This is a genomic window from Pedobacter sp. Bi27 (assembly GCF_918698255.1).
Taxonomy (GTDB): Bacteria; Bacteroidota; Bacteroidia; order Sphingobacteriales; family Sphingobacteriaceae; genus Pedobacter.
This window is the reverse complement of record NZ_CAKKMW010000005.1, coordinates 1-57,671: the sequence shown is the minus strand read 5'-3', so window position 1 is coordinate 57,671 and position 57,671 is coordinate 1. Positions and strand designations below refer to the sequence as shown.

The 57,671-nt window shown below is 38.7% G+C and carries 45 protein-coding genes and 1 tRNA gene (1 of these 46 running past the window's edge); 19 read left to right on the top strand and 27 right to left on the bottom strand.

Annotated elements, in window-relative coordinates; translation table 11 throughout:
• Positions 1-101: the beginning of a hypothetical protein gene (locus LQ227_RS17420; protein WP_230150147.1), read on the bottom strand. It extends 304 nt beyond the left edge of the window; 101 of the gene's 405 nt are visible here — the first part of the coding sequence; the start codon lies at positions 99-101; its stop codon lies beyond the left edge, outside the window.
• Between the two features lie 199 nt (positions 102-300).
• Complete coding sequence (gene topA / locus LQ227_RS17415) at positions 301-2,862, bottom strand: type I DNA topoisomerase (RefSeq protein ID WP_230150146.1); 2,562 nt, start codon at positions 2,860-2,862, stop codon at positions 301-303.
• Positions 2,863-3,440: 578 nt separating this feature from the next.
• Between topA and LQ227_RS17410 the strand changes: the two genes are divergently transcribed.
• On the top strand, positions 3,441-3,953 hold the full coding sequence (locus tag LQ227_RS17410; protein WP_131031023.1) for a glutathione peroxidase: 513 nt from the start codon (positions 3,441-3,443) through the stop codon (positions 3,951-3,953).
• A gap of 71 nt (positions 3,954-4,024) precedes the next feature.
• Here the strand turns inward: LQ227_RS17410 and aqpZ are convergent, their stop codons facing one another.
• The 3 genes from aqpZ to LQ227_RS17395 all read right to left on the bottom strand — a co-directional run bounded on the left by aqpZ (position 4,025) and on the right by LQ227_RS17395 (position 6,413).
• Positions 4,025-4,732 (bottom strand): aquaporin Z, encoded by a 708-nt coding sequence (gene aqpZ / locus LQ227_RS17405; RefSeq protein ID WP_230140352.1) that lies wholly within the window; start codon positions 4,730-4,732, stop codon positions 4,025-4,027.
• Positions 4,733-5,085: 353 nt separating this feature from the next.
• Entirely contained in the window at positions 5,086-5,922 is an 837-nt protein-coding gene (locus LQ227_RS17400; RefSeq protein ID WP_230150145.1) for an MBL fold metallo-hydrolase, read from the bottom strand.
• Between the two features lie 47 nt (positions 5,923-5,969).
• The gene (locus LQ227_RS17395; RefSeq protein WP_131031026.1) at positions 5,970-6,413 is read right to left on the bottom strand and encodes a MarR family winged helix-turn-helix transcriptional regulator; all 444 of its coding nucleotides are present in this window, start codon (positions 6,411-6,413) and stop codon (positions 5,970-5,972) included.
• Positions 6,414-6,583: 170 nt separating this feature from the next.
• Between LQ227_RS17395 and LQ227_RS17390 the strand changes: the two genes are divergently transcribed.
• Positions 6,584-7,813, top strand: a complete 1,230-nt coding sequence (locus LQ227_RS17390) for an MFS transporter (protein ID WP_083505475.1) — start codon at positions 6,584-6,586, stop codon at positions 7,811-7,813.
• Positions 7,814-7,988: 175 nt separating this feature from the next.
• Here LQ227_RS17390 and LQ227_RS17385 read toward each other — a convergent pair whose 3' ends face one another.
• Positions 7,989-9,005, bottom strand: coding sequence for a LacI family DNA-binding transcriptional regulator (locus tag LQ227_RS17385; RefSeq protein ID WP_256449156.1), 1,017 nt, complete (start codon positions 9,003-9,005; stop codon positions 7,989-7,991).
• Positions 9,006-9,354: 349 nt separating this feature from the next.
• On the opposite strand from LQ227_RS17385, the gene LQ227_RS17380 reads away from it, so the two are divergent.
• The 5 genes from LQ227_RS17380 to LQ227_RS17360 all read left to right on the top strand — a co-directional run bounded on the left by LQ227_RS17380 (position 9,355) and on the right by LQ227_RS17360 (position 14,441).
• A complete protein-coding gene (locus LQ227_RS17380; RefSeq protein WP_230150144.1) occupies positions 9,355-11,184 on the top strand; it encodes a glycoside hydrolase family 2 protein in 1,830 nt (609 codons plus the stop codon).
• An 89-nt stretch (positions 11,185-11,273) separates the two neighbouring features.
• The gene (locus LQ227_RS17375) at positions 11,274-12,098 is read left to right on the top strand and encodes an SDR family oxidoreductase (RefSeq protein ID WP_230140359.1); all 825 of its coding nucleotides are present in this window, start codon (positions 11,274-11,276) and stop codon (positions 12,096-12,098) included.
• 56 nt (positions 12,099-12,154) lie between these two features.
• Complete coding sequence (uxuA, locus tag LQ227_RS17370) at positions 12,155-13,318, top strand: mannonate dehydratase (protein WP_230140361.1); 1,164 nt, start codon at positions 12,155-12,157, stop codon at positions 13,316-13,318.
• A 584-nt stretch (positions 13,319-13,902) separates the two neighbouring features.
• Positions 13,903-14,136: a hypothetical protein gene (locus LQ227_RS17365; protein ID WP_230140363.1), complete on the top strand. Its 234-nt coding sequence runs from the start codon at positions 13,903-13,905 to the stop codon at positions 14,134-14,136.
• 231 nt (positions 14,137-14,367) lie between these two features.
• Positions 14,368-14,441: transfer RNA gene (locus LQ227_RS17360), tRNA-Arg, on the top strand.
• A 323-nt stretch (positions 14,442-14,764) separates the two neighbouring features.
• Here LQ227_RS17360 and LQ227_RS17355 read toward each other — a convergent pair.
• From LQ227_RS17355 to LQ227_RS25655, 3 genes are all read right to left on the bottom strand, one after another.
• Positions 14,765-15,406: a hypothetical protein gene (locus LQ227_RS17355; RefSeq protein ID WP_230140365.1), complete on the bottom strand. Its 642-nt coding sequence runs from the start codon at positions 15,404-15,406 to the stop codon at positions 14,765-14,767.
• The gene (locus LQ227_RS17350; RefSeq protein ID WP_230140367.1) at positions 15,399-15,902 is read right to left on the bottom strand and encodes a hypothetical protein; all 504 of its coding nucleotides are present in this window, start codon (positions 15,900-15,902) and stop codon (positions 15,399-15,401) included. Before LQ227_RS17350 ends, LQ227_RS17355 begins: the two co-directional genes overlap by 8 nt.
• Before the next feature lie 116 nt (positions 15,903-16,018).
• On the bottom strand, positions 16,019-16,246 hold the full coding sequence (locus tag LQ227_RS25655) for a RusA family crossover junction endodeoxyribonuclease (RefSeq protein ID WP_371824745.1): 228 nt from the start codon (positions 16,244-16,246) through the stop codon (positions 16,019-16,021).
• A gap of 659 nt (positions 16,247-16,905) precedes the next feature.
• Between LQ227_RS25655 and LQ227_RS17345 the strand changes: the two genes are divergently transcribed.
• From LQ227_RS17345 to LQ227_RS17335, 3 genes are all read left to right on the top strand, one after another.
• Complete coding sequence (locus LQ227_RS17345) at positions 16,906-17,604, top strand: DUF1826 domain-containing protein (protein WP_230140376.1); 699 nt, start codon at positions 16,906-16,908, stop codon at positions 17,602-17,604.
• A 233-nt stretch (positions 17,605-17,837) separates the two neighbouring features.
• Positions 17,838-20,654 (top strand): TIM-barrel domain-containing protein, encoded by a 2,817-nt coding sequence (locus LQ227_RS17340; protein WP_305800045.1) that lies wholly within the window; start codon positions 17,838-17,840, stop codon positions 20,652-20,654.
• A 450-nt stretch (positions 20,655-21,104) separates the two neighbouring features.
• Positions 21,105-23,303 (top strand): beta-glucosidase, encoded by a 2,199-nt coding sequence (locus LQ227_RS17335; RefSeq protein ID WP_230150142.1) that lies wholly within the window; start codon positions 21,105-21,107, stop codon positions 23,301-23,303.
• A 113-nt stretch (positions 23,304-23,416) separates the two neighbouring features.
• On the opposite strand, the gene LQ227_RS17330 is transcribed toward LQ227_RS17335, so the two are convergent.
• The 3 genes from LQ227_RS17330 to LQ227_RS17320 all read right to left on the bottom strand — a co-directional run bounded on the left by LQ227_RS17330 (position 23,417) and on the right by LQ227_RS17320 (position 25,721).
• Entirely contained in the window at positions 23,417-23,995 is a 579-nt protein-coding gene (locus LQ227_RS17330; protein WP_230150140.1) for a hypothetical protein, read from the bottom strand.
• A 169-nt stretch (positions 23,996-24,164) separates the two neighbouring features.
• Positions 24,165-25,070 carry a phytanoyl-CoA dioxygenase family protein gene (locus LQ227_RS17325; RefSeq protein ID WP_230150138.1) on the bottom strand — a complete coding sequence of 302 codons (906 nt, stop codon included), beginning with the start codon at positions 25,068-25,070 and terminating at the stop codon, positions 24,165-24,167.
• A 288-nt stretch (positions 25,071-25,358) separates the two neighbouring features.
• Positions 25,359-25,721 carry a nuclear transport factor 2 family protein gene (locus LQ227_RS17320; protein ID WP_230032655.1) on the bottom strand — a complete coding sequence of 121 codons (363 nt, stop codon included), beginning with the start codon at positions 25,719-25,721 and terminating at the stop codon, positions 25,359-25,361.
• Positions 25,722-25,990: 269 nt separating this feature from the next.
• Here LQ227_RS17320 and LQ227_RS17315 point away from each other — a divergent pair, with 269 nt between their 5' ends.
• The 4 genes from LQ227_RS17315 (at position 25,991) to LQ227_RS17300 (ending at position 32,699) form a co-directional block, all read left to right on the top strand.
• Complete coding sequence (locus LQ227_RS17315; RefSeq protein WP_230150136.1) at positions 25,991-26,557, top strand: RNA polymerase sigma factor; 567 nt, start codon at positions 25,991-25,993, stop codon at positions 26,555-26,557.
• A gap of 90 nt (positions 26,558-26,647) precedes the next feature.
• Entirely contained in the window at positions 26,648-27,730 is a 1,083-nt protein-coding gene (locus LQ227_RS17310) for a FecR family protein (protein ID WP_230150134.1), read from the top strand.
• A 154-nt stretch (positions 27,731-27,884) separates the two neighbouring features.
• Positions 27,885-31,094, top strand: coding sequence for a TonB-dependent receptor (locus tag LQ227_RS17305; protein ID WP_230140387.1), 3,210 nt, complete (start codon positions 27,885-27,887; stop codon positions 31,092-31,094).
• Between the two features lie 12 nt (positions 31,095-31,106).
• Positions 31,107-32,699, top strand: coding sequence for a RagB/SusD family nutrient uptake outer membrane protein (locus tag LQ227_RS17300; RefSeq protein ID WP_230150132.1), 1,593 nt, complete (start codon positions 31,107-31,109; stop codon positions 32,697-32,699).
• 275 nt (positions 32,700-32,974) lie between these two features.
• Here the strand turns inward: LQ227_RS17300 and LQ227_RS17295 are convergent, their stop codons facing one another.
• A complete protein-coding gene (locus LQ227_RS17295) occupies positions 32,975-33,664 on the bottom strand; it encodes a phosphonatase-like hydrolase (RefSeq protein ID WP_230150130.1) in 690 nt (229 codons plus the stop codon).
• Positions 33,665-34,641: 977 nt separating this feature from the next.
• Between LQ227_RS17295 and LQ227_RS17290 the strand changes: the two genes are divergently transcribed.
• Positions 34,642-35,271 carry a hypothetical protein gene (locus LQ227_RS17290; protein ID WP_230150127.1) on the top strand — a complete coding sequence of 210 codons (630 nt, stop codon included), beginning with the start codon at positions 34,642-34,644 and terminating at the stop codon, positions 35,269-35,271.
• Positions 35,272-35,273: 2 nt separating this feature from the next.
• Here LQ227_RS17290 and LQ227_RS17285 read toward each other — a convergent pair whose 3' ends face one another.
• Positions 35,274-35,732 (bottom strand): MaoC family dehydratase, encoded by a 459-nt coding sequence (locus LQ227_RS17285; RefSeq protein ID WP_029274701.1) that lies wholly within the window; start codon positions 35,730-35,732, stop codon positions 35,274-35,276.
• A gap of 544 nt (positions 35,733-36,276) precedes the next feature.
• On the opposite strand from LQ227_RS17285, the gene LQ227_RS17280 reads away from it, so the two are divergent.
• The 3 genes from LQ227_RS17280 (at position 36,277) to LQ227_RS17270 (ending at position 39,819) form a co-directional block, all read left to right on the top strand.
• On the top strand, positions 36,277-38,733 hold the full coding sequence (locus LQ227_RS17280; protein ID WP_230150125.1) for a TonB-dependent receptor: 2,457 nt from the start codon (positions 36,277-36,279) through the stop codon (positions 38,731-38,733).
• Between the two features lie 302 nt (positions 38,734-39,035).
• Positions 39,036-39,476, top strand: a complete 441-nt coding sequence (locus LQ227_RS17275; RefSeq protein WP_230150123.1) for a PaaI family thioesterase — start codon at positions 39,036-39,038, stop codon at positions 39,474-39,476.
• A gap of 100 nt (positions 39,477-39,576) precedes the next feature.
• Positions 39,577-39,819, top strand: coding sequence for a hypothetical protein (locus tag LQ227_RS17270; protein WP_029274704.1), 243 nt, complete (start codon positions 39,577-39,579; stop codon positions 39,817-39,819).
• Between the two features lie 97 nt (positions 39,820-39,916).
• Here LQ227_RS17270 and LQ227_RS17265 read toward each other — a convergent pair whose 3' ends face one another.
• The 9 genes from LQ227_RS17265 to LQ227_RS17225 form a co-directional block, all read right to left on the bottom strand.
• Positions 39,917-41,188: a nucleoside recognition domain-containing protein gene (locus tag LQ227_RS17265; protein WP_230140412.1), complete on the bottom strand. Its 1,272-nt coding sequence runs from the start codon at positions 41,186-41,188 to the stop codon at positions 39,917-39,919.
• A gap of 284 nt (positions 41,189-41,472) precedes the next feature.
• A complete protein-coding gene (locus LQ227_RS17260) occupies positions 41,473-44,331 on the bottom strand; it encodes a prolyl oligopeptidase family serine peptidase (RefSeq protein ID WP_230150120.1) in 2,859 nt (952 codons plus the stop codon).
• Between the two features lie 243 nt (positions 44,332-44,574).
• A complete protein-coding gene (gene yidC, locus LQ227_RS17255) occupies positions 44,575-46,368 on the bottom strand; it encodes a membrane protein insertase YidC (RefSeq protein WP_230140416.1) in 1,794 nt (597 codons plus the stop codon).
• Positions 46,369-46,388: 20 nt separating this feature from the next.
• On the bottom strand, positions 46,389-48,005 hold the full coding sequence (locus LQ227_RS17250; RefSeq protein WP_029274708.1) for a CTP synthase: 1,617 nt from the start codon (positions 48,003-48,005) through the stop codon (positions 46,389-46,391).
• Between the two features lie 161 nt (positions 48,006-48,166).
• Positions 48,167-48,928, bottom strand: coding sequence for a GLPGLI family protein (locus LQ227_RS17245; protein WP_230140417.1), 762 nt, complete (start codon positions 48,926-48,928; stop codon positions 48,167-48,169).
• 6 nt (positions 48,929-48,934) lie between these two features.
• Positions 48,935-51,712, bottom strand: a complete 2,778-nt coding sequence (locus tag LQ227_RS17240; RefSeq protein WP_230140419.1) for an outer membrane beta-barrel protein — start codon at positions 51,710-51,712, stop codon at positions 48,935-48,937.
• A 226-nt stretch (positions 51,713-51,938) separates the two neighbouring features.
• The gene (locus LQ227_RS17235; RefSeq protein WP_230150118.1) at positions 51,939-52,415 is read right to left on the bottom strand and encodes a DinB family protein; all 477 of its coding nucleotides are present in this window, start codon (positions 52,413-52,415) and stop codon (positions 51,939-51,941) included.
• A 30-nt stretch (positions 52,416-52,445) separates the two neighbouring features.
• Positions 52,446-52,988: a hypothetical protein gene (locus tag LQ227_RS17230; protein ID WP_230140423.1), complete on the bottom strand. Its 543-nt coding sequence runs from the start codon at positions 52,986-52,988 to the stop codon at positions 52,446-52,448.
• 59 nt (positions 52,989-53,047) lie between these two features.
• Complete coding sequence (locus tag LQ227_RS17225; RefSeq protein WP_230146614.1) at positions 53,048-53,542, bottom strand: hypothetical protein; 495 nt, start codon at positions 53,540-53,542, stop codon at positions 53,048-53,050.
• 180 nt (positions 53,543-53,722) lie between these two features.
• Here LQ227_RS17225 and LQ227_RS17220 point away from each other — a divergent pair, with 180 nt between their 5' ends.
• The gene (locus LQ227_RS17220; RefSeq protein WP_230140428.1) at positions 53,723-54,676 is read left to right on the top strand and encodes a GNAT family N-acetyltransferase; all 954 of its coding nucleotides are present in this window, start codon (positions 53,723-53,725) and stop codon (positions 54,674-54,676) included.
• Between the two features lie 66 nt (positions 54,677-54,742).
• Here LQ227_RS17220 and kdsB read toward each other — a convergent pair whose 3' ends face one another.
• From kdsB to trpS, 4 genes are all read right to left on the bottom strand, one after another.
• The gene (gene kdsB, locus LQ227_RS17215) at positions 54,743-55,498 is read right to left on the bottom strand and encodes a 3-deoxy-manno-octulosonate cytidylyltransferase (RefSeq protein WP_230140430.1); all 756 of its coding nucleotides are present in this window, start codon (positions 55,496-55,498) and stop codon (positions 54,743-54,745) included.
• 1 nt (position 55,499) lies between these two features.
• Positions 55,500-55,700 carry a DUF5808 domain-containing protein gene (locus tag LQ227_RS17210; RefSeq protein WP_230140431.1) on the bottom strand — a complete coding sequence of 67 codons (201 nt, stop codon included), beginning with the start codon at positions 55,698-55,700 and terminating at the stop codon, positions 55,500-55,502.
• Between the two features lie 14 nt (positions 55,701-55,714).
• On the bottom strand, positions 55,715-56,329 hold the full coding sequence (locus tag LQ227_RS17205) for a deoxynucleoside kinase (protein ID WP_025144984.1): 615 nt from the start codon (positions 56,327-56,329) through the stop codon (positions 55,715-55,717).
• A gap of 78 nt (positions 56,330-56,407) precedes the next feature.
• Positions 56,408-57,406, bottom strand: a complete 999-nt coding sequence (trpS, locus tag LQ227_RS17200) for a tryptophan--tRNA ligase (protein WP_230140433.1) — start codon at positions 57,404-57,406, stop codon at positions 56,408-56,410.
• Positions 57,407-57,671 lie beyond the last annotated feature (265 nt).

Sequence of the window (57,671 nt, the reverse complement as noted above, 5' to 3'; positions counted from 1 at the left end):
ACGAGATAAACCGTCCAGCTTTTTACTTCTGGTGTTTCGCCCATCAATACAACGGCCATTGCAATATCTTCAACTGTATTTTCTGGTAAATCTGCTTTCAATTTTTGAAGTTATTGAATGAGTAAATAAATGAATTATTGAATAAGCGGGCTTCATTTCGGGCCGTTAAATTCTTTAATTAACCTTAACCTTGTGCCTGTTGATACAATATGTATGTCCTTCGACAGGCTCAGGAGGACAATATGGATATTTGGGTTGCCAAATTTTATCCTGGCAATCCAAATATCCTTTAATCCTGGCCTATTTTTTCTTCGCTACAGCCTTTTTAGCTGGGGCTTTTTTCTTTGCCGGTGCTTTTTTCTTCGTTTCGAAAGCATTAGGCACCTGCTCTACAATCATTTTCTTAACCACTTCCAAATCAATATCAACCAATTCTTCCGGTGTATATTTTTGTTTGGTAGCCTCGTTATTCCTCAATTTAAGCATTAACTTGCCAAAACGGATAAATGGTCCCCAACGGCCGTTTTCGATAGAAATTTTTTCAGCATCCCAGGTTTTAATAAATCTGTTAGCCTCTTTTTCTACTTTTTTACCGATTAAGGTATTAATATCCTCTTGTGTTAAATTGTCGAAATCGTATCCTTTTGCAGGAATATTGATGAAGAGATCGTTCCATTTAATAAACGGACCAAAGCGGCCTTTTCCTTTTGTTACGCCTAAACCTTCGTAATAGGCAATAGGTGCATCATCATCCATTTTCTGGCGGATAATTTCAACTGCTCTTTCGTAGGTAACTGATAAAGGCTCCTCGTTTTTAGGAAGGGAAATAAAACTTTCGCCCCATTTTACATAAGGACCAAAACGGCCAACACCAATCATTACTTCTTTTCCTTCAAAATCAGGTAGTTGAAAAGGAAGTTTAAATAGCTCCAGCGCATCATCTAAAGTAATGGTTGCAACAGATTGTGTGCGCATTAAGCTGGCATATCGAGGTTTTTCCTCTTCATCAAGCTCTCCAATTTGAACCAATGGTCCAAATTTGCCGACCTTGGTATATACATTTTTACCCGTGGCAGGATCTAACCCCAATAAGCGCTCACCAGTAGCACGTTCTGCCGTTTCAAGCGTTGTTTCTACTTCGGTATGAAATGGGTTATAGAACGAGTGCAGCATTTTAGTCCACTCTTGTAAACCTTGTGCAATTTCATCAAATTCTTTCTCCACCTTTGCCGTGAAGTTAAAATCGACAATGCCTTTGAAATGTTCTACCAAGAAATCGTTTACTACTTCACCAATATCGGTAGGGAAGAGTTTTGATTTCTCAGCACCGGTGATTTCTGATTTTATTTCTTTTTTTACTTGCCCATCAGCTAAAATGATAGAAGTAAACTTACGTTGTTTACCATCTCTATCTTCTTTAACCACATAACCACGGTTTTGTACCGTAGAAATGGTTGGTGCATAAGTAGACGGGCGGCCAATGCCCAGTTCTTCTAATTTTTTAACTAAACTGGCCTCTGTATATCTTGCCGGCGGACGAGAATAACGCTCGGTTGCCTGCATTTCTTTTAAAAATAGTTCCTGTCCCTTGCTTAAAGGAGGTAAAATTGCACCACCTTCTTTTTCTTCGTTTTCTTCATCATCAGTAGATTCCAGATAAACTTTTAAGAAACCATCAAATTTTAATACCTCACCTTCTGCAACTAAGTGTTCTTTTCTGGTTGAGGCGGTGATCTGAGCGGTTGTTTTTTCGAATAACGCCTCACTCATTTGTGAAGCAATAGCGCGTTTCCAGATTAAATCGTACAAGCGTTTTTCGGAAATATCGCCGTCTACACTGTGTCTGTCGAAATAAGTAGGGCGGATGGCTTCGTGAGCTTCCTGGGCACCAGCAGATTTTGTTTTATAAACGCGGTGTTGGTGGTATTTATCGCCGTAAGCAGATTTAATTTCAGCAGCAGCTGCATTTAAAGCAGTTTCGGATAAGTTTACAGAGTCTGTTCTCATGTAGGTAATCTTACCTGCTTCGTACAGTCTTTGCGCAACCTGCATGGTTCTGGCTACCGAAAATCCTAATTTTCTGGAAGCTTCTTGTTGTAAGGTTGAAGTGGTAAATGGGGCTGCAGGATTACGTTTTGCCGGCCTTGTTTCCAGACTGGTAATATCGAACCTGGCATTTGCACAGTCCTGAAGAAATTTTTCAGCATCAGCCTCATTTTCGAAGCGTTGTGGCAATTCTGCTTTTACAATTTCTTTTCCTTTGCCGGTAGCAAACTGGGCGGTAATTTTATAGGCAGCAGCTGCATTAAAATTTAAAACTTCTCTTTCTCTATCAACTATTAAACGCACGGCAACTGATTGTACACGGCCTGCAGATAATGATGGTTTTACCTTTTTCCATAAAACAGGAGAAAGTTCGAAACCCACCAAACGATCTAATACACGACGTGCCTGTTGCGCATTTACCAGGTTATAATCTATTCCCCGCGGACTGTCGATTGCTTTTAAAATTGCTGGTTTGGTAATTTCATGAAAAACGATGCGTTTTGTTTTCTCCACTTTTAGGCCTAAAGTTTCGAATAAGTGCCACGAAATAGCTTCCCCTTCACGGTCCTCATCGGATGCTAGCCATACCATTTCGGCTTCCTTAGCTAGTTTTTTTAACTCGGCGACAATGTTTTTCTTGTCGGCGGGTACTTCGTATGTCTGCGCAAAATTATTTTTGATATCAATGGCCATATCACCTTTAACTAAATCGCGGATGTGGCCGTAGCTAGATTTTACAAGAAAATCTTTGCCTAGGTAGCCTTCTATAGTTTTAGCTTTTGCGGGTGACTCGACGATTAATAAATTTTTGGCCATGAAATACGTTTTTGTGCAAATAAAGCTATAATTAAAGCATAAATCAAAACATGAATAGAATTAAATACAATTTTTTTATTAAATGCAACGGAAATATGTTGGTTTATAGGTTGATTTTAATGCGGTTTTAATCCTTTTTTTGGAAAGCAATATTAGTAATTTGTAAGTAAGGCTTTGTCCCGCCCTTTGCTACAAATCCTCAACCTCGTTCCTCGGTCTGCGGGTTTTTCGCTCCGGTCGGGTTTAGGTGGCTTGGTTAATGCTACTATTTAGGTTTTAACGGCGTTGTGCCAAGCTGAAGGTACAAAATGGCATCAGGCTTTGTTAATTAAACCAGATAGAGCGGAATAGCCCACAGCGTAGCGAGGACTATAAGCGATAGCGGGGCTGTAAACCGCCAAGAACCACTGCCTTCAATTTCCTAATCAGAAAAGGCGCTTATTTAAAGGACGAAATACATGCTTTCATTTTCAATCAAAACCTTAAGCTCTTTAATTATTCAAATCGCATAATTTACAACAACGTTACGTTGACACAACCTATTTGTGCCTATATTCGTATATAAAAATAAAACAACGATGATCAGCACAATTCTAATCCTATTAAACTTATTGGTATCTCCACCAAAAAATGTTTACGATTTCAGCTTTAAAACCATTGATGGTAAAGAAATTAAACTATCGAAATTTAAAGGCAAAAAAATCTTAATTGTTAACACCGCTTCTAAATGTGGTTTTACCCCACAGTACGAAGATTTAGAAAAACTTCAAAAGCAATATGGTAAAAAGGTAGTATTAATTGGTTTCCCTGCGGGTAACTTCGGCGGACAGGAGTTTTCTACCAATGCAGAGATTAAAGAATTTTGTACCGGAAAATACAATGTATCTTTTATGTTGGCAGAGAAAAGCAGCGTTAAAGGTGATGATATCAGTCCATTGTTCAAGTATTTAACTTCTCAAACGAATACGGAAGAGCAAGGTGATATTAAATGGAACTTTGAGAAATTCTTAATTAATGAAAAAGGAGAATTGGTACACCGTTTCCGTTCTAAAACAAAACCTACTGACGAAGCGATTGTTAAAAACTTATAAAGCTTAGCGTTTAGGGGTTAGTGTTTAGGCGCTAAACCCTAAACGCTAACCCTTTAACAATTCCATTTAAATTAGTTTTTCTCCAAAACTGTTTTCCAAACCAAGGCACTGAGCGCCGCACCAATAATGGGTGCTACAATAAATAGCCAAACCTGGCTTAAAGCTTCTCCACCAACCAAAAGTGCCGGACCAATACTTCTTGCCGGATTTACTGATACCCCCGTTACCGGAATGCCCACAATATGGATCAGCGTTAAACTTAAGCCAATAGCAAGTCCTGCAAAGCCGCCGTTGATATTTTTAGTAGAGGTTGAGCCGAAAATCACCAATAAGAAAATAAAGGTGAGTACAACTTCGGCAATAAAACCAGCTGCTAAACTGTAATGTTGTGGAGAAAGTGCTGCAAAACCGTTTTGCCCTAATCCATTTACTGTTAAAGAATATTCTGCTTTCCCTGATGCAATTTGTAGTAAAATAAATGCGCCTGCAATGCCGCCTAATACCTGAGCCACAATGTAATAAGCAGCTTCAGAAATTTTCATCCGGCCGGCAATTACCATTCCGATTGAAATTGCCGGATTAATGTGACAGCCTGAAATGTGCCCAATAGCATAAGCCATAGCCGTAACTGATAAGCCAAAGGCAAAAGATATGCCTAATAAGCCTACGCCGGTTGTGCCATTTGCGCCAGCTATAACCGCGCTGCCACAACCCATTAAAACCAATACGAGCGTGCCTAGAAATTCGGCACTGAATTTAGAAAGTTTACTTGTCTCCATATAATTTATTATTTAAAGGTTAGATGTTATCCGGATGATTGTCAATCGAATATAACTAAAAATTTAGAATATAAAATGGAATAAAATGCTTGTGATTTAGCCTGATTGAATTACGGAATTTTAGACAAGAGAAAGGGGCTTAAATCCATAAGCCCCATTTAAACCAAACAAACTATTTATGAAGTTTATATAAAACCCATATTAGAATAAAATGTTTTGATGGAAATTAAAATTATTTACAATTTTTGGGGGTAATTATGGTTTTATCAGGTCAATTGCCATTTTTTGCTCAAAATAAGTTCTACTGTAACTAAATTGATAGAAAACGGTAAGCTGTTTTTGACTTTGACGTGTTAAAATAGGTTGAGTTGTTCTGGTTGATATAGGTTAGGGTCGAAATTGTAAGCTTCGGGTGTGTTTTGAGTATTGCTTACATAGTACAGCGCTGTTTCTTCATATCTTGAAGCTACTTTAACAAAAGTATTGCCGGCAACATTTTTAAATAGATTTTCAACCAGCTCTGGGTCGTTATTATCTTTTGATAAGTGGCTCAATAATAAATGGCTCATATATGGGGCTTTATGGTTGATGAAAAGCTCCAATGCCTGTGTATTGCTTAAGTGACCGTGACCACTTGTAATCCTCCGCTTTAAAAAATACGGATATCGGCCATTTTCCAGCATCTCTGTGTCGTAATTGGCTTCTAAGAAAGCGGCATGGCAGTTTTTGAAATGGGTAATTAAATGATCGCACACCGAGCCAATATCTGTAAAAACCCCCACTCTTACCTCATTACATTCAACAGTAAAACTATAAGGATCAGCTGCATCATGAAATTTAGAAAAGGCAGAAATCTTTAAACCACCAATCTGAATGTGCTGTAAATGGCTTAATGAAAAGGTATTGTTTGCATCCAAAACCAAGCGGCTGCTTTTTAGGGTAGCTGTGCTAATGTAAACCGGGAGTTTATGTTTTTTAGCAAACACCGCCAGCCCTTTAATGTGGTCGCTATGTTCGTGTGAGATAAAAATGGCTTTTACTTTACTGATTGATAAACCTAAACGGTTCATCCGTGCTTCAACCTCTTTGCAGGTTAGGCCAACATCAACCAAAATTGCTTCATTATCGTTACCTACATAGTAACAATTGCCATTACTGCCCGAATTGATTGATGTAAAATATAGTGCCATTTTTCAGCCTGCAAGATAAGGCTTATTTGGCGAAGGAAAAAGGAAAACTATACTCTCGCGCCATTGTGTTCTACCAAACGCGAAAGGAGGGGTAGAAAAGCCTGAATCAAGTTGATTTCTTCTGAGGAGAAGATTTTTTCCATGGTTTGTGCCAGCCATTCTTCTTTTATTTTTCTGCTGGCGATAATGTGTTTTTCGCCAAGCTTGGTTAAGCCGATAAAAACCTTTCGTTTATCCTCTTTACTTGGAAAGCGTTCCACACATTTGGCGTCGAACAAGCGGTTGATGATCTGTGAAATAGCTTGTTTTGATACCCTTTCCATGTCTGCCAGCTCTGTAGATAACATTTTGCCATGTTGTTCGAGCAGCGACATCGTTAACAGTTCGGCGTTACTAAAGTCTGAACTTACGTTCTGTTTACGTAGCTGCCTGGTTAAGCGGGTAACGGTGCTTCTTAGTTTTGCGGCTATATCTTGTGTTTGAGTAGGCATCTTAATGGTAAATAAACTTTACAAATATAAGCTTTTAATTTTGTAGGTAAACTAATGTGAGTCTTTGTTTTGTTTGAATTGTGATTCTGGTGTGATAAAACTTTCTGTTTTTGGTTTTTTGATCCGAGTTTAGTTTTGTACTTTTGTAAAGTTACTTTACTATTTTAAACATGAGTATTTTTCGTTCACTAAGGCATTACAATTACAGGTTATTTTTTACAGGTCAGGCTATTTCACTAATCGGCACATGGATGCAGCGTGTAGCCATCAGCTGGTTGGTATATCGCTTAACAGGATCGGCCTTTTTACTGGGATTGATTACTTTTTTGAGTTTAATCCCTTCATTGGTACTCGCACCATATGCTGGGAGCTATGTAGATAGGCATAACAAGTATAAGATATTGGTGATTACCCAGGTGATCCTGATGCTGCAGGCTGGTGCCCTGGCTTTAATGATCTGGTTTAAAGTATACGATATGTTCTGGATTGCAGCACTTTCGCTGGTTCAGGGCCTGGTGAATGCTTTTGATGTTACTGCCCGTCAATCGTTAATGGTAAATTTAATTGATGATAAAGAAGATTTACCAAATGCCATTGCGCTCAATTCTTCCATGTTTAATGCAGCCAGGTTAATCGGCCCAGCACTGGCAGGGGTAATTTTGAGTACTTTAGGCGAAGATATCTGCTTCCTGATCAATTTTGTGAGCTTTATTGCTGTACTGGGCTGTATGGTGATGATGAAGCTTAAACTCACCGCACATCAAAAATCAAAAGAAAATATCTGGATCGACCTGAAAAAAGGTTATGATTATCTTAAATCATCGCCAGATTTGGCATCTATGGTATTGATGATGGCTGCATCGAGTTTATTGGTAATCCCTTTCACTACTTTATTGCCTGTTTTTGCCAAAGATATTTTTAACGGAAATGCCACAACATTTGGCTGGTTTGAAAGTGCAGCAGGATTTGGTGCATTCTTCGGCGCCATTTATATGGCTACATTAAAAGTGAAGCAAAACCTACAGAAAATTGTAATGATGTCGGGTATTTTGCTGGCCATTTCGGTTGTGGCGCTGGCTATATCACCATCGCTTGTTCTGGCTTTAATCTGTACCGGTTTAGCTGCTCTAGGTCTAATGGCTCAAACCTCATCCATCAATACTTATCTGCAGACCCATGCCGATGATGCAATGAGGGGAAGGACTTTAAGTTATTATATCATGGCTTATCAGGGGGTATTGCCAATCGGCAGCTTGCTGATGGGCTATTTGGCGCATCTTTTTGGTACTCAAACTGTAGTTGCTTTTGAAGGTGTTGCGGGCTTGCTGATTGTAGCTGCGTTTGTGTACAATGAAAAGCACAGGAATCAATTGAACAGTAGTGCAATGTCGTTAAATTAATATGTCATCTGGATTTTTTTAATTTGGGTACGAGTGGTCGTCACCCTGTCCCGAAACTTCGGGATCAGGGTCTTAATAGATAGATAAAGATGCTGATCCCGAACATTCGGGACAGCATGACGATCGAGTAGATATAACATTGTGCACAAAACGCTAAACGCCATGCGCCAAACGCTTACCCATGCACGATCAGCTTACAATCCACCATTAATTTTTGGTAATCATGAAGATCAATTTCTTTGTTGATCAATTGTATCAATAGTTTAATTGCATTTTCACCTACTGATTCGGGGTTTTCTTCAATAGAGGCAATAGGTGGTGAATCGAGATAGCTGATGAAAGAAGTGTTCCCGAATCCTACGTATTCAATTTTGTCAAAGTCAGGGTGGTTTATCGATTTCAGGTATTTCATCGCATCGAACATAATAGGTTCTTTAAAAGCCACGAGCGCAGTAGGCATATTTTCTGGGTTGGCAAATAAGTTCTTAATTGCTGAGATCGTATTTTCTTTATCGAAATCGGTATAAGCAACCAATTCTGATGAAAAAGGAACCTGATTATCATTTAAAGCATTGATGTAGCCATTAAAGCGATCGTGCGTAAAATTAATCATTTTTGGACCGCCCAAATAAGCAATCTTTTTATGCCCCCTGTCTATTAAAAACTTTGTAGCCTGATAACAGCCCTGAAAAGTATTGCCCAAAACTTTATGGCAGCTTAGGTTAAAACTCGGGTTTCGGGCATAATACACTACCGGAGTGCCCATGTTTTCGAACTGGTCTAAATGCGAAAAATCCTGTGTGTGTTTTGAAATAGCCACAATTAAACCATCAACCCGGCTTCGCAACAACATATTTGCAGATTGGATTTCTTTTTTCAGGTCATCGTGAGACTGGCTGATGATCACATTATATCCATTTTGCGTGGCAAATTGCTCTACACCATAAATACTTCTGGTAAAATAGTGATCCAAAAGATTGGGTAAGATAATACCAATAATGTGCGATTTCTTTTCCTTTAAATTAATAGCTGATTTATTGGGTGTAAAATGCAAATCGCGGGCCATCTCCTGAACACGTTGTTTCGTGTACTCGTTTATAGTTGGGTAGTTATTAAGGGCTTTTGATACTGTTGATACTGACATTTTTAACTTTTCAGCCAAGAATTTTAGTGTAACAGGGGTATTGTTCATTATCTTTTCCAATCTCAGTGCATAGTTAAGAAAAAAACGCAATTATTTCAAACGTTTGAAATGTTGTTTCAGTGGATTTTACTGCGTTTTGGTCTATTTTAAAACGTTTAATTTTTTAAGCTTTTCTAAATTCGTGATCACTAGCACAAACTATCCAAATAAACATGATGAAATCATTACCTGCTCCCAGCAAATGTTGTCAAAAACCTAACCTAGGCTTTTGGGGCAAATTCTTCGTTATTAATGAAAAACTAAATTTTGCTCAAATTTAGGAGAGTAGTGGAAACACCGTCTGTTAATTAATTGTTAGTTTTGAAACGATCAATTAATTAATATTAAAACTTAAGTTATGCTAAAAACAACCTATAGCGTATTTTTAATCTGCTTTTCGCTCCTTTCATCAATCAGTTACGGTCAGGTTACCGCTATACAAAATATTCAGGGCCGGAAAATCCAGAGCCTTAATGGTAAATGGAACTATATTGTTGATCCTTACGAAAACGGTTATTACGATTATCGTCACGATCCATTCGATCAGTCGAAAACCGGAACCGGAGGTTATTTCGATGATAAAACTCAGAAAGACAAGTCAGAACTGATCGAGTATGATTTCGATCATTCACCACAAATGAATGTTCCTGGCGACTGGAACTCGCAATCGGAAAAATTAGAACTTTACGAAGGCAATGTCTGGCTGCGCAAAAAGTTTGATGCAAAACCAGAAAAAGGGAAAAAATACTTCGTTTATTTCGGTGCAGTAAATTACGAAGCCCATGTTTACCTCAACGGTAAAAAACTGGGGGTACACAAGGGTGGTTTTACACCTTTCCAGTTCGACGTAACCAACAACTTAAAAGTTGGCGAAAATTCAATTGTGCTTAAAGTTGATAATATCCGTAAACAGGATGAAATTCCAACTGTAAATACCGATTGGTGGAATTATGGCGGCATTACACGTGATGTTTTTTTAGCCGAATTTCCTGAACATTTTATCAGTGATTATAAACTTCAGCTCGTTAAAGGAAACAATAACTTATTAAATTTTTCGGTAAAACTTGCTGATGCGACTGCTGGACAGGAAATTACGCTTTCTATTCCAGAGCTGAAGCTGGAAAAGAAATACAAAACAGATGGCGAAGGTAAAATAGCAGATGAATTTACCTGGAATAACTTAAGCCTATGGTCGCCAGAAGCACCAAAACTATATGCGGTAAACATTAAAACCGATAAAGAAAATATCAACGATAAAATTGGTTTCAGAACCATTCAGGTTGATGGCGATAGCATCCTGTTAAATGGTAAATCTGTTTTTTTAAGAGGAATCTCACTACATGACGAAAACCCGCTTATAGCTGGTCGTTTACGCTCAGAAGGCGATATGCGCATGATGTTGCAGTGGGCAAAAGATATGAACTGTAACTACGTTCGCCTGGCGCATTACCCGCATAACGAAGAAATGATTCGCCTTGCCGATGAAATGGGACTATTGGTTTGGGCTGAAGTTCCTGTTTACTGGACCATCAGCTGGACAAATCCGGCAACCTATGCCAATGCAAAAAAGCAATTGACTGATTTAATCGTACGTGATAAAAACAGGGCAAGTGTGATTGTTTGGTCTATTGGTAACGAAACCCCGTTAAGTGATGCCCGTTTGAGTTTTATGAGCAATCTGGCAGAAACTGCCCGCTCGTTAGATGATACCCGTTTAGTGGCTGCTGCTTTAGAAGTACACCGCGAAGGAAACAATATCATTTTAAACGATCCCCTGGGCGAAAAAATCGATCTGGTAAGTTTTAATGAATATGCTGGCTGGTACTGGGGAGGTAATCCATCCGAAATTACCAAATACAATTTTGATATAAAATATAAAAAGCCTGTGGTAATTACTGAATTTGGAGGTGATGCTTTGGGCGGTTTCCACGCTGATGAAAATACACGTTGGAGCGAAGAATACCAAGAGGCGTTGTATAAAAATCAGATCGCTATGTTAAGTAAAATTGGCGCTTTGAGAGGCATGACACCATGGATTTTAACCGATTTCAGATCACCAAGAAGACAGCATCCAATTTATCAGAATTTCTGGAACCGTAAAGGCTTGATCAGCGAAACAGGTAAGAAAAAGAAAGCCTTCTTCGTGCTGAAAGATTTTTACGACCAGATGCAGGTCAAATACAAATAAAATATGAACAGCTTACAGAAAACTAGTTTTGATTTTAAAATTATGCTTTTGATAGCGCTGTTAAATAAACTTAAAAAAGAACTAAACAAATGGTAAAAGAAGTAGAAAGCCTGTTTTCGCTGAAAAACAAGGTTGTAGTAGTTACAGGTGCTACAGGTGTTTTGGGCGAGGCTTTTGTAAATGGATTATGCGCAGCTGGTGCTGTAATCGTTGTTATAGGAAGAAATGAAGCGGCTGCCAAACAAAGGGTTGCTGATGTAACAAACGCAGGAGGAAAAGCTATTTATATTATTGCCGATGTATTGGATGAGCAGAATCTGCTTAATGCGAATGAAATCATTATCAAAGAATTTGGTCGCATAGATGCGCTGATTAATGCAGCAGGTGGAAATGTGGCGGAAGCCGTTATTCAGCCCGGAAGTGACATTTTTGATCTTAATATTCCAGCCTTAAAACAAGCATTTGACCTCAATTTATTTGGAACTATTTTGCCTACACAGATTTTCGGTAAAGAAATTGCGAAAAATGGGGGCAGTATTGTGAATATTTCATCAGTTTCTGCTAGCCAGGCCATTACACGCGTATTGGGTTACTCATTGGCCAAAACATCTATTGATTGTTATACCAAATGGATGGCTGTTGAATTAGCTAATCGTTATCAGGATAAAATCAGGATAAATGCCATTGTACCCGGCTTTTTTATTACTAACCAGAACAGGGCATTATTAACCAACGAAGATGGTTCTTTAACCGCAAGAGGGCAGGCCATCATTGCTAAAACGCCCTTTAAACGGTTTGGAGCGCCAGAAGAATTGATTGGCGCTTTAGTATATTTGCTAAGTGATGCCTCTAAATTTGTAAATGGACAGAATGTTACAGTGGATGGGGGATTTACCGCATTTTCTGGCGTTTAGATATCAGTACAATCACATAATCAGTGTAATCTTAAAATCTGTGTAATCACACATATATGAAAAAATTAGAACAAACCTGGCGTTGGTATGGTCCGAACGATCCAGTTAGCCTACAAGATGTTAAACAAGCAGGCGCTACGGGCGTTGTAACTGCACTGCATCATATTCCACATGGTGAAGTTTGGCCATTACATGATATTCAGGAAAGAAAAGCCATTATCGAGGCAGCAGGTTTAACCTGGTCGGTGGTTGAGAGTGTTCCCGTACACGAAGCGATTAAAACGCGTAGGGCAGATGCCGGGCAGTATATCGAAAACTATAAAACCTCTTTGCGTAACCTATCGGCCTGCGGAATTAAGACTGTGTGCTATAACTTTATGCCAGTTTTAGATTGGACCCGTACACAATTGGATCTGGAAATGACCGATGGATCGAAAGCCCTTTATTTTAACTGGATCGATCTGGCCATTTTTGATCTTTATATTTTGAAAAGAGAAGGTGCAGAAGCAGATTATTCACAATCTATTTTAGATAGGGCTGCAGCTAAAAATGCAACTTTAACGGAGCAGGATTTAGTTGATCTTCGTATTAATGTATTAATGGGCATCCCGACCGAAAAAGAAATCGAGCTGGAAACTTTGCGCAATAGCATCAATGAATATAAAGTCATTGGAAGACAGGGCTTAAAAGAAAATTTGAAATTTTTCCTGTTATCTATTGCTGAGGTTTGTACAGAAGAAGGTATTAAAATGACCATTCATCCTGACGATCCTCCTTATGCTATTTTAGGTTTGCCAAGAATTGCGAGTACGCTCGAAGATTTTAATTATATTATTAAAGAAGTAGATCAGGCTTTTAACGGTGTTTGTTTCTGTACAGGCTCTTTAGGTGCCGGAATGGGGAATAATGCTTTAGAGATCTTCAATGCGGTTAAAGAGCGTGTTTACTTTGCACATTTGCGTAACGTTAAAAAAGATGAGGACGGTAGTTTTTACGAAGCAGATCATTTAGGTGGTGATGTGAACATGTACGAAATCATGAAAGCCTTATCAGAAGAAAATGCACTGCGCGATAAATCAATTCCTTTCCGCCCAGATCATGGCCACCAAATGTTGGATGATTTGGCTAAAGTAACTAATCCGGGTTATTCTGCAATTGGCAGATTAAGAGGGTTGGCCGAATTAAGAGGCTTAGAAATAGGCGTTACAGGGAATTACTAATTTGGATCGTCATTGCGAGAAGGAACGACGAAGCAATCTCATTAATTGTCTTTCTTCGTTTTGTCATCCTGAGTGGTAATTTGTTTTATGAAAATCAATTTGAGTGACGTACAATTGTTTTCTTTTTCCATACACCAGGGGCTTGCCTCGGCTCGCCGCCGCCGAAGGGCTCTTTCTTTTTGGCATCAAAAAGAAACAAAAAATGCCGGCTGAAAATTTTTCTTTTGAAGGCAGTTGTACGGCTAGAACAGTGCAGTCCGAAAAATTTGTTAGGCCGGATTTAAGTGGAACGGGGATATGGTGCTGTGGCCCAGCTGGGTGGAAATGTATAGTGTCGCAAATATCTTATCAGTAGGTAATTGCAAAATAACGTTGATGATAACGTAGTGAAAGGATCTTTTAGCGTTAATTTATCACAAATGCGCACAAATAAACATTGTTTTATTTGTGCGCATTTTTTGTAATAGCCGGGCTTGTATTCGCTTATCGCCTAACGCCAACCCTTATTCTTTACAAATACACACCAATTCCCGAAATTTTAACTCACCTTTGCTTGTGGCTTGAAATTTGAGTCTCTTAAAATTATGGAAAACAGCAATAACCCCAAGAAGAAGATCTTAACGCCTTCTGTTGTACATGATGATTTACCTGAGGTTAAGAAGCCTGAGCATTTACGGAAGGTGCCGCTAAATCACGACAGTGGATTGCCAGAAAATCCTGAAAGAAATTATCACCATGAAGAATTAAAGAGTGTAACCGCGGGTCACGACAAAATTCGGCATGCCGATGATGATATTTGGAACGGAGAAGACGCGTAATTTAGATTTGATCATGTTTTTTTGAGTGCTCGCTCTGTACTTTTGATATAGAATAGGGTGAAAAACAACTTTTTTTATGGGGTACAGTCAAATTTATTCCGTCCAAATTTAATTTTAATTGCTTCGTTCTTAAACACTTATTTGAAATAGAAAAAGCAGCTTCTAAATAGTTTAAAATATATTTTTACATATTAAATAGAACTTCTATATTTGCAGCTCATTAAAAAATGAGCCTCGGTAGCTCAGCTGGATAGAGCGTCGGTTTTCTAAACCGAGGGTCAGGGGTTCGAGTCCCTTCCGGGGTACATTTAAAGGTCTTTAGTTATGCTAAAGGCCTTTTTTTATGTCTATCTGATTTCCCTTTATCAAAAATTAAGTATTTCTAATATGATTTTGGCGCACTTTCTTAGCTTATCTAAACCTCGGCTACTTTGTAAATCTGTGTTTTCCTGTATCATAGTGGTATTTATTTAAATATGGCATAAATAGTCTGTGCGATGGCTATATGAGCGTTTATGCCGGAATTTCTTGAAAATGTGTTGAGGGGAGGAGGTTAATTGGTGCTAAAGTTAGATAGATACTCTCTTCCTTACTTCTTTATATCCAGTTCATAGTCTATTTCTCTCTTTTAAGGGGATGGTTTTAGTTTTGGATATCCGTCTTTGGGTTTTAAAGGTGAGCCGCCAACTCCATGCTTTATAAGCAAACACTTTTTATCAAAAGACGCTAAACTGATATTTGTCATTTCCGAGCTTTGTAACTGTAGATTAGCAAGTTCTACCAAGGCGTTAGCAGAAGGGATGCCTTTGAAACGTTGTTCAAAATATAATGAGTTTGTATGAGCCTGAGCAACTTCGAGTATGAGACTATCAAGATGGTTCTTCATTGATTGTTCAGCTTCAACTTTTGAAACTCTCTCAACAAGAGTGGAAGTAGCAGACATTAAAGCACCTTTAATAAAATCTGGAGTAGCAAGGACTTTATAGGCGATATCTACATCAGATCCAATTAGATCAAGGTTCTCGATTTGCTTTTTGTATTCGTCAATCAAGCCATTGAGATCTTGATTAGCAAACTGTATAGAATCAGCCTCGTTTGAAATTGCGTTAATTTCCTTAGCCTTAATCTCTTTTAATATCTTCCGGTTTGAGACTTGTAAGATAGCATTTGACTTCTCTATCGATGACTGAATCTGTTTATATGAATCTACAAATGGTGACCTGCATCCTACCATTAGAAAGATCAGTACAATTAACTTCTTATTATTCATTTGTATGTGATTTTAGTTTTAACCACTCGTTAAAGTACCTGATTACTGTCTCATCAATATTGATTCTGTCCACTCCATCAATATACCATTGTACTCCGTCACTTATTAAATCACTCTTGGCATAATACAGAAAGTAGAACTCCTGAAGTGATTTCTCATAATCAAGTTCAAGGTAAAGATCTCTAAGCTCAGTAAGAACTGTTACTGATTCTAGCGTACCATCAAGGCACATCTGTATAAGGTAATTGACATAATTCCATACAGTTTGGAGTTTATCAGAGAAGTCCAAGCCCAATTCATTAAGTGCTTTTATAGTCAAGATTTGCATTTCAAAGTAATCGAATGGCTCACCCATACCTGCCAAAATAATAAGGTGTTCAGTATCATAGCCATTCATTAGCATTTCAACTGCCCAATCAGACCAAGTTCTGTTAAAGTCACGATCTAATGCTTTATAAGCTAAAACCCTTATTGTAGAACTTGGTAATGGACGCATTCTAGAGATAGTAGTGTTTTACAATAGTTCCTTTAAACATATTGGGAGGAGAAGCCTAAATTAGTATAATAGTTATATAGATACACAATATAATCTTGCTCTATGATATTAAATTCTTATTCCCATTTGGATGTCCCATAAAGCTTTATATCGCCCAACAGACCCGCTCTCTCATCTGTAATTTTCGTTATAGCAATTAGAATACTATTAAGTTTCATCTCGTGTATAAACTTTTTAGATAGAAGAGTAGATACCTGCGAGTCGTCATCAAATGCTATCCCGTTCAATCCATCTAATACACATTTTGGGGGTTCCGCTAAAAGTGGCCACTGGTTTTCATCCATCGTGGCCATCTTTTTCGGCCTATATTGTTCACTAGATTTCGCTTGAAAGTGGCCACTCGGCTCATTTTAAGCGGTTTTAAGCTTCTGAAAAGCGGGGGTGGATTCAATGATTGTTTCGCCTAGAGAAATCGAAACGGAGATGTTCTAATAGCCTTAAAATCAAAAATTATATTTCTTATTCTAATGTGTTTTTAAAAGCGGGTTGATTTGCTGTAAATCTTGTTCTGGAAGGCCGTTTTTGTTGCAAAACCATCTTCTGTGGAGGATTGGTTGATCAAATGCAGGAAAGATAGATTGGAAAATGAAGGGAAGGAATCTGGGAGGATTTAATATATTTGGCTCAGTCTTTACGATTCCATCAAGACCGGATGGTAAAAAGCGGGGTGTACAGTTTGGAATGAAAACTGGTGCACACTTTTAGCGAAATCCCCAGCACCAACCGCAAACTGAGAAAATGTGTGAGAATCGACAGTTACAGAGCAACGGGTTTCGATCTACGTTTTAACACAAACGACTGGCCAGGTGTTGGGAGTATCCCTAACAAGCAAAAATGATACACTGATCAACCATGATTTTTGAAAATAGATTTCATTTTCAATTATCCACTCAGCTATTCCTTACTTTTGCAGGCAATAACGGCTAAATAGCTTAATTAAGAAATGGATAATAGATTTTCTAACAGCAAGCAGGTTGCGGTGGTTTCCACTTTTTCTCATCTTTTAAATACGAATTTTAAGGGAGATATAAACGCTGTTTGCTGGCAGAGAGACCTGGTTGGCGACTTTAAGGAAATTGTATCCAAACTTGAACTGAAAGCAGATCTCACGGAAGTTTCTATGGAAGAGCTCCATGCGCTTAAGCTATCGGAACAAGGTAGTATGGCAAGGGATATTATCTCAAGTGATTTTCAGTTATTGGCAGATTCCGGAGCATCGCCTTCGCTCAATTTAATCAAAAGTTATGAGCGGGATGAGGAACTCGGTTTCATTTCAACAGATGTATATTCATTCCATGTAGACCGTTCTCCCGTCGGTACAGATACTTTTTTATGTACCTATTATGGTGCGGCCAGTGAAATCTTAGCTAATCATCAGGCAGAACAAAAAATCCTGGTCCCTGAAATCCGACAAAAGCTCAAAGAACTACATAACGGTCCGGAATCGGAATTTGAAAACTTTTTGATGGAGCATTATTTTGACCTGCATTACCAGGCCAAAGCTGATGCAAGGCCCATTAATTTGGGATTGGGTCATTTATGGAGGTTGGCAGTAGATTATCCTGATAAACAGGTTTTACCATGCGTGCACCGGGCACCCAACGAAAAAGACGGTGAGTATAGATTGCTGCTGATCTGCTAATCTTAAATTTTTTAATATAAACCTATTAATCGGCTGTTAATCAGGTAGCTTATATCAATTTAATTATCTGTAGAGCAATCTTTCTGCTTAAAAAATACCCCTCAAAAAGTTTCGTAGTTAACATTTCTGCTTACTAATTTAACATTACTGCTCTGTGGTCATGATATGGCATTGTAGTTTTGCATCATAAAAACATACCACCATATTCTAACCAATTAATTCTTTGTTCCGTTATGAAACGATTCTCTTTCTTTATTATATTGTTATTTGCTGCTGGGAGACTGCTTGCCGCTGAAGCTGTTGAGACGCTGGAGAATGGGATGAAGGTCCACCCCAAGGGGGGAGCTGCCAAAACTATTGAAATAAATGTGATCAACAGCCGGATTGTTAGGGTACAGGCTTCACCCGAAAGCACTATTCCCCAGGTTACAAGCCTTTGTGTAGTAGCCGGATTGACTCCGACAGTACCTTTCAAAGTAACAGAGAATGTGGAATTTGCCCAACTCTCTACCCAGGAGCTTACCGTCAAGGTTTCCCTTGTTACAGGTAAGGTTTCATTTACTGATAAATTTGGGAAAGTAGTGCTGCAGGAGGCAAAAAGAAGTTTTAGCCCTATTAATGTCGAAAACGATAAAGGATATACCATGCAACAGGTCTTCTCGGGTACCCCGGGTGAGGCCATTTATGGGCTCGGGCAGCATCAGTCTGACGATTTTAACTATAAACATAAAAGCGAAGACCTCTTCCAGTACAATACGAAGGTGGCTGTGCCATTCATTATGTCTACAAACAACTATGGTGTATTGTGGGATAATTATTCGCAGAGCAAATACGGCGATCCCCGGGATTATAAAGACCTGAATCAGTTCACCCTCTTTAATAAACAAGGCAAAAAAGGTTTTCTTACCGCTACATATAATCAAAAAAATAACGCGCCTATTATCCGTCAGGAGTCGGCAATCGATTATGAAAACCTCACAACTGTGAAGAAATTTCCTGCAGATTTTGATTTTAACAACGGTTCTGTAGTCTGGGAAGGAGAAATTCTTGCCAACCAAACTGATATTTACAAGTTTAGTCTTTATTATGCAGGTTACACCAAAGTATGGCTTGATGGAAAATTGGTAGTACCGGAGCGTTGGAGAACTTCATGGAACCCGAATACTTATCGGTTTCCTTTCTCCTTAACAAAGGGAAAACGCACCAAAATAAGACTGGAGTGGAAACCTGATGGAGGTGTTTCCTATGTTGGTCTTAAAGCACTTTCATCGTCTCCGATAGAAAAAAATGGCAATATATCCTTTTGGTCAGAAATGGGCGATAAGATGGATTATTATTTCGTGGCCGGTAAAAACATGGACGAAGTAATCAGTGGTTACCGCACGCTGACCGGCAAGGCGAGCATTATGCCCAAATGGGCAATGGGTTTTTGGCAGAGCCGCGAGCGTTACAAAACCCAGGATGAGCTATTAAATGTGGTAAGTGAATACCGGAAACGTCAGATTCCGCTTGATAATATCGTGCTTGATTGGAATTATTGGCCCGAAAATGCCTGGGGAAGCCATCAGTTTGACCTGAAACGGTTTCCTGATGCCAAAGGAATGGTAGACTCGGTGCATAAAGAAAATGCAAATATCATGATATCGGTATGGCCAAAATTCTATGCTACAACAGATCATTTTAAACAATTTAAGCAAAAAGGATGGATGTATATGCAGGCGGTGCAGGATAGTGTACGCGATTGGATAGGCCCGGGTTATGTTGGATCTTTCTACGATGCCTATAGCCCCGATGCGCAAAAACTTTTTTGGAAACAGATGAAAGAAAACCTTTACGTAAAAGGATTCGATGCCTGGTGGATGGACGCTTCCGAGCCCAACATTCGCGATTGTACCGATATGGAGTACCGAAAGAAACTATGTGGGCCTACTGCGCTGGGTTCTTCTACAAAATACTTTAATGCATATGCACTGATGAACGCCAACGCTATTTATAATGGGCAGCGTGAAGCAGATAATAACAAACGGGTATTTTTGTTAACGCGATCTGGTTTTGCGGGTTTACAAAGGTATTCTACCGCTACCTGGAGTGGCGATATCGCATCAAGATGGGAAGACCTAAAAGCGCAGATTCCTGCCGGGCTTAATTTTGCGATGTCGGGTATTCCGTTCTGGACAATGGATATTGGTGGCTTCTGCGTGGAGAAACGTTATGGAGATGGCCAGCTTATTTTTGACGAGACAGGCAATGAGAATGCCGACCTGAAAGAATGGCGTGAATTAAATCTACGTTGGTTCCAGTTTGGGGCATTTTGCCCGCTGTTCCGCAGTCATGGCCAGTTTCCTTACCGCGAAATTTATAACCTTGCTCCAGAAGGCCATCCGGTTTACAAAAGCCTGGTTTATTACGATGAACTCCGCTACCGCTTAATGCCTTACATCTATTCGTTGGCAGGAATGGCGTATCATAAAGATTATACCCTGATGAGATCGCTCGCAATGGATTATACTGCTGATAAACAAACCTACGGTGTAAGTGACCAGTTTCTTTTGGGTTCAGGCTTGATGGTTTGCCCTGTTTATAGTTATAAAGCGCGTAGCCGCGAAGTTTATTTTCCGGCAGGAAACCGCTGGTATGATTTCTATACAGGTAAACAAATTGAAGGCGGCCAAAAGTTGAATATAGAAGCACCGCTTGAGCGTATTCCTCTTTTTGTTCCTGCAGGTACTATTTTGCCTGTTGGTGATGTGATGCAATATACTTCAGAAAAGAAAGCTGATGATATTGAGATCAGGGTTTATAAAGGAAAAGATGGCAAGTTCAGTTTATATGAAGACGAGGGCAATAACTATAATTACGAAAAGGGTGCATTTTCAACGATCAATTTTGAGTACAACCATGCTGCTGGTACGCTAACAATCAGCAATCTCGAGGGGGCTTACGAAGGGATGTTAACCAAAAGGATTTTTAGAGTGGTTGCCATCGGTAATTCAACTGCACCGGCTAAAGTTGTTCAATACAACGGTGCTAAAACGGTAGTGAAACTCTGAAGACTTGATTAATAAGCAAATGCGTTTCCATAATTTTTGTTTAAATCCATGTTCAAACCTAGCAGATTAGCAGCATTGGTACCTCATTTTGAGCTGAATTGAGCTAAATTGAGCTAATTAAGACCGCTATTGAGCTAAAATGAGCCGTTAAAGTCGTGGCAGGTAGTATAAGTGCTGGGCCGCTTGTGGCGCCCTGCTTAAGGGCAGCATAACCGTTGGCGGTGGTGCCATTCTGCGAAAGCAAGCTCTGGCTTTACCTTTTAGGTAAAGAAAAGGTAACGCCGGGGTAACCCTGGGGTAACCTTGGGGTTAGCTTGGTAGCAACAAAGGGTAAAGAACAGGTAATGCAGGGGTAATCAAAAACAGCCCTTTCGCTGGCTTTCCAGGTAGGCAGCCAGTAAATCTTTCAGGCAAAAACGATAAAAACTAAACACAAAAGAATATAATTAAATGAAATCGATATTTTTAACTGTAGTAGCAACAGGAGCCTGGTTAATGGTTAATGCACAACAAAAGCTGCCTGTTTACCTTGATATAAATAAACCCATTGAAGAGCGGGTTGAAAATGCACTTTCAGCAATGACCACCGAAGAAAAAGTGTCGCTTTGTTATGCCCAGTCTAAGTTTAGTTCAAAAGGTGTACCACGCTTAGGAATTCCTGAAGTTTGGACCGATGACGGCCCTCACGGCATCCGTGAGGAAGTTTTATGGGATGAATGGGGCGGTGCCGGCTGGACAAACGATTCTTGTACGGCCTTTCCGGCACTTACCTGTCTGTCAGCTTCTTTTAATCCTAAATTATCGCTGCTTTATGGTAAATCAATTGGAGAAGAAGCACGTTACCGCAATAAAACCGTGTTATTAGGCCCTGGAATAAACATTTACCGTACACCATTGAACGGGCGTAATTTTGAATATTTGGGCGAAGACCCTTATCTAAGTTCACGTATGGTGGTGCCTTACATTCAGGGTGTTCAATCCATCGGCGTAGCGGCATGCGTAAAACATTTTGCACTGAATAACCAGGAAGAATGGCGTGGGCACATCAATGTTGATCTGAGTGACCGTGCTTTGTATGAAATTTATTTACCTGCTTTTAAGGCTGCAGTGCAGGAAGGAAAAGCCTGGTCGATTATGGGTGCTTACAATCAATTTAGAGGCGAACATTGTTGCCACAATGACCTGCTTCTGAACAAAATCCTAAAAAAAGACTGGAAATTCGATGGTGTGGTGATTAGTGATTGGGGAGGTGTACATAGCACCGATCAGGCGGTTAACAACGGGCTCGATCTGGAAATGGGTACCTACACCGATGGTTTAACAACAAAGGGAAAGTTTCCTTACTCAGAATACTATCTGGCCAATCCGTTCCTTAAAGGCATTAAAGAGGGGAAATATGATATTGCTTTACTTAATGATAAAGCCCGCCGGATATTACGTTTGATTTTCCGTACCACCATGAGCGCCAACAGGCCCTTTGGCCGTTTCGTTTCTCCCGAACACAGTGAAGCTGCACGTAAAATTGCTCAGGAAGGCATTGTGCTTTTAAAGAATGATAAACAGTTTTTTCCTGTTACAAACGGTAAATTCAAAAAGATTGCTGTTATCGGTGAAAATGCCGATCGCAGTCTGGTCATCGGCGGGGGATCATCATCACTAAAGGTGGCTTATGAAAAATCGCCTTTGGATGGATTGATTGCTAAATATGGGAAAGACCATGTAGTATACAGTCTTGGATATGCTTCGGGGCCATCAATGTACGGACGTGAAGAACCGTCCAAGCTAAATGCTGATTCTTTGATGAATGCGGCGATCGAAGTTGCTAAAGATGCCGAGGTTGTATTCTTTATCGGAGGACTGAATAAAAACCACTTTCAGGATTGTGAAGGTGGCGACCGCAAATCGTTAAGTCTTCCTTTTGGCCAGGATAAACTGATTGATGCTTTATTGAAAGCAAATAAAAATACAGCTGTAGTACTGCTTAGTGGTAATGCAGTATCGATGCCTTGGGTAGATAAGGTGCCAGCCATTATTCAGGGATGGTATCTTGGTTCAGAGGCTGGATCTGCATTGGCTGATGTTATTTCAGGGGAAGTAAACCCTTCTGGTAAGCTGCCATTCTCTTTTCCAAAAAAGCTGGAAGATAACGGTGCACATTTTTACGGTAAAATTTCCTATCCTGGAGATAGTATTAACCAATATTACAAGGAAGATATTTTGGTCGGCTACCGTTGGTTTGATACAAAAAAAATAGTACCTCAATACGCCTTCGGATACGGCCTTTCTTATACCAGCTTTAATTTAGGCACTCTTTCTGCAGATAAGTCGACTTATAGTAAAGACGAAATCATCAAGGTCAGATTCACTGTTAAGAACACAGGAGCACGCTATGGGGCTGAGGTTGCTCAGTTGTATGTGAACGATCCTGTTTGCAGTGTTCCGCGCCCGGTAAAAGAGCTGAAAGCCTTTGAAAAAGTATTTCTGCAGCCAGGGGAAATGAAAGTTGTTGAAATGGATGTAAAAGTGGCAGATTTCGCCTTCTATGATGAAAGCAAAAAGGATTGGAACGTTGAACCTGGAGACTTTATCCTGCAGCTTGGAAATTCATCAAATAATATTTCCCAGAAACTGAAGATAACTGTTAAATAGCCGGCAGAGAAGAAGAACGTAAAATAAAACAGTATTATTTGGAGAGAAATGCCCTTGGCAACAAGCCAGGGCATTTCCTTTTAGTTTCAATCTTAATATGCTGCTGTTGTTACTTATCTGAATATTTTTTGGACCGCCAGTTGAACCTTAGCTGCGTCATTTTCGATAGTCTTTTTGATAGACTCGTCAAATGAAGAAGGAAAGTCTGCTGTAACAGAGATCAGCTGTGCATGATTGGCCACAGTAAGCTCAAAGGCATGACTCCCGAACTTAAATTTGCTTTTTATTTTGTCTGCCTGTTTTTCAATTGCCTTAGAAAATTCATAGCTGTTGCTAATTTCGTCAAAATGATCCTTTACTGCATGGAAGATCAGGTGTGTTTCTACATCCAATTCGTTGATGATCACCCTGGCATTCAATAGCTCTTGTGCTGTTTTTCCTTCAGCTCCTTCCTGTAGGTTCTTCAAAGCGGGAAGCAGGTCTTCACTGAAGATGATATCCTTTGGGTCTTTGATGAAAATTGTTGAAGGGTTACCATTTTCATCCGATCGCTGTTGAAGGTATATCGTGTCATTGCCGTCCTTAAGTTCTACGCTTGCTGGGGCAATATATTCTGTTTTGATGTCGGTAATGGTGTTTTTGATAAGCTTAACAACATATGCCAACACAGGGTAATCTGTAATATCGTTCATTGTGTCTTTTTTACAAATGTACGGCTTAGTTGAAGTGATCTAAAGCGCCTATGGAAACGAATAGATCGTTTTATTATAAATGGATCATCAAGAGGGAGTTAATTTTTTCTTTACACCGGTTATTTATATTTAAATCACAATAACTTCTGTATTTAAACCATCACTTCGATCAACTTAATGGCATTAGACTATTGGGAGAAAATATCAGCGGAAAAAACTGCCCTTCCATTTTATGTCCTGCACCAATAGGTTCCACTCCCTTAAGTAAGGCTTCGTCGGTATTCGATTCGGTACCGTCAGTAAATACATTTAAAACGAAAGCACTTCTTGAGCGTGGTGATTTATTTTGGAACGAGCCATGAACCATCAAAGGATGGTGAAACGTAGCATATCCCTTTTTAAGTTCGATTGGGATTGGGTTAAATTCTGCTTTCTGCTCTTCGGTTAAATACTGCATTAAGCCTTCCATATCCCCAGCTAAATCTGGTTTATCCAGCAAGCCCCAGTTGTGGCTTTTAGGTACATAATATAAACAACCGTTTTCGGTAGTTGCATCATCCAATCCAACCCAACAGGTTAAATGTTGCATGGGTCCGGTGCGTGTCCAATAAGAATAATCCTGGTGCCAGGCTACAACTCCTCCATGTTTTGCTGGTTTACAGAACAACTGATCGTGCCAGAAACGTACACCTTTATTACCTAAAATCTGACTGGCCGCCATCGCAAAAGCGGGATTCCATATCACATCATGAAAGCCTTCTGTAATTCGCCAGGCGCCTAAAGCATGAAATAAAACTGAATTAGGATCGGCAGATTCATTGCTGTGAAACTCATGAAACAGCCCATTTAACGGGTGTGCAGGATCTATAATTTCTGCTAATTCTTTGTTCAACCGCTCAACTTGCCATTCGTCCAATAACTTTATATCGCTAACGTATCCAAACGTCTTAAAAAAATCAAGTTGCTCGTTGCTGAGTTTGTATTGTTCCCACTCAGAAGCTTTGGTGGGCCATCTAAATAGATCGGAAATGAGTTGATGTTTTTTTGAAAGGTCTTGCTGATTGGGTATGGTCATCAATTTTATACGTTTTATGGTTAGAAATTGCTCCTTTATTTAAAGGTAATAAAACATTTTCCTTCACAGAAAGGCAAGGCTAATTTGATTCTTTTTTTGCCCGATAAGTGGTGTTTTACGATTTAATGAGCTAATGCGGTGTAACCAATTTCAGATAACAAGTGATAAATATTTAACATTGAGTTAATAATCGGTCATTAGTTTTGCGGTATAAATATTTGGTTAGTATTTATAAGTTTAGGTTAGTTGATTATAAAAGCCCAGATGGATATCGGGGCTTTTTATATTTTACCCCATGCGATAGAAAAACTCGTCGGCTACGATTTTTCCGTCTTTAACCTCATAAACACAGATTTCACTCATGGCCATTCTTCCATGGGCTTTATAAGTGGCATCAATGTTCATTACAATAGCAAAATGATTGTCTGCTACAATTGGTTCTGAGCACGAAGAGCTATGTATCTCTTCCACACTTTCTTCCCATTGTATGGTTTTCTTTTTAACAGCATCTTTGCCTTCTGTTAATTCCATTGGCGAGCCTTTTGGCTCTTTGCTTACAACATTGTCACCGTAAAGTTCATCAATGGCTTGTTCGTGTTTGCCTTCACGGCAAAGCTGCACCAGTTTGTCAGCTACTTCCTGTGTATTCATATGCTTATATTTAGTTGTGATCTAAGTTATCTAAAAATAAACGCTTTACCTGTTTAAAAGGTTTTATGTTTAGATTAACTTGAAGTGCGCAGGAGGCTTCATTTCGGAGTTTAACAAATTGTTAATCCTGGCTTGCCCTTAAATTTAAACGGATAATGTAGGTTGCGGCTTAAACATCCCGGGTCTAAATTTTTTTTCTTAATATTGACATAACGTTCAGATCCTTGGTATATCGGCCGGATGTATATACCTGAAAAAAACAGCAAACGATGTCGAAAGAGGCATATAGAGATTTATGGACATCATTTATTAACGGCGACGATGGCGCTATGAAACTGTTGTATACGGAATTTGCTGATATGCTTTATTCTTTCGGGCTCAGGTTTACCACAGATACTGAACTGGTAAAGGATGCAATACAAGACCTCTTTGTAGATCTCTTTAAGTATCACCGCACACTTGCTTTAGAGGTAAATGTAAAATCCTATCTTTTCACCTCGCTTAAACGGAAGATATGCTTAGTGCTGAAAAAGAAAGCAGCCGAAATTAACCAGCATTTTGAAATCCCTTTCTTGTTATCTGGTAGCATGGAAGAGCAGATAATAAACGATGAGCGCCAGTCGGAGCTATTGGGAAAACTCAGCAGGCAGCTTGAACTGCTCCCTAGCAGACAAAAAGAAGCACTTTACCTTCGGTTCAATTCAGAACTGGATTATGAAGAGATTTCAGCTATTATGAATGTTTCTTTAGAGACCTGTAGAACTTTGGTGTATCGCGGAATAAAGCAGCTACGCGAGCGTATGGTGGTAAGCCATATCTATAAAATACTTGCCTAAGAGCCTTTCTGGTGCCTTTTTGAAAATATTTTCAATTTATAGTCTATAAAATTCCGATTCATCACTCTGTGGTTATTATATAGTTGATACATGGATTCGAAGAATAGATACAGGGCCGAAGATTTACTTTCAGGGCGTATGCCCCAGGGGGAAGAGAACCACATTTCCGATAGTGAACGCGAACTGGCAGATGAGATTAAGATAACCGTTAAAAGTGCAGGGCAGGAAAAACTGGAACCATTGGAAGCGGCTGTGCTTTGGGAGAAAATAGCAGAAAGTACCACACTTAAGACTAAAAGATTTTCACTTAAACCCTATTTACAGGCAGCCGCAGTGCTGTTGGTCGCGTTTGGAATCGGATTTTGGCAGTACAGCAAAAATACACCCACTCATAAGCTGATGGAATTTGCGGCGCAGAATCTGAATAAAAAAAGTCCTGATCAGATAATAGAACGCTCAAAAGATAAAACGGGTAAAGTTACCGATATATCCTTGCACGATGATATCATTACTACAAACGATTATAACACAGTGGTGGTTGGCGAAGGCAGGCGTTCTGCCGTTAGTCTTCCTGATGGCACAAAAGTATGGTTAAACTCAGGCTCAAAACTAATCTACCCGATAACCTTTCAGGGCGATACCAGAGAAGTATATCTGGAGGGCGAAGGTTATTTTGATGTTAGCCACGATAAACTACATCCTTTCTTTGTAAGGGCAAAAAGTATGGAAATAAAGGTTTTGGGAACAGAATTTTATGTGAGTTCCAATACTAAAAGCGATCAGAATTATGCTGTATTGGTTCAGGGCAGTATCGCCTTTTCTACAGGCAGCTGGTTAAACAGGGTAGAAAAGAAATTGGTGCCCGGACAACAGATCAGTATTGATGCTAAAAGTAACAACGTTCACATTTCGCAGGTTAAAACTGCCGAATTCGAAGCCTGGAAAGCAGGTTATGTGGATATGCAGAGCGAACCACTTAATGAAATTATACAACGCATAGCCAGATATTACCATATCGAAATTAGCATAGGCGGATTGGACCTTTCGGGAGAGCGATTCTCTGGAAGACTCGACCTGCAGCGCAGCGTGGCTGATGTGATACAAACCTTATGTTTAGGTACACCATATACCTACAATGATAGCGAAAGGAGGTTGGAACTGAAAAAACGCTAACCAACTTGATAAAAAAAGGAGATGCGGCAACATCTCCTTCAAACAATAACCAATTCAAGCTATTATTTAACTCATTAACAAAAATATGAAAAAACTTCATGTATGTGAACCTCATGCACGCTATTTCAGGCTCAAAACTAAAATAATAAGAACTATGAAAGTAACGATGGTTTTATTATGGATAGGAATGATGAGCGCTTATGCCAGTACCAGTGCCCAGGAAAAGATGGATATAGACCTCCTTAAGGGCAATCTGCCACAGTTATTCCAGCAGATCCAGAAGCAGAGCAATTATCAGATTATTTATAAAGACGATTTCATCAAACTCAACCGATACGAAGAACTTAACCTGAAGCTGAACAATAAGACCTTAAAAGAAATCCTCGACCTTGCGCTAAGAGATAGCGGCCTAACTTATGCAATATCAGGCAGGCAGGTAGTTATCCTCTCAAAAGAAAGAAGTGAAAGTATACCTCAGGATAGTTTACTCACCTTACGGGGACGTGTATACGATACCCACGAACCACCAGGGGTATTACCTGGGGTAAGCATCCGGATAAAGGGCTCTACTATTGGAACGAGCACCGATGGAGATGGATATTTTACTATAAAGGCCAAAAAAGGAGATGTTTTGGTCTTTTCGATGGTCAGCTTCTCTAGTTTTGAATACACCGTGGTAAAGGCCGATCGGAGCCTTAACTTATCATTAAAAGAGAATGTTTCTGCCCTTAACGAAGTGGTAGTGGTTGGCCTTAACGAGCAGCAGAAAAAACATATTGCCAGCTCTATTGCTTCATTGAACGTTAAATCGAATATTGAGGGGAAACCCATTACCACGCTCTCACAATCGTTACAGGGCGGGGTTACAGGGATAAATGTAACCCAATCATCTGGTCTTCCTGGAGGAGATGCTGCGGCGATCAAAATCAGGGGAATAAGTACATTAGGCAACTCCGATCCATTGGTGCTTGTAGATGGTATACCGATGGATATGAACCATATCGATCCGGTTACTGTTGAGAGTGTTACGGTGCTTAAAGATGCTGCTGCCGCATCCAGCTATGGTTCTCGTGGCGCAAACGGGGTAATCGTGGTGACTACCAAACGTGGTGTACCCGGAAAAGTATCCTTAGTTTATGACGGTTATTATGGTGTACAGCATGCCTCAGCGCTACCAGCCACGGTTGATGCACCTACTTATATGCGCATGTATAATGAGGCTAGTTACAATAACAATCCCACCAATGCATTACCTTTTACGCAAGAACAGATTGATAATACGCGTAATGGGATGGATCCGGTAGCCAATAACGGAAAGGCTTTTGCCAATACCAATTGGTTGGATATGCTGATAGATGATGCAGCGCCCATTACGAGTAGTTCACTATCGCTCAGTGGAGGAAGTAGTATCGCCCGTTTTGCCCTTACCGGCAATTATACTTACCAGAAAGGCATTATTCCGCTAAGTAATATGAAACGTTTCAATATCCGCGCAAATACCACCATATCGCTAAGTGATAAGTTTCAGGTTAACCTGGATCTGCTTGCCATCAAAAGAGATACCCAGCAGCCCAATAGAATCAGTGCAACCGGCAATACTGGAAACAGGCTTCTGGAGGATATGTACCGTGTACCGCCAACCATTATCCCCAGATTTCCTGAAAAGGATGGAAGGACATTCTATGGCCAATATGTTGATATCGTAAATCCACTGGCTTATGCAGAAGTGGGCGGCAAAAGGGCCGCAGAGTTTGGGCAAACCAGTATTAACCTTCAGCCCAAATGGGAGATGTTCAGAAACTTTAACCTGAAAGGACAGTTTAGTTTTCGCCTGAACAGCGACGTAACACGCGATACCAGAGAGAACTTTAATCACTTCGATTACTTTACAGGCAACCTGCTGCGTACGTGGGCTTTACAACGGGCTACCACCATGGCAAGGACTACTTACTATTATGCTGGTTTAACAGCAGATTACACGCTTGACTGGGGTGACCACAGGCTATTTGCACTTGGTGGCTATTCTCAGGAAGAAACCAACAGTGGTGCGTGGGAGGTATTCTCCATCATGTCGGGTTATGCAAAATTAAATTATGCTTACAAAGACAAGTACTTGCTGGAGGGAACAATCCGTACCGATGGCTCTTCCCGGTTTGGTCCCGGAAATAAGTTTGGTGTATTTCCTTCTGTTGCACTCGGCTGGAACCTCCACAATGAGAACTTCCTTAAAGAAAGCAGTTTGATCAACAATTTCAAGATCCGGGCCTCATACGGTAAGCTTGGTAACGATAACATAGGTTTGTACCGTTATCAAACGCTGATCAACAATTCCAGCGGGGTAGAAACCACCTATGGTAATCCGGATATTACCTGGGAATCAGTAAATATGCTCGATCTTGGTTTGGATGTAGGACTTTTTAAAGACAATAAACTCGAATTGACTTTCGATTATTATAATAAACTCACTAAGGATATTATCCTTAACCCAACCCTTCCTCTGGTTGGTGGTTTCGAATCTGATGTTCCTGTAAATGCAGGCGAGGTAAGGAACAGCGGTTGGGAGTTATCAATGAACTACAACGACAGGCTTGGGCAGGATTTTAATATTTCGTTCAGACCAGGACTATCGTATAATAAAAACGAAGTTCGCAAACTTCAAGGTGGCGATATCATTACCACTACAACAATATCAAGAGTTGGTGGGCCTATTAATGGTATTTTTGGCTACCGTACAAACGGCTTATTGCAGGCGAGTGATTTTGATGCCGCTGGAAAACCCATAATACCAGTCCTGCCCAATTCAAAACCAGGTGATATCCGATATCTGGATATCGACGGAGATAAGGTAATCGGTTTGGGCGATCAAGGGCTTATCGGTAACCCTATACCGGAACTTACCTATTTTGCCAATTTCCGCATTGCCTATAAGAATTTCGATCTGGAAGCGCTCGTACAGGGAACGGGAAAATCAGATGCAGTGCTATACGGTATGTTTGCCTATCCATTCGACTTTAGTGCTGATGGAGGGGTGCCAACAACATATTATGCTGATAATTACTGGACACCACAGCATACAGATGCCCGTTTCCCTAGGCTGAACATTGCACCGGCCAACAACAAGGTATCTTCCGATTTCTGGTTCCAGAACGGGTCTTACCTAAGGGTGAAATACCTTCAGCTTGGCTATAGTTTTCAGGCGCCACTGGTAAAAAAGCTAGGTGTAAATTCCATAAGGGCTTATTTCAATGCCCAGAACCCTTTCACCTTCACTTCTGTTAAGATTACCGATCCGGAGAGCAGGGGATACCAATGGACCTATGGACTGGTAAAACTTTATACTATTGGACTTAGCATTAAATTCTAACCTTTAAAGGACATGAAAAAGATATATTATTTATTCTTCTCTCTTCTGCTGATCATTTTCAGTGGATGTGAAAAATTCCTGACGCACGATAACCCGACAGATGTGGATGATGAAACCTGGTGGAATACCGAAGCAAACATTACTGCCGCACTGAACTCAATCTATGCCGGAATTCCCGACGGATCATCTGGCAGACAATTGATGTTTTTGGATGCACTCAGCGATAATGCTGTAGCCAGACAGAGCCTTCGTGGCGATTACGAATCTTATGTAAAAGGCCTTCAAGGTGCCAATTGGGGTGTGGGAACAGGAATCTGGGATGACGATTACCGCGATATAAGAAGAGCAAACCGCTTTTTGGAAAATATTGATAGGGCTTATATGCCAGTTGAAAAACTAAAAAATCAGTATCTGGCAGAGGCGAGGGCATTAAGAGCTTACTACCATATGGAGCTATCGATGTTTTTTGGCGGAATTACCATCATGAAACAATCGGTAACCCCTGCTGGAAGTTATCTTCCGAGGAGTACTGCAAAAGAAGTATACGATTTTGTGGTTTCTGAACTTACTGAATGCGCAAACAGCGGTGCTCTTCCTAATAAATATATAGATAATGTGGATCTTAAACGTATGTCGGCTGCTACTTGTTGGGGCTTGATATCTAAATTTGCATTATATAACAAGGATTATGAAAGGGCCAAAAATGCGGCCAAAAAGATTATCGATATGGGAGATTACAGCCTGCGTAAAAGTACCACAATAAAAACCAGCTATGCAGACCTGTTCCTTTATACTGGTGAGATTAACAACGAACGTATCTTTTTTAGGGAGATTACCAGTGGAGGTAACCAATGGAATACCTTTGCGCCTCAGGGTACAGGTGGAAAAACTGTGGTATCGCCAACAGCATCAATGGTTAACGCCTATGAAACTAAACAAGGAAAAACTTTGGCAGAACTTGGTCCCGATTCATTGGCTATATACACCAAAGAGCCAAACTATAAAAACAACCGCGATCCTAGACTTATTGCTTCCGTTATCCTGCCCGGTAGTACTTATACTGGCGTAGTGCTAAAACCTTTTGAAGCTGGTCTTGATAAATTGGGAGATCAGAACTCTACGGCAACAGGCTATTGGATAAATAAATACCTCGATCCGAAGGATAAGACAGGTACCAGAACTTTGGATTATATGATTATGCGTTACGCTGAAGTATTGTTAAACTATGTGGAGTGTCTGGTAGAACTTAATGATTATAGTAATCCCGATGTAGTTAAATACCTCAATGAAATCAGAAATAGGGCGGGTATGCCAAATGTTAACACGGCGGTATACAATACTCAGGAAAAACTGCGGGAGTTGGTGCGGAGGGAGAGACGGGTTGAACTTGCTTTTGAAGGTGTGCGTTATTACGATATCCGTAGATGGGAAATATTCGAACAGGTAATGAACGGTCAGGTTTATGGTGCTATAGATCCTGCAACCAATCAACCCGTAAATGTAGAGGTTAGGTCGGCAAAGGCCAACCGGGATATGGTATGGCCGATTCCGCAAAAGGAATTATTGGCTAATCCCCAGATGACCCAGAACCCTAACTATAACTAAGGTTTTGAAATTTAAAAGCGGTTGTATTATAAAGGTGAGATTTTAATCCCGAATGGTTCAGCTTTTTAGAAAAACATTGGGGTGACGGTGACAGGTTTCGGGGTATTGTCATCTCGACCGCAGTATTCCAAAGGAATTTCTTTGGAGGGCTTACAACAATGCTAATTTAAAGGCTTCTGGTATAACACCAGGAGCCTTTTATGTTTAAATACAATCGTTTGCCCCGATTTGTATGTTAGCATATACCGTGGCAATTATTTAATCATTTCAATTATTTAGTTCTGCTTGGTTACCATAGCATAGATTTCCATTAAATTGTTTATTACCGCGTCAGGTTTAGCTTTTTCTAATTGTTTCTGTGTATGTGCGCCTGTGGTAATGCCAATGTTTAAGCCGCAACCTGCATTTTTACCTTCTTCAATATCAATACTTGAATCTCCAACCTTAACAACCGATTTACCATCGGTAAGACCATACTGTCTCATTGCCAATAAAATCATATCAGGTTCAGGCCTATTCTGGCTAACTTCTGAAGCAGTAACGAGCGTATCGAATTCGGTACCTGCCTTCCAGCCTAGTCTGCTCAGGATAGCCTCTGCAGTAACCCTGTCATAACCTGTATTAAGCACCGAAATTATTCCTTCTTCCCGAAGTTTTTCAAAAAGTTCAATCGAACCTGGTTGAGGTAAAATTTCCTCAGTTTCGTACGCCAGTTTCAGTTTGCCAATAAATTCTTCATATATATCAAAAACCATGGCTTCATCAAAAGAACCTTCGTAAGTTTTAAGTACCGATCTGATTGCTTCTTTTTTTTCCTTTCCGGCTGCAACAGCAAGGACCTGATCAAGGGTATATGAAAAACCAGCGGCATTTATTGCATCCATTAGGGTTTTGTAAACTAGGTTGTTTTCGTTCACTGTAGTGCCAGCCATATCGAATACTACCATTTTAATTTCTGGGTACATCTGCTTTATATTAAATTGGATAAATTAATTTTTTGAACTTTATCGTCAAATATACCATCGGTATTTTTACTAAACAAATGTTTAGTAATAGTTAACATTTAAATTAACATTTGTTTACTTTAGCTAAACATTAAAATCATTTTTGCATTATTGTTTTTCGTCATTGAGAAAGGATGGAGCAGGCAGCCAGAATTAAATTAACAGAAAAAGATAAATACGAAAAATAGAATCCTAATTAGTTACGAATTTACGTTGCTCAAAGAAAGTATTCAGAAAAGTCACTTAACTTAAAAGGTTAACGGGGTGTAATTGTAAAATCGAAAATATCAAAATTACGTGGATAGGCTTGTGCATTCGCCAGTACGATTTACATGGATCGTTAAAATAATCTCTGGTTTTTTAGATCTTGATCATGTGATAATCAGTATGGTTTGTTTTAAATTATAAAGCTTAATATAAAAATGTTGTTCGTTTCTAAAATGATGCACTTCTATTTCTTTTATCAGTCCTGAATATGATTCGTATGTAATATAATCACCCTCCCGGAGCGTTTGAAGCTCAGCACGGCTGGTCCATCTTTGTATTCTCATATTTGTGATAAACTGGCTCCTATAACAGGACCAACATTAAGGATTGCTGAAAGAGAGCGCCCTTTTTAACAGGTTTTCACCCGTTATTTGTCAGTATAGCTTTTATTTACTCACATAAAACATATGTTACGCCGGTTTTACGCATACATTAAAATGGTTTGTTTGGTGCAGTAGAATAGTCATCTAAAAAAAACGTTTTTTGTAATTATAAAAATCGAAATTCTGCCCACATGTTTTAAATGTAGCTAATCATTAAAACAATATAATTGCTGGCAAGAATATACTTTTCTACAGCACAGCTTAAATAAATGTAAAGTAAATTGTTCATCAATTGTGAAGTGCAATAAACCGTTAATTCCATAATTTGCATCTGATTAATTGTTGGATATGAAAAATAAAATTTTGCCTTTTTTGGGGTTTATTTTATTCATTTGTTTTAGCTGTAACTCAACTAAGAATCTGAGGGCTTCTCATGCTATTGGTAAAACTGCTGTTCAAATAAGGGATGGCAACCAGTTAATTGATTCACTTTTAGCTGATCGGTTTAGTTACAACAAAGCGCTGATTGAAGATGGCTTTAATTCAAAAAAACAGCTTCCAAAACCCACAGCAATCATTAATAATACTCCGCTCAAAACCATATCGTTCAATGGCTTAAATTATTTAGTTAAGGATGATAAAGTTGTTGACATTAAAGGGCTTAAGCTATCCGCGTCAGCGCTGTCTATAATAACCGAAAAGTTATCAAACTTAGATCAGATCCAGTACAATTGTTGTGAAAAAGCAAACCTGGAATACCAACAGAAAAATCGCGATATGAATGCCATTAAAACACTTGATCGTCAGTATTTTGCAGCACTGAATACCTTAAAAAACATCATTTCAAGCATAGCCATCGAAGCCAGAAAACGGAATGCATCTGTATCGATAGAAATGTCGCTGGCCAAGATCAAGTTACCCGATATCATTAATCCTGATATGAAAACTAAACGTAATTATGTAGCCAAAATTGAATGATATCAGATGAAGTGGTACAAGAATACAACATCACCCACATATGCTGGTTTGGGTTGGTCTTTAATCACCAGCGTTGCCTGAATTGTAACTTTAGTTATTCCCCTCAAATTGCTAATGCAATTTAATTTTGCTTTTAATTGCACTTCGCTATCCACTAAAACTGCCTGACCAAATTTAAAACGTTCAATACCATAATTGATTTCCATTTTAATATTACGTACATCCGCAATCTGTTTCCATAAATAAGGAATTAAGGATAAGGTTAAATATCCATGTGCTATTGTTGCCTTAAATGGCCCTTCATTTTTAGCTTTTTCCGGATCGGTGTGTATCCATTGGTGATCTAAGGTTGCATCGGCAAATTTATTGATCTGTTCTTGGTCTATGGTATGCCATTGCGAAACACCTAGTTCTTTACCTAGATGTGATTCATACTCTTCGAAATTATTAATCACCAACATATATTCTGTTTATAAGATTAGTACTGTTAAAAACTCCTTTAGGCATAACAATCCTTCAGGTATTATAGTTTTATTCAAGCTTTTGTATTCAATTATAATCATAATAACGGTGTATTTGCAGGATATGGTTGAAAATATTCAAAAGATTTTTCTGTCCATTTTGCATTGATTTATGAACAGCAAGTGCAGGTTGTTTATAATCAGCTAGATAAGTACTATCGCTGTTTACTCAAAATCGATTAAATTTTAAAAAAAAGAATTAACTGGAAACGAAGGATGCTAACCAGGCCGATGGGCTAATAAATGGCGCTGGAAGAGATGTAGTAGGCGATGGAAAATGTAAGAGGAGAGATGTAAAATGGATGATGGATGTCTTGCTAACTATTATTCGGATTCGAAAGAAACTCAACGCTAAGCACTTTTATTTTTTGTTTAAATGCTTTGATTTTAAGGTTGTTAAATATTATCTAAATATTTAATTTGATATATTTAAATTAAAATTTAGATTTGTCTAAAATTATATTTAGATAAACCATTTCTGTTCATGAAACCATTCTTACTATACTGCTGCTGTTTTTTTATATCGCTAAATGCCATCGCGCAAAAAGTTATGGTTAAAGGCTTGGTCACCTCCCAAAATGAACCTGTAGAAAATATCACCATTAAAATTTTAGGATCTAAGGGCTCCACCAAATCAAATGTTTCCGGTACCTATCAATTAGGTGGTATTCCATCCGGAAATTATGACCTCATTTTTTCGGGCATAGGTTATCAGTCCAAAAGAATTAAAGTAACGTTAAAAGGAGATACTGCACTGGTTAACGCTGATCTGTTAAGCTTAGCATCTGATTTAGGCGATGTGGTAATTACCGGGGTTAACCGGGCCACACAGCTGCGTAAAAGCCCTGTACCTATTGCAGTCCTTTCGAAAAAATCAATGGATCAAAATGTGAATACTAACCTGATCGAAGCTATTGTTAAAGGCGTTCCTGGAATTACAGCTGTTACCACAGGGCCAAATGTTTCTAAACCTTTTATTAGGGGTTTGGGGTATAACCGTGTGTTAACTTTGTATGATGGTTTACGGCAGGAGGGACAGCAATGGGGCGATGAACATGGTATTGAGGTAGATGAATATGGTATTACCAGGGCCGAGGTTGTAAAAGGTCCGGCAAGTCTAACCTATGGTTCTGATGCCTTAGCAGGTGTAATTAATATGATTCCTCACAGCCCGAATTTTGAAGATGGTAAATTGAAAGGCGATTTTACCGCAAATTACCAAAGTAATAATGGGATGATCGGTTCGTCGCTCGGATTGGCCTACATTAAAAACGATTGGAAATATACGTTTAGGGCGACTGGGAAAACAGCACATAATTACCAAAACAAAATTGATGGATTGGTTTACGGAACAGCTTTTAGAGAATACAATCTATCTGCCAGTGCCAGGGTAGATAAAGCCTGGGGTTCTTCTAAAACTGCCGTTACCTATTACGATAATTTAATGGAAATTCCTGATGGTAGCAGAGATTCTTTATCACGACGATTTACCAGGCAGGTTTTGGATGACGGAGATGACATTAAAAACAGGCCTATTGTGCCTGAAAGTGATTTGAATACCTACTCCATTAATCCCTTACATCAGCACATTCAACATTACCGGTTTTATAACACCAGTCAGTTTAAATTTGGAACGAGTGATTTAAATTTATTGATCGGCGGACAACAAAGTGTAAGGAGAGAATATAATCACCCAACAATACCAAGTCAGGCCGGGCTTTATGTCGTGCTAAACACTTTTAATTATGATCTTAAATACAACCTGCCAGATTTTGCCGGTATCGAAAGTACCATTGGGGTAAATGGCATGTACCAGGGAAACAGGAGCAAGGCTGCTACCGATTTTCCCATTCCCGATTATGATCTTTTCGATATCGGTGCTTTTTATTTCGCAAAGAAATCGATGGGTAAAATTGATGTTTCCGGAGGAATCAGGATAGACAGAAGAAATATACACTGGAGTGATTTTTATGTAGGTACCGATGCACAAACAGGTTTTGGTAAACAGGTGAGCTCGACTGATGCCACTGGTAAATTGCAATTCCCTTCTTTTGATAAAAACTATTATGGCTTGTCAGGAAGTTTGGGGTTAACCTATAACATTTCTGAAAAACTGCTCATTAAAGCCAATGTTGCAAGGGGATACCGTGCGCCAAACATTACAGAAATCGGTTCTAATGGATTAGATCCCGGTGCGCACATTGTGTATTTGGGCAACAGGACTTTTAAGCCAGAGTTTAACCTTCAGGAAGATATTGGCATTATTGCTTACTTAAAAGATGCTGAAATAAGTATGGAATTGTTTAATAACAATATTCAGAACTACATTTATCAATCGCGCTTAACCGATGCCAATGGGAATCCAGTGGTTATAGTTCCTGGAAACCTAACTTATCAGTATCAGCAGTCGAAAGCAAGATTATATGGTGCAGAAATTTCGGTAAATCTACATCCTTCAGCGATGAAATGGTTAAGTTTTAACAATAGTTTGGCTTACGTGGTTGGGTTGAACCAGAATCAGGAACTATTAGATAAACATGGTAGGGAAGCTAAATACCTGCCCTTTATTCCGCCATTGCAGGTGAGAACAGAGATCAAGGCGACCGCTCAAAAGGCTATAGGCATTTTTGATAAGCCTTATATTAAAATTGATGCTGCTTTTTTCGCTGATCAGGATAAATTTTATGCTTTAGATAATACCGAAACCTTTACGCCAGGTTATACCTTAATCAACGGAGGAATAGGATCAACACTGAAAACTAATAAAGGAAGGATCTTATGCGATGTTTTTCTTCAGGCAGATAATATTTTCAATGTCGCATACCAGTCAAATTTAAATAGATTAAAATATTTCGAATATTATAACCCTTCGCCAAATGGCAGATCGGGAATTTACAATATGGGCAGGAACTTAAGTTTTAAAGTTATTATTCCGATTTAAGTATGGGAAACGGTTGATGGATCATGGTGGTAGTTAATAGCTACAGCCAATAAAATGTCTGCTCATGGAAATAGGAATTATCGTTATGAACTATTGACCAAGGAACCATGGGCTTCCGAAAGAACTATATCAAGGTTATATAACCATGTTTTAGGGTTAAATGTTTCGTTTAGGAAATGGGAGATATTTATATCTTCCATTTTCTTTTGCCATTAAACCTTTTTTCTACCAAGCCTTCCACCTTACGAACTACGGACTATTGACCATGGACTAATAAACTATTTTACCTATTTTTACCCTATATGGAACCCTCTTTAAGCGAACAGCGTTTAACATTTTTAAGGCAGTCAATTGGCAAGGTGATTACCAATTCGCCATCTAACTTCATGAACTGGCTGGCTCCTGTTTTGGTTAAAGCAGAGTATGGGGCATTGGTGTGCCAGTATACCATCCGTAAAGAAATGACCAATCCTTACCTAATTTTGCATGGTGGTGTAACAGCAGGCATTATTGATGATTTAATTGGTGCAACTGTTTTTACAATGGGACTGAACGAACGTTATACCACCGTAAATAACTATATCGATTATTTTGCTCCTGCAAGCGAAGGAGATGAAGTGATCGCCGAAACCTCAATAGTGAAAAAGGGGCGCACGATATTAAATCTGCAATGCGAGATATTTTTACCTTCAAAAAAGCGTTTAATAGCAAAAGGCTACTCGAATATGTTAAACATAGGTTAAGCCTTTCCTGAGAGTTTAAGAATTAATTATTAATTCCTTTAAATTAACGAAACATTCTCGTTTATAATTTGTTGTAAATTAACCAAAAATATAATGAGCCATGTTAGAAAATTATTCCACCCTGCAATTCATTGTTAGAGGCAAAATTTTTAAGGGATTTTGCATGCGTATTCAAGATGATTTTCATGAAACTTATGCCGTCGTTTTAGATGGGTATCATTCTTTTTGTATCTGGCTGGATAACAAAACGGAAAAATGGTGTGCTTCGAAAAACGTAGCGATTGATCCTGATGCTATTGATGAAATCATTAACAGGATATCTATCCCACAACAATCTTGCTAATTTATGTTTCCTCAGATAGCTGTAGATTAATATTTTTTGCTTTTTAACTGCACGCCCAGTTCTGTAAAATTTGTTCCCTTCTATCTGTAGTTAAAAACTACGCAAAAAACATATAACTAAGCGCTATGGCTGTACAAACCCCAACTAAATCAGCCAATAACATTGAACCGATGGCATAACGCGTATTTTTTATTCCAACAGAACCAAAGTAAACCGCTACTACATAAAAAGTAGTATCAGAAGCGCCCTGAAAAACACCCGATAATTTACTGGCAAATGAATCTGGTCCGCTGGAAATCATAGTGCTTACCATCATTCCCCGGGCAGCACCACCACTTAAAGGCCTGATCAAAGCTGTGGGCAGCGCATCAACAAATTTGGTGTCGGCTCCAAAAAACACAAACATGTTTTTAATCCCGCTCATGATTACATCAAAAGTTCCACTGGTTCTGAGCATGCTTACCGCGACTAAAATTCCCACTAAATAAGGAATAATTTTCAGCGCAGTTTCAAATCCGCCTTTGGCGCCATCAATAAAAGCATCAAAAACATCAATTTTTTTATATAGTGCACCCAATACAATCAATAAAAAAATCAATAAAATTATTCCACCGCTTAATAAGCCTGAAAATGATTTTATGCTTTCTGCATTTAACTTGCTTACATACCAAACCAGTAAGCCAACCACTGCCGAGATACTTAATACCCAGGTAATGATAACGGGTTGAAGTAGGTTTATCTTTTGTTTAAAGGATACAATGAGCATGGCGGCCATGGTACCAACAAAAGTTACAATCAAACATGGGATGAAAATATCGGTAGGGTCCTGTGCATTTTGAGTTGACCTAATGGCAATTACACTAACGGGAATTAAACATAAACCTGCGGCATGCAAGCATAAAAACATAATCTGCGAATTGCTGGCAACATCCTTATTTGGATTAAGCTCCTGCAAACTTTCCATTGCCTTTATACCAAATGGAGTGGCTGCATTATCTAAACCTAATAAATTGGCCGAGAAATTCATGATCATGTGCCCCATAGACGGGTGTCCTTTTGGGATTTCGGGAAAGAGTTTCGAAAAAAAAGGACCAATAATTCTGGAAAGTAAACGGATACCGCCTGCTTTTTCGGCAATGCTCATTAGCCCCATAAATAAAGCCAGTGTTCCAATTAATTTAATGCAAAGGTCAACTGCAATCCAGCAGGTTTCGATAATGCCATCTAATTTTAAAGGGTTTAAGGGATCGGAAGATTTACCGATTACCATCCAGTTAAAAATATCGCTATCTCCGAAAAAGAAACATTTAATACTTGCTACTACAATAGCCACGATAATAAATGCTGACCAAATTCTGCTTAATGCCATTGGGGGTGTTTAGTTTTGTTTTGAATGGGTTAAAATACCGCTTTTAAACGAAAGTTCATAGAAGAGAGTTTGGAGTAGGGAGTTCGGAGTTTAGAGTTCATGGCGATCACGCTATTTATGGTCGAATAATAGCAATGAATTTATAGTATTTATCCAATGAAAAATCCATGATACAAAGCTTTTGATATTGCTTGTATCATGGATTTAGATTCTTAGCTGTTAGCATTGAATGTCGTTTTCTGAATTAAGCACGCTAAACGCCCAACGCTAAACGCCAAACTCAGCTAAGGTTTATCATCTGTTAGTTCAAAACCCCAGCTCTTTCCTTTTTCAGTTGCAGGTACTCCGCTTGTCATCCAGGCTGGTGCTTTCGCACCTTTTAAATAATAATCGAAAAACTGTTGCTCACGGATTTGAATATCCTTACGGTTCTGGCGTTGAACCAGGTTATGCGCTTCACCATTATAGTTTAACATCCAAACTGGTTTACCTAAACGGCGCAGACCGGTAAACATTTCGATACCCTGATACCAAGGCACCGCTCCATCTGCATCATTAGCCATTACCACAACAGGGGTATTTACTTTCGGGAACATAAATAGTGGTGAGTTCTCGATGTATAATTCTGGTTTTTCCCAAAGTGTTGCACCAATACGGCTCTGTGTTTTTTCGTATTGAAACTGACGGTTCATACCAGTTTCCCAACGGATACCACCATAAGCAGAAGTCATGTTGACTACAGGTGCACCGGCCCAAGCGGCAGCATACATGTTATTCTGTGTAATGAGATAGGCTACTTGATAACCACCCCAGCTTTGACCCTGGATGCCGATTTTACTGCCATCTACCCAGCTATTTTTCTTCAGGCTTTCTACTCCAGAGTTGATGAATTCAACTGCAGATTTACCTGGGTGACCAGTTTCATAGCTAATATCTGGCGCAAAAACCAGGTATCCGTTACTCACGAAATAAGAAATATTTAATCGAGATGGAGTAGGTGCGGGCGCTTGATAAGTGTATAAACCATCCGTTAGTTTTTCGTAGAAATACGCAATCATCGGATATTTTTTATTTGGATCGAAATTTTCCGGTTTGTACAGTATACCTTCAGCTTTATAGCCTTTCGGCGTGGTCCACTTAACCAGCTCAGCCGTGCCCCAATTGTAGTTTTTTTGTTGAGGGTTGGTATTGCTTAATTTGGTTTCAGTTTTGAAATCGGTAGTGATATAAACATTTGGCGATTCTACATAATTGGCTTTATCGTAAATGTAAACATCAGCATCTTTAGCTTTTAGCAGGTTTGAATATTTAAACTTAGCCATTACTACCAATTCTGGCGCCTTAGCCGAACCTACGTTGGTACGGTAAAACCCGTTTTCTTTAGTTAAATTGTTAAAACCATCTAACCAAACGGTTTCGTTCACTTTTACAAATTTGCTATCTGCATTGCGCTCAAACCTGTTATCCTGTTGTACTCTTTCGTAACGGAAGGTAATATTGTTTGCTCTTCCAAAACCGGCAGTAATATTTTTTGGTGCCGATTTTCCATCTGGTGAGAACGACCAGATATCGTATTTATCGTAAATTAAAACAGCTCTATCACCTTCGGTCCATGTTGCTAAACCGTAAGGGGAAGGTAAATCCGGTACATCGTTTTCCTCATCAACAAATTTTTCGCTCAGTCCAGCTGTTAATACGCTTACTTTTCCGGTGGTTACACTATAAGTATTCCAGCTACCTGCTTTTCTATCAAAATATAAAACATAGTTTCCGCCAGGAGAAGCCATTGCATAACCGCTTAAATTATCAATGATTTTCTTTTTCTGGCCATTTTTAGTATCAACCAGATAGTAATCTTTTGAGGTAGAACCGCTCCATTGCGATTCGATCCTGCGGCCATAGTCTGTAGATGCTAAAACCAGATTCGCATCACCTTCAGCAATCAGATTGGCGTCAGGCAATTTTAAATCCGCTAATGGAATAACTTTTGGATCACTGCTATAAACGTCAATCACCGATAAATAACTTTTTTTACTGTCTCTATCTGCGTTTTTAAGCTGCATAGGCTGCAAGTAATCGTCTTTGTAATTCCAAACATCAACTTTAGCCACCTCGAAATCTACAATAGTAGTGTCTTTTGGTTTTTTGATAGGAGAGATGCCGAAAAATAATTTCTTGCCATCTTTACTAAAGGTTATTTTACCATCGCCATTAACCGACCATTTTGCAGGTAGTCCTGGCATATCAAAATCAACCAGTATCTGCGCAGTATCTAGTGTTAAAGAGTTGTAATAAATGTTGTAATTTTTTATTTCCTGTTTCTCCGGACTTTGCTCGCCCACAAAAGCCACATGTTCGCTTTCCTCATCAAAAGTGAAGTTTTTGAAACTTCCTTTACCTTTAATCAGGCTTTTTAATGTGCCTTTTTCTGTATTTAACAAGAATACACCTTGTGGGGCCGTTTTGTCCTTTTTAGACCCGCTGCAGGCAAAAACCAACTGTTTGCCATCTTTACTGAAATAATAATCGGTAACGAATTTATAAGTTTTATCTGTGCCCGTTAAAAGGTTTTTTACCACTAAATCGGTTCCTTCGTCGGTCTTACCTTTTCCGGCAGGTTCATCATCTGCAAAATCCATTTCACCATCTTTTTTCTCAGCTGGTTTTACCGTTTTCTTTGCTGTATCTGGCTTTTCAGTTAGATAGGCCATTACGCCTGCGCCTTCTTCAGGGAATTTGAAAGATTTTACCCTTGCCACTTTTGTAACGGCACTGGTGCTGAGGTTAACAATGCCCAACGAGTCTTTTGGTAATTCATCTGGCTTTTTCTTTTTAATTTTAGCCTGACGTAAATCCTTATTTAAGGGACGGATATTAAAAGCAGCAAACTTAGAATCATTACTAAACTGTGCGTTCATCCCCCTTGGTATATTAATCTTCGCATTCGTTTTAATATTGGTAAGGTACAATTGTGCATCACCTTCTTGCTGTAAGATGCTGTACATGGCCCATTGACCATTATTTGACAATTGCTTTGTTCCTACTGATTCCCAGGTATCATATACCGAATGATCTAAAGGTTTTTTTTGTGCGTAGGCAAAGCTGACAACGAAAAACAGAATAATAGTTAGTCTCTTTTGCATTTTAAAAGTTAATTAATTTGTTGGTTGAGATTTAATCTTCTAAAATTGGAATTTTTTAGCTTATTAGGAAACTTGTATGCCAAATATTACAATTAAAAGCATTTAGTTGGAAAGTCAGAGGTTACAGAGCACAGGAAGTTTTGGCTGTGTTGGCTAAACGCCATACGCTTATCGCTGAGCCTAAAACAAAAATCCCCGATCACTTTGAAGTAACCGGGGATGTCGTAAAATTTTAAAGTAAGATTACTTTTTAGCTTGTTGTTGCTGACGCATATAATCATCTAAACGTTGTTGGAATTTAGATTTTTTCTTTTTCTCGTCAGCTGGTCTGGCTTTATTTTGCTGAATTAAAGCGTGGATTTTATCATCATCAACCATTTTACGGATTAAGAACTGCTGTCCGAAAGTCATTAAGTTGGCCAAGAAATAATAATAGTTTAATCCGGCAGGATAGCTGTTCAATACACCTAAGAAAATAACCGGCATAATGTAACCGATGTACTTCATTTGGCCTGTAGCACCAGAAACCTGGTTGTTAAAGTAAGTCATAATTAATGTAGAGATCGTCATCAATACACACATTAAACTTAAGTGATCGCCAATGAAAGGGATTTTTACGCCAAATTTGATAAACTCGTCATAAGTAGATAAATCTTTCATCCAAAGGAAACTCTCACCACGTAACTCAAATAAGTTAGGGAAGAAGAAGAAGAAGGCCATTACCAAAGGCAACTGTAATACCATTGGTAAGCATCCACCCAGCGGGTTTACCCCTGCTTTCTTATATAATTTTAAATATTCCTGCTGAACCAATGTTGGATTGTCTTCACCTACTTTAGCTTTTATCTCATCCATCTCTGGTTTCAATACCCTCATTTTAGCCATTGATAGGTACGACTTGTAAGTAAGTGGTGATAAAGCAACTTTTAGTAAAATGGTTAATACCAAAATAATTAATCCGTAGTTCCAGCCAAAGCTGTTCAAGAAGTTAAATACAGGCAATACAATAAAACGGTTAATGTATTTTAAAGGCCAGTAACCCATATCAACCTGTTGCTCTAAATCGTACCCCTGAGCTTTTAAGGCAGCGAATTTATTGGTTCCGAAATAGAATTCCATTTCATAAACCTGACTGGCCGTATGTGCATATGGCAATTGCATATTGGCATCATAAAACTTAACCTGGCCAGGAGCTGTTGGAATTTTAACTTCTAAACTTCCTTTTTCGAACGCTTGTTTCGAGATTAAAGAAGCTGAGAAAAAGTGTTGCTTGAATGAGAACCATTGGATTTTACCTTTCGATAACTCTTCTTTCTCATCTTTAGAAACACTTAGGTGATCTACATCGCCATCTAAATACTTGTAATAAGGGGCAGAATAACGGTGCTCACTTTCGATCGATTTTTCTTGCTGTAATAAAGTAGTCTGCCAGTTTAAGCCAATATTATTGCCTGCAATTACTTGCTGTAAGCCAACTAAATTGATGTTGAAAGCTACTTTGTTACTTGACGCTTTTAAATCGTATACATATTCTACATATGCGTTTGCACCATAATTGGCACGCATGGTAACTGTATTTCCGGTTTTTGTCGGGGTAAAGTATAAATTATTGGTATTAATTACCTTGCCAGCAGCATTCAGGTTTAAACCAAATTTGTTCTGGTTACCATCAAATAAAATCAGTGGTTTTCCGGTAAAGGTTTTCTGATTCTTAACTTCAACAGAGGTAATTTTACCGCCTTTATTGCTTAAAGTGATTAGTAATTTCTCGTTTTCTAGAACAGTATTGGCTTCGGTACCAGTAATTGCGGTACCAAAAGGGCCTTTTAGGGCTAAAGAATCTACAGATGGGTTAGCAATCGCAGCAGTTTTAGTGGTATCTTTTTGTACTGGTGTAACGCCAGCTTTTTTTGCCAATTCTATACTGTCTCTTTCTTTGGCTTTTTTAATTTCCACCTCGTTCGGCTTCAAAAAGTAGAATGATCCTGCCAAAATGATCATAATCAGGAACAGTCCTGTAAAGGTATTTCTATCCATTATTTATGTATGTACTGCTTTTAATTCGTTTTCTTTTTCGCAAACTCCATCGCAGCGGCGACAAATTTAACAAAAAGTGGGTGAGGATTAGCAACTGTTGATTTTAATTCTGGGTGAAACTGCCCACCAACGAAAAACGGATGATTTTTAAGCTCCACAATTTCAACTAAATTGGTTTGCGGATTCATACCTGATGCAATCATTCCTGCATCTTCATATTGCTTTAAATAAGCATTGTTAAATTCGTAACGGTGACGGTGGCGCTCATTGATGTGCGATTTGCCGTAAATAGAAAAAGCTTTTGTTCCCTTTTTAATATCACAAGGATAAGAGCCTAAACGCATTGTTCCACCTTTATTTGTTATTTTTTTCTGCTCTTCCATCATGTTAATTACCGGATTGGCAGCATTTTCCTCAATTTCTGTAGTATGTGCATCTTTCAAACCTAAAACATTACGTCCGAATTCGATAACCGCACATTGCATACCCAGGCAGATTCCGAAGAAAGGAATGTTATTCTCGCGAACATATTTTATGGCATCAATTTTACCTTCAATACCCCGGCTACCAAAACCTGGTGCAACTAAAACACCTTGTAAGTGACCTAATTTATCTTTTACATTATCAGGGAAGATACCTTCAGAGTGTATATATTCTACCTTAACCTTACACTCATTTTTCGAACCTGCGTGTACAAAAGATTCTATAATTGATTTATAAGCATCAGGTAATTCTACATACTTACCGATTAAGCCAATTTTAACCTCTGCCGTAGGATTTTTTAAACGGCCCAGGAAATCTTTCCAGCTTTCCATATCAGGGTCGCTTTTGGTCGGTAATTTTAATTTCGATAAAACAGTTTTATCCAATTGTTCTTTTAACATCAACAATGGCACATCATAAATAGTAGATGCATCCATCGATTCGACTACCGCATTGATGTTAACGTTACAAAATAAAGCAATTTTTTTTCTGATCTCAGGGCTAATGTGGTGCTCGGTTCTGCAAACTAATATATCTGGCTGTATTCCATATTCCAACAAAGCTTTAACCGAGTGTTGAGTCGGCTTGGTTTTTAACTCACCGGCAGCAGCTAAATAAGGTACCAGGGTTAAATGGATCACAATAGCATTGGTACTGCCTTCTTCCCATTTAAACTGACGAACAGCCTCAATAAATGGCAACGATTCGATATCACCCACAGTTCCACCAAGTTCTGTAATTATAATATCATATTCACCACTATCACCTAAAATACGCATGTTGCGTTTAATCTCATCAGTAATGTGGGGTACAACCTGAACTGTTTTGCCCAGATACTCACCTTTACGCTCTTTATTAATTACATTCTGGTAAATACGGCCGGTAGTAATGTTGTTTGCCTGTGATGTTGGAACGTTAAGGAAACGCTCATAATGACCAAGATCCAGATCGGTTTCAGCACCATCTTCGGTAACAAAGCATTCGCCATGTTCGTATGGATTTAAAGTTCCTGGATCGATATTAATGTACGGATCGAATTTTTGAATGGTTACACGGTAGCCACGTGCCTGTAAAAGTTTAGCTAAAGATGCGGAAATGATGCCCTTACCTAAAGAGGAAGTAACACCGCCCGTAACAAAAATATACTTTGTCATGATTGATAATTTGTGGAATTAACCAGGTGTTTTGGACCTGTTTAATTGTTTTTGTACGGGATACAAAGGTACAAAAAATTATCGCTCGATTAGATACTTGCCAGAATATTTTTTCTCCATATTATATCTCTGATAGTGACTGTTTTAGGTAAGGTGATCACCTAAAGTATCAGCGTGTAGAGTTCTTTTTTAATGTCTTCTATCTTTCTGGGGTTCTTTTTATCCTCATAACGGGTATAGAGGTCGATCATTTTTTTGAAATCTTTTTCGGTATCGGTTCTTTTGCCTTTTGCAGGAGGAACAATGTTAAAGATAGGAACGTTTTTAGCTTCAACCTTGGTGGCAAACCAGGTAGTATTATACCGGGGTATGGCCAGGCCTAATATCATTCCAGGTAAGCCTGTAAATCCTTCAGGGCCACCTTTTAACAAAATTTCTTCACTATAGAAAGCCACCACAGTAACCGAATCGTTTATTACTGCTATTGCTTTACGGCATTCGTAGCCTGCAATTTGGCGTACATCGTGCATGATTTTCCAGTTGAGATGGGGGATAGTGTCTTTTAAAATAAAATCTTCGCCGCCTATTGGTTTTCTGATTACTCTTGCTTTTTTGCTAAAGTCCGTATATAATTCATTCGTATTCTCACCAGCAATAAAGAAGAAATTATTGTCGTTCAAGGTCTCTTTCGGTTTAATCTTATAAATGGAGCTACTGTCGTTAAAGCTATAATCCCAATTGGAAGTCCTGTATTTGCTCATTTTATCCCTGGCATCGTCTGATATCCAGGTGTTTGATGCCAATTGCTGCTTTTGATTGATCTTTTTCTCGAAAGTTACTTTAGCGCTTTTGATGAAAACAGTTTGTGCACGCACTATTATAATGGCAAAAAACAAGATTACGGTTAGTCCTAAATTTTTCATCTTCAATTATTTTTTATCTTGTTTAACAAAGTTTCCGGTTAAATTATAGGTGATGCCAATTAACACGTACCTCGGAATAAAGCTATTGGTGTATTCGCTGATGTTATTGCCTCCAACGTAACGGTTATAGCCGATTTTTTCGGCCAGAATATCAGAAATGGATACTTTAAGCTCTAATTCTTGTGATTTGAGCATCTTTTTTGATAAATAGGCATTCCACAAGGCAATATTTATTGGTGTGCTAAATGAAGAATTTGCTGGTTGATACGATAATGATATCGATGTGTTAAATTCTGTATTGTATGGAAGTTCTATATTTCCAGAAATATCATGATTGTGGCTAAAGTTTTTACCATTATTTATCGAACCGATTGACGATCTGCTGTTTGAAAAAGTGACCGATGGATTATACTGAATTTGAACTTTATCACCATAATAGCTAAAACGAGGCCGTATATTAATGCTATTGTTCACATTTTCATTCAGTTTATTGTTTAAGATCGATACTGCGTTCGAGTGATTGAAACTGGCATTTAATCCCGTATTAAAGCCGATTTTGCTAAAACTTTTATTAAAGCTCGCACCCGCGTAAAAATTATTATTACCATTTAAATTGATATAACTGCTGACCGTTTTATTTACATCATCTACTGTTCTGGAGCTTACAACGGCATTCTTGGTAAAGCTATAGCCACCATACACATACGCGTACATCTGCGATTTTTGTTGATAGGTATTAAAATTAAAGCCAAAATTATTGTTGAAAGATGGTTTTAAATTTGGATTACCTCTTATTTCGTAAAGTGGATTGTTAATTTGTCTGATAGGTTGCAACTGATCTAAACTCGGCTGTCGGGTACTGCCATTGTAGTTTAGCGATACGCTGGTATTTTTGCCAAGTTTATAGTTAAAGTTGCTCTGTGGGGCCCAGTTTAAATAGTTTCGGTTAAATTTATTGTCTCGGTCCAGATCATTCAGCTCGAATGTAGTTTCGGTAGCCTCTGCACCACCAGATAGCGTGAACTTCTTTGACCTGTATTGCAACACAATTTTACCGATGTTCGAAAAATTATTGAAATCGAAATTGTTGCTCAGTGAATCGATTCGTTTATTATTTAATGACTTATCGAATACCAGTTTATGGCTATTTGATGTTACCGTTTTAAAGCTGTAGGCTGTTTGTAATGAAAATTGCTTGCCTAAAGGTTCGGTATATGATATTCTGGTACCAAGAGAGCTTTCACTTCCCGAATTATCGTTCAGAAAGTTCTGGTTAACAGTTCTATTGATTGTTCCATTCCCATCGTAGTATTTAGTCACACTTAAACTGGTGCCGAAACTGGTGCTGCTTTTGGTTTCAGGTTGTAAATCAATCGAGAGTGTTCTCCCTTTTTTTACAAACTTTTTGGAGTAGTTTATATTTCCGTTAAACAGGTCGTTGTCGCCATTGCTATCATTAGACTGATCACTATTATTTACAAATACCCCCGCGTCATTTTTAGTTTCGTTCTTGCTGATATACTGGCTGTTGTTTTTGCGTTTGCTACCTGCAAAGGATATTTTTAAGGTAGAAAGCGAATCTAATTTAATATCGACACTGCCTTTTAAGCTCTGTCCGGTGTTTCTGGTTTCGCTGTTTGAGCTGCTTTCGCTAAAGAAATTCGTCCCGTTGGGCAGTAACGACTGGTTTTTCGAAGTTGTTCTGTCCAATATGTTTCTGTCACTGCCTTTATAATTGAGTTTTAGGCCAACTTTGTTTTCGTTCCATTTGTTAGAAAAATGAGCCCCATATCCCGTTACATCAGGTAGTCCGTTTGATGGTGAAAAATCATCTTCGTCACGGCTACCACCATAACTGATCATGACCGTACTGCCGTCATCGCCAACTTCAATCACATCATAATCATTGCCTTTTAGCTTGCTCATGGCAGCACTTGCTTTCGAATCTTGATTGGTATTGGAATTAGAACCAAAAACCGCGGCCTTTAATTTGTTTTTATAAATGCCTGCCATGCCACCTATATTTTTATAATGCTTAAGATCGCTATTGGCATCCAAGGTGCTGAGGTATCCATTTTTGGCGTTTTCCTTGAGTTTGATGTTCATGACCTTCTCTTTGGCATCACCTTCTTTTATGCCAGATAATTCTTCCTCTTTAGTTTTTTTGTCGTAAACCTGAACTTCACTAACTGCGTTGGCTTTCAGGTATTTCTGGGCCAGAAGTGGGTCGTCGCCAAAAAATTCTTCGCCATCAACTAAAAGTGTATTTACATCTTTTCCACCAGCTTTTATGGCGCCATCTTTGTCAACCTCAATTCCAGGTAATCGTCTTAATAAATCCTGTAGATTGGCATGTGGTTTTACCGCAAAACTATCCGCCTGGTAGGTTATGGTATCGCCCTTCATACTAATGGCCTGCTTTTGGGCTTTAATTACCACTTCGTTTAAAAGCGTGGCTTTGCTATCCATCGCGATATTACCCAGGTTAAATTTTGATGAATCAGACAATTGGATGTCTCTTATATAATCGGCCATCCTCGGAAAAGTGACAACCAGGGTATAATTTCCTTTTTTTAAATTCGAAAACTCGAATTCACCGTTAACCTTGGTCCGTGCATCTTTAACTAAAATGGAATCTTTGCTTGATATTAGCAGGATAGAGCTGTTCTGTAATTTTTTTTTTTCAACGGTATCAACCACAACGCCTTTTATACTAGCATGTTGAGCGATGGAAGGAAGAAAAAATAATGAAAAAATGAGCGCTAATAGTAATGGTTTGAGCATGTATTTGATAAAGAAGCGTTAATAAATGGATTGTTTGGTTAAGCGCCTCAAAATACAACTATTTATTTAGTTATTATAAATAAAACTAAATATTTTTTAAAAAAAATATACCACTTGATTTACGGAGAATAATAGCCTTAAAGAAGAGGCTGAGAAGAAGGAAGTGCAAGTTATGCGTTTAATGAAGGCATTTTAGATTGATACGCTTCACCATCAATGATAACATTTATTTTGTTGCCGCTAAAATCAGTTTTTTGATCAGTACAATCTGTCCAAAATGGTAGTAACTGTGCTCAATCACACCTTCTATATTACGCAGATAAGTGCCATATTTTTCATTTACAAATACCTGATCTAATTTTTCTTCCGGCATTTGCGCTACTTCATCGGCGAAGACTGCCGAATTTGCCAAAAATTCTTCCACCAGTTTTTTCCAATCTCTTTGTGATTGTATTAGCGGTAGGTCGAAACTATATTGATCTTTAATTTCCAAAGGACCGCCTTCAAATACATTTAAAATGCCAACCAGGTAATAATTGATATGATAGGTTAAAGCTGCAATAGTATTTAAATCCGCTACCTGATATATAGCCTGTTGCCAGGTAATGTTCAATAATTGATCCTTATAATTGGTATTGGCAATCCAATACCCATTTAGAAAAACTTCCCTTAATCGGTTTGCAATTAATTCAGATCTTTTCATTTCTAAATTCCTGACATTGATTTATATCTATTAACAACAGTTATAATAAATCTTCACCTTCTGTTCTTTTTCGCTCCAGGCAATATAAATATTGTTCTCTTTTCCTAAACGATACTTAAAGCCATTTAATCCCGATTTCTTTAATTCCTCATAAAGAGCTTTATCAGGTGTGTAATTATCGGCTTTATCTTCGGGCATTACTGCAGGTTCGAGAAAATTGTCATCGCTAAAAAAATCATCTGCGATGGTTTTTAAGAAAATAATCTGGTCTTTTTCTTTTGAAAGATCAACATTTGGATCGGTACTGCCCAATAACTCAGTTCCTTTGATTCTGGTATTGTAAATTTCTTTTCCGTCGGCATTTTTGATTGTGAAATTCAATACCATTTCTTCGGGTTTTCTACCAGTAAGTTCGATCTTAAAAGTGTCCAAACGTTTTAAATCAGAAAAAGATTTGGCGAGGCGCTGGTTAACATTTTTAAACTCAATGGCATTGGTTTCCTTTTTGCTGTTCGAATTACAGGCAACTAGCGCTAACAGACAGATAGCAACGAAGAGCGGTATATTTCTCATATTCAAAACTACAAATTTTATGTTTTAGTTCATGTCCATATTTTATGATATCCCCTAATTTAAAAGGAATAGCCAATAGATAACCATAATTGAAAGTCGAAATAACCACCTCGGAGCCTATTATTTAGATTGTTTTGAACATGATAATAATCTCCGTAGCCTAGGCCTGTTAAACCCTCTAAAAGAAAATGTTTTCCCGGAATAAAGGATACGCCAAATGTTCCGCCGTAACGTAAAGAACCCGCACTAAAATCTTTGTTGCGGCCCCAGCTGAAAATGCCGGTTTCATCAACTGAGCGGTGCGAGACAACAGTTTTATCAAGGTTTCCGAAATAAACGCCATAAAAAGCATTGGCTTCTCTTTTTTTAATCGGGCGGATGTATTTCTTTGCACGAAGCAAGAAGCCTTCGTAATGGAGATAATCGAGGTAGCCCAGATTTTTAATTTCGCCAGAGGTGTAAGCGAGCTCCAAACCATAAAGGCCTGAAAAAGTCTTTTCTACGGCTATGGTAGGCCTTTTGGCTACTAAATTCAAAATGTTTGTCTTTATCATTAAACCGGGTTCATCTTGTGCAAAGCTGACATAGGCAGATAAAATGAATATAGATAGGAGCGCTTTCTTTTTCATATAAGGGCGAAAATACTAAAATATTAACCCCAAGCAATTAAAACTGTTGCAGACTACAATTTAGTTTTTATATTTGCGTAACTGATTACGTAATTAATTATTACTATGAATTTTTTCGAAGAAACTGGTAAAGTAGCTATAGGTAGCAGGTTAAGAATGCTAACCGATAAAGTAACCGAAGACGCAGCGCAGATTTATAAGTTGTATAATATTGATATGCAACCTAAGTGGTTTCCTGTGTTTTATGCTTTGGCACAAGACAAGGAAAAAACGATCACCGAACTGGCTAAAGCTATTGGCCATTCTCATCCATCGGTAAGCAAAATTATCAGTGAGATGCTGAAAAAAGGTTATGTTAAAGAAAGTAAAGATAAAACCGACGGACGTAGAAATGTGGTAAGCCTTTCTAAAAAAGGAGTGGAGATTTCAGAAGAAATAAAAGATCAGCTAATTGACGTAAACGCCGCTATTGAAGATATTTCGGCACAGACGCAAAATAAACTTTGGGAGGCAATAGGTGAATGGGAGTTTTTATTGGAGCAAAAGGCTTTATTGAGAAGGGTAGTGGAAAAGAAAAAAGAAAGAGATAGTTTAAAGGTTGAGATTGTAGATTACCAGCCCAAATATCAGGAAATATTCAGGTCGCTAAATGTAGAGTGGATTTCACATTATTTTACCATGGAAGAATCTGATTATAAAGCTTTGGATAATCCGCAGGGTTATATTTTAGATAAAGGAGGTTTTATATTGGTTGCTCTATATGAAGGTGAGCCTTTGGGTGTTTGTGCGCTAATTAAGATGAACGATGGCGAATATGATTTTGAACTGGCCAAAATGGCGGTATCGCCAAAAGCACAAGGAAAAAATGTAGGCTTTCTATTGGCAAATGCGATTATTGATAAGGCAAAATCGTTTGGCGCATCTAAAATTTATTTGGAGAGCAATACCATTTTAAAACCAGCCATAAACCTTTACCATAAACTAGGTTTCCAAAAAGTGGCAGGTAAGCCCACGCCTTACACGCGATGTAATATTCAGATGGAACTGGTGATTAGGTAGGTTAGGGAGAGTTTAGGGAGTACGCTAACCTCTAAACCCTAAACTTATAACCAATGTTTAAAGAATTTACTCTAGTTTCAAAGCCTTAAGTAATTTATTCAGTTTTAATAAGTCTTCTGGTGTATCTATTGCAACCGTTTCTAAGTCAGTTACTTTTGTTTGGATATAAAACCCATTTTCGATCCAGCGAAGTTGTTCTAAGCTTTCGGCAATTTCTAAAGAAGATGGTGGTAATTTGGTAATGGCTTTTAACGATTCTGTGCGGTAACCGTAAATTCCGATGTGCTTGTAAAACTGATGTTTTTCTGCCCATACACCTGGTTCACCATTTCTGATAAAAGGAATTGGGCTACGGCTAAAATACATGGCGCGACCGTTTACATCGATCACTACTTTAGGACTATTGGGATTGTATACACTTTCCTGACTCTGAATCGACTTGATTAATGTTGCTAACTGTACTTTTTCTTCAGTAAAGCAGCTTGCCAGTAATTCAATCTGTGCAGGTTCGATAAAAGGTTCATCGCCCTGGATGTTGATCACAATATCGTATCCAGGTAAAGTTTCAATCACCTCAGCGCATCTATCGGTTCCGCTTTGGTGATGAGTTGAGGTAAAGATAAACTCTCCACCAAACCGTTTTACTTCATCGGCAATCCGTACATCATCTGTGGCAATTACTACTTTCGATAGGCTTTCGGCTTTCGATGCTTGCTCGTAAACCCTTTGGATCATGGTTTTTCCGGCAATATCTACCAGAGGCTTTCCCGGAAAACGGGTAGAGGCATATCGTGCAGGAATAATTCCGATAATTTTAGACATACTATTTATGTAAAGTTCTTAATAAGATAACCGCACCAATAATAACCGCCATAACTACATAAGAAATTGGATGAGCAAAGTTAAATGTCCAGCCCAAAATTTTATTGCGCTTCGGAACCAAAACCCTGGAATCTGATTTATTGAAATAAATAATTCCCCATTTCCAGTTTAATGGATTTTCGTGCTGAAAATCTTTGCCCACCTTATTCGTTCAGATTAAAATAAACCGTTAATCTCGGCCTCAATAGATTGGATTACCGTCCCTAAATCTTCTGGATTATTAGTGAAATCTAATTTATCCTTGTCCAAAATCAATAATTTTCCCAGGTTATAACCCTTAATCCAGGCTTCATATTTTTCGTTCAGCTTAGACAGGTAATCGATACGGATGCCTGCTTCGTACTCACGGCCACGACGCTGGATATTATTAACCAATGTAGGTACCGATGCACGCAGGTAAACCAGTAAATCTGGTGGTTTAATAAAAGAGGTAATGTTATCAAAAATAGCCCTGTAATTATCATGATCTCGGGTGGTCATTAATGCCATATCATGCAGGTTTTCTGCAAAAATATGTGCGTCCTCGTAAATGGTTCTATCTTGGATTACGTTGCGTTTATTTACTTCAATGTCGGTAATTTGCTGAAAACGACTATTTAGGAAATAAATCTGAAGATTAAAGCTCCAGCGTTTCATGTCGCTGTAAAAATCTTCCAGATAAGGGTTATTGTCCACAGCCTCGTATAAAGCTTCCCATCCATAATTCTTGGCTAATAAACCTGTTAAGGTAGTTTTACCGGCACCTATATTTCCTACAATTGCTATGTGCATATTTTCTTGCGTTTTGCGGTGAGCGTTTTGCGTAAGGCGATTTTAGCGCCAACCGCCATCCGCTTACCGCAATATTAATTAAAAACTTTTAAACCCGATTAAACTGCGAACCTCTCTGATGGTTTTTTGCGCGCTTTCGCGGGCCTTCAATGCACCATGTTTAGCCACTTGCCTTAAATATGAATCATTTTTGGCAATATCCAAAATACGCTCACGCATAGGTGCAGTCGTAATAATCATATCTTCTGCCAACTGTTTTTTGAAATCGCCATAACGGATCTGCATTTTGCTATATAACTCTTCAAAATGTGCAAGTGTATCCGCACTCGAAACCACTTTCATTAAATCAAAAAGATTCTGGATAGGCTCAGGTTTTGGTTGGTTTTCTTCCGTTGGGCCACCGTCACTAACTGCTCTCATTACTTTTTTACGGATAGTTTCAGGGTCATCAGATAGGTAAACTGCATTGGCTTCGCCTTCTGATTTACCCATTTTACCTTTACCATCTAAACCAGGTACTTTAACCAGCTTGTCAGTGTAGCTAAAAGCGTAAGGTTCAGGAAAATATTCTGTATTGTATAACCTGTTGAAGCGGTTTCCGAAAGTACGGGCCATTTCCAAATGTTGCTCCTGATCTTTTCCAACAGGTACTTTAGTCGCTTTGTGGATTAAAATATCGGCGGCCATTAATACGGGATAGGTTAATAAACCTGCATTTACGTTATCTGGGTTGGCACGTACTTTATCTTTAAAAGATGTACTACGCTCCAATTCACCCATATAAGCGTTCATATTTAAGTATAGATAAAGCTCCGCAATTTCCGGAACATCACTTTGTATATAAATGGTACTATTTTCTGGATCAATTCCACTAGCCAGATATTCAACCAAAACATGTTTAATATTTCCATGTAAATCGGCTGGAGTAGGATGTGTAGTTAAAGAGTGTAAATCGGCGATAAAAAAGTAGCAATTGTAGTCGTTCTGCATTTGAACGAAGTTTTTAACTGCACCATAATAATTACCCAAATGTAATTTTCCTGTTGAGCGGATACCGCTCACCACTGTTTCTTTCATAATGGCACGAAATTAAAAATAAAATACAAGCAAATCATAAATCGCTTCAATTTTAATGGTAAGATTTTAAAACATTCGTCATCTCGACCGGAGTGCAACGTAGCGGAGAGATCTTTTCCTCGTGCTTAGTCTCGCAACTGTAAGGGTTTAGTAATTCGGTAACAGAATTAGCTTTGTATTAGCTAATGATTGATTTATGCGAATAAACACGAATGATCTTACCTTAAAGCGTAATTACCTGAACAAATACCGTTTCCTGATCACA

Excerpts from the sequence above, each read along its gene's own strand:
- LQ227_RS17290 (WP_230150127.1), top strand. The coding sequence starts at position 34,642 with ATGAAAAATAAAATTTTGCCTTTTTTGGGGTTTATTTTATTCATTTGT.
- aqpZ (WP_230140352.1), bottom strand. The coding sequence starts at position 4,732 with ATGGAGACAAGTAAACTTTCTAAATTCAGTGCCGAATTTCTAGGCACG.
- LQ227_RS17390 (WP_083505475.1), top strand. The coding sequence starts at position 6,584 with ATGAGTATTTTTCGTTCACTAAGGCATTACAATTACAGGTTATTTTTT.
- LQ227_RS17285 (WP_029274701.1), bottom strand. The coding sequence starts at position 35,732 with ATGTTGGTGATTAATAATTTCGAAGAGTATGAATCACATCTAGGTAAA.
- LQ227_RS17345 (WP_230140376.1), top strand. The coding sequence starts at position 16,906 with ATGGATAATAGATTTTCTAACAGCAAGCAGGTTGCGGTGGTTTCCACT.
- uxuA (WP_230140361.1), top strand. The coding sequence starts at position 12,155 with ATGAAAAAATTAGAACAAACCTGGCGTTGGTATGGTCCGAACGATCCA.
- LQ227_RS25655 (WP_371824745.1), bottom strand. The coding sequence starts at position 16,246 with ATGGATGAAAACCAGTGGCCACTTTTAGCGGAACCCCCAAAATGTGTA.
- trpS (WP_230140433.1), bottom strand. The coding sequence starts at position 57,406 with ATGAAAGAAACAGTGGTGAGCGGTATCCGCTCAACAGGAAAATTACAT.
- LQ227_RS17400 (WP_230150145.1), bottom strand. The coding sequence starts at position 5,922 with ATGGCACTATATTTTACATCAATCAATTCGGGCAGTAATGGCAATTGT.
- LQ227_RS17310 (WP_230150134.1), top strand. The coding sequence starts at position 26,648 with ATGGATTCGAAGAATAGATACAGGGCCGAAGATTTACTTTCAGGGCGT.
- LQ227_RS17375 (WP_230140359.1), top strand. The coding sequence starts at position 11,274 with ATGGTAAAAGAAGTAGAAAGCCTGTTTTCGCTGAAAAACAAGGTTGTA.
- LQ227_RS17280 (WP_230150125.1), top strand. The coding sequence starts at position 36,277 with ATGAAACCATTCTTACTATACTGCTGCTGTTTTTTTATATCGCTAAAT.
- LQ227_RS17260 (WP_230150120.1), bottom strand. The coding sequence starts at position 44,331 with ATGCAAAAGAGACTAACTATTATTCTGTTTTTCGTTGTCAGCTTTGCC.
- LQ227_RS17325 (WP_230150138.1), bottom strand. The coding sequence starts at position 25,070 with ATGACCATACCCAATCAGCAAGACCTTTCAAAAAAACATCAACTCATT.
- kdsB (WP_230140430.1), bottom strand. The coding sequence starts at position 55,498 with ATGTCTAAAATTATCGGAATTATTCCTGCACGATATGCCTCTACCCGT.
- LQ227_RS17380 (WP_230150144.1), top strand. The coding sequence starts at position 9,355 with ATGCTAAAAACAACCTATAGCGTATTTTTAATCTGCTTTTCGCTCCTT.
- LQ227_RS17340 (WP_305800045.1), top strand. The coding sequence starts at position 17,838 with ATGAAACGATTCTCTTTCTTTATTATATTGTTATTTGCTGCTGGGAGA.
- LQ227_RS17275 (WP_230150123.1), top strand. The coding sequence starts at position 39,036 with ATGGAACCCTCTTTAAGCGAACAGCGTTTAACATTTTTAAGGCAGTCA.
- LQ227_RS17265 (WP_230140412.1), bottom strand. The coding sequence starts at position 41,188 with ATGGCATTAAGCAGAATTTGGTCAGCATTTATTATCGTGGCTATTGTA.
- LQ227_RS17230 (WP_230140423.1), bottom strand. The coding sequence starts at position 52,988 with ATGAGAAATATACCGCTCTTCGTTGCTATCTGTCTGTTAGCGCTAGTT.
- LQ227_RS17335 (WP_230150142.1), top strand. The coding sequence starts at position 21,105 with ATGAAATCGATATTTTTAACTGTAGTAGCAACAGGAGCCTGGTTAATG.
- LQ227_RS17240 (WP_230140419.1), bottom strand. The coding sequence starts at position 51,712 with ATGCTCAAACCATTACTATTAGCGCTCATTTTTTCATTATTTTTTCTT.
- LQ227_RS17395 (WP_131031026.1), bottom strand. The coding sequence starts at position 6,413 with ATGCCTACTCAAACACAAGATATAGCCGCAAAACTAAGAAGCACCGTT.
- LQ227_RS17365 (WP_230140363.1), top strand. The coding sequence starts at position 13,903 with ATGGAAAACAGCAATAACCCCAAGAAGAAGATCTTAACGCCTTCTGTT.
- LQ227_RS17270 (WP_029274704.1), top strand. The coding sequence starts at position 39,577 with ATGTTAGAAAATTATTCCACCCTGCAATTCATTGTTAGAGGCAAAATT.
- LQ227_RS17295 (WP_230150130.1), bottom strand. The coding sequence starts at position 33,664 with ATGTACCCAGAAATTAAAATGGTAGTATTCGATATGGCTGGCACTACA.
- LQ227_RS17305 (WP_230140387.1), top strand. The coding sequence starts at position 27,885 with ATGAAAGTAACGATGGTTTTATTATGGATAGGAATGATGAGCGCTTAT.
- LQ227_RS17385 (WP_256449156.1), bottom strand. The coding sequence starts at position 9,005 with ATGAACAATACCCCTGTTACACTAAAATTCTTGGCTGAAAAGTTAAAA.
- LQ227_RS17315 (WP_230150136.1), top strand. The coding sequence starts at position 25,991 with ATGTCGAAAGAGGCATATAGAGATTTATGGACATCATTTATTAACGGC.
- LQ227_RS17330 (WP_230150140.1), bottom strand. The coding sequence starts at position 23,995 with ATGAACGATATTACAGATTACCCTGTGTTGGCATATGTTGTTAAGCTT.
- LQ227_RS17355 (WP_230140365.1), bottom strand. The coding sequence starts at position 15,406 with ATGAATAATAAGAAGTTAATTGTACTGATCTTTCTAATGGTAGGATGC.
- LQ227_RS17350 (WP_230140367.1), bottom strand. The coding sequence starts at position 15,902 with ATGCGTCCATTACCAAGTTCTACAATAAGGGTTTTAGCTTATAAAGCA.
- LQ227_RS17250 (WP_029274708.1), bottom strand. The coding sequence starts at position 48,005 with ATGACAAAGTATATTTTTGTTACGGGCGGTGTTACTTCCTCTTTAGGT.
- yidC (WP_230140416.1), bottom strand. The coding sequence starts at position 46,368 with ATGGATAGAAATACCTTTACAGGACTGTTCCTGATTATGATCATTTTG.
- LQ227_RS17220 (WP_230140428.1), top strand. The coding sequence starts at position 53,723 with ATGAATTTTTTCGAAGAAACTGGTAAAGTAGCTATAGGTAGCAGGTTA.
- LQ227_RS17410 (WP_131031023.1), top strand. The coding sequence starts at position 3,441 with ATGATCAGCACAATTCTAATCCTATTAAACTTATTGGTATCTCCACCA.
- LQ227_RS17320 (WP_230032655.1), bottom strand. The coding sequence starts at position 25,721 with ATGAATACACAGGAAGTAGCTGACAAACTGGTGCAGCTTTGCCGTGAA.
- LQ227_RS17235 (WP_230150118.1), bottom strand. The coding sequence starts at position 52,415 with ATGAAAAGATCTGAATTAATTGCAAACCGATTAAGGGAAGTTTTTCTA.
- LQ227_RS17245 (WP_230140417.1), bottom strand. The coding sequence starts at position 48,928 with ATGAAAAATTTAGGACTAACCGTAATCTTGTTTTTTGCCATTATAATA.
- LQ227_RS17225 (WP_230146614.1), bottom strand. The coding sequence starts at position 53,542 with ATGATAAAGACAAACATTTTGAATTTAGTAGCCAAAAGGCCTACCATA.
- LQ227_RS17205 (WP_025144984.1), bottom strand. The coding sequence starts at position 56,329 with ATGCACATAGCAATTGTAGGAAATATAGGTGCCGGTAAAACTACCTTA.
- topA (WP_230150146.1), bottom strand. The coding sequence starts at position 2,862 with ATGGCCAAAAATTTATTAATCGTCGAGTCACCCGCAAAAGCTAAAACT.
- LQ227_RS17300 (WP_230150132.1), top strand. The coding sequence starts at position 31,107 with ATGAAAAAGATATATTATTTATTCTTCTCTCTTCTGCTGATCATTTTC.